49 protein-coding genes and 1 pseudogene (1 of these 50 running past the window's edge) are annotated in these 57,671 nt (G+C 71.6%); 39 read left to right on the top strand and 11 right to left on the bottom strand.

The genetic code is table 11. The features are described 5' to 3' along the window. On the top strand, positions 1-1,032 hold the 3' portion of the coding sequence (glmM, locus tag ACFVHK_RS06045; protein ID WP_376928042.1) for a phosphoglucosamine mutase. 330 nt of this gene lie to the left of the window's left edge; only the last 1,032 of its 1,362 coding nucleotides appear in the window; its start codon lies beyond the left edge, outside the window; the stop codon is at positions 1,030-1,032. A gap of 66 nt (positions 1,033-1,098) precedes the next feature. On the opposite strand, the gene coaA is transcribed toward glmM, so the two are convergent. Beyond that, complete coding sequence (gene coaA / locus ACFVHK_RS06040; RefSeq protein WP_376928041.1) at positions 1,099-2,055, bottom strand: type I pantothenate kinase; 957 nt, start codon at positions 2,053-2,055, stop codon at positions 1,099-1,101. Positions 2,056-2,158: 103 nt separating this feature from the next. Between coaA and glmS the strand changes: the two genes are divergently transcribed. The 10 genes and pseudogenes from glmS (at position 2,159) to ACFVHK_RS05990 (ending at position 10,258) form a co-directional block, all read left to right on the top strand. Further along, complete coding sequence (gene glmS, locus ACFVHK_RS06035; RefSeq protein WP_376928040.1) at positions 2,159-4,009, top strand: glutamine--fructose-6-phosphate transaminase (isomerizing); 1,851 nt, start codon at positions 2,159-2,161, stop codon at positions 4,007-4,009. Between the two features lie 83 nt (positions 4,010-4,092). Further along, positions 4,093-4,437, top strand: a pseudogene (locus ACFVHK_RS06030) (holo-ACP synthase); the annotation flags it as partial. Positions 4,438-4,505: 68 nt separating this feature from the next. Next, positions 4,506-5,645 (top strand): alanine racemase, encoded by a 1,140-nt coding sequence (alr, locus tag ACFVHK_RS06025; RefSeq protein ID WP_376928039.1) that lies wholly within the window; start codon positions 4,506-4,508, stop codon positions 5,643-5,645. After that, positions 5,645-6,175 carry a tRNA (adenosine(37)-N6)-threonylcarbamoyltransferase complex ATPase subunit type 1 TsaE gene (gene tsaE, locus ACFVHK_RS06020; RefSeq protein ID WP_376928038.1) on the top strand — a complete coding sequence of 177 codons (531 nt, stop codon included), beginning with the start codon at positions 5,645-5,647 and terminating at the stop codon, positions 6,173-6,175. Before alr ends, tsaE begins: the two co-directional genes overlap by 1 nt. Positions 6,176-6,235: 60 nt before the next feature. Further along, positions 6,236-6,856 (top strand): tRNA (adenosine(37)-N6)-threonylcarbamoyltransferase complex dimerization subunit type 1 TsaB, encoded by a 621-nt coding sequence (tsaB, locus tag ACFVHK_RS06015; RefSeq protein ID WP_376928037.1) that lies wholly within the window; start codon positions 6,236-6,238, stop codon positions 6,854-6,856. Further along, the gene (rimI, locus tag ACFVHK_RS06010; protein ID WP_376928036.1) at positions 6,853-7,359 is read left to right on the top strand and encodes a ribosomal protein S18-alanine N-acetyltransferase; all 507 of its coding nucleotides are present in this window, start codon (positions 6,853-6,855) and stop codon (positions 7,357-7,359) included. Before tsaB ends, rimI begins: the two co-directional genes overlap by 4 nt. After that, entirely contained in the window at positions 7,356-8,405 is a 1,050-nt protein-coding gene (tsaD, locus tag ACFVHK_RS06005) for a tRNA (adenosine(37)-N6)-threonylcarbamoyltransferase complex transferase subunit TsaD (RefSeq protein ID WP_376928035.1), read from the top strand. The genes rimI and tsaD overlap by 4 nt, the downstream gene beginning before the upstream one ends. Before the next feature lie 178 nt (positions 8,406-8,583). After that, the gene (locus tag ACFVHK_RS06000; protein WP_129235761.1) at positions 8,584-8,949 is read left to right on the top strand and encodes a DUF4190 domain-containing protein; all 366 of its coding nucleotides are present in this window, start codon (positions 8,584-8,586) and stop codon (positions 8,947-8,949) included. A gap of 28 nt (positions 8,950-8,977) precedes the next feature. Continuing rightward, complete coding sequence (locus ACFVHK_RS05995) at positions 8,978-9,730, top strand: DUF4190 domain-containing protein (RefSeq protein ID WP_376928034.1); 753 nt, start codon at positions 8,978-8,980, stop codon at positions 9,728-9,730. Positions 9,731-9,739: 9 nt separating this feature from the next. Then, complete coding sequence (locus ACFVHK_RS05990; RefSeq protein ID WP_376928033.1) at positions 9,740-10,258, top strand: hypothetical protein; 519 nt, start codon at positions 9,740-9,742, stop codon at positions 10,256-10,258. Positions 10,259-10,273: 15 nt separating this feature from the next. Here the strand turns inward: ACFVHK_RS05990 and ACFVHK_RS05985 are convergent, their stop codons facing one another. Next, complete coding sequence (locus ACFVHK_RS05985) at positions 10,274-11,461, bottom strand: class I SAM-dependent methyltransferase (protein WP_376928032.1); 1,188 nt, start codon at positions 11,459-11,461, stop codon at positions 10,274-10,276. A gap of 129 nt (positions 11,462-11,590) precedes the next feature. On the opposite strand from ACFVHK_RS05985, the gene groES reads away from it, so the two are divergent. The 3 genes from groES to ACFVHK_RS05970 all read left to right on the top strand — a co-directional run bounded on the left by groES (position 11,591) and on the right by ACFVHK_RS05970 (position 14,550). Beyond that, on the top strand, positions 11,591-11,887 hold the full coding sequence (groES, locus tag ACFVHK_RS05980; RefSeq protein ID WP_308797093.1) for a co-chaperone GroES: 297 nt from the start codon (positions 11,591-11,593) through the stop codon (positions 11,885-11,887). Positions 11,888-12,052: 165 nt separating this feature from the next. After that, positions 12,053-13,009: an EamA family transporter RarD gene (gene rarD / locus ACFVHK_RS05975; RefSeq protein ID WP_376928031.1), complete on the top strand. Its 957-nt coding sequence runs from the start codon at positions 12,053-12,055 to the stop codon at positions 13,007-13,009. A 251-nt stretch (positions 13,010-13,260) separates the two neighbouring features. Beyond that, a complete protein-coding gene (locus tag ACFVHK_RS05970; protein ID WP_376928030.1) occupies positions 13,261-14,550 on the top strand; it encodes an ABC transporter substrate-binding protein in 1,290 nt (429 codons plus the stop codon). A gap of 619 nt (positions 14,551-15,169) precedes the next feature. On the opposite strand, the gene ACFVHK_RS05965 is transcribed toward ACFVHK_RS05970, so the two are convergent. Genes ACFVHK_RS05965 through ACFVHK_RS05950 form a run of 4 tightly spaced genes read right to left on the bottom strand, consistent with a single transcriptional unit; the run spans position 15,170 to position 19,063 of the window. Further along, positions 15,170-15,955 carry an ABC transporter ATP-binding protein gene (locus ACFVHK_RS05965; RefSeq protein WP_376928029.1) on the bottom strand — a complete coding sequence of 262 codons (786 nt, stop codon included), beginning with the start codon at positions 15,953-15,955 and terminating at the stop codon, positions 15,170-15,172. Next, on the bottom strand, positions 15,942-16,865 hold the full coding sequence (locus ACFVHK_RS05960) for an ABC transporter ATP-binding protein (protein WP_376928028.1): 924 nt from the start codon (positions 16,863-16,865) through the stop codon (positions 15,942-15,944). The genes ACFVHK_RS05965 and ACFVHK_RS05960 overlap by 14 nt, the downstream gene beginning before the upstream one ends. After that, complete coding sequence (locus ACFVHK_RS05955; RefSeq protein ID WP_129233576.1) at positions 16,855-17,835, bottom strand: branched-chain amino acid ABC transporter permease; 981 nt, start codon at positions 17,833-17,835, stop codon at positions 16,855-16,857. The genes ACFVHK_RS05960 and ACFVHK_RS05955 overlap by 11 nt, the downstream gene beginning before the upstream one ends. A gap of 13 nt (positions 17,836-17,848) precedes the next feature. Beyond that, complete coding sequence (locus ACFVHK_RS05950) at positions 17,849-19,063, bottom strand: branched-chain amino acid ABC transporter permease (RefSeq protein ID WP_376928027.1); 1,215 nt, start codon at positions 19,061-19,063, stop codon at positions 17,849-17,851. A 348-nt stretch (positions 19,064-19,411) separates the two neighbouring features. Between ACFVHK_RS05950 and guaB the strand changes: the two genes are divergently transcribed. Next, complete coding sequence (gene guaB, locus ACFVHK_RS05945; RefSeq protein ID WP_376928026.1) at positions 19,412-20,914, top strand: IMP dehydrogenase; 1,503 nt, start codon at positions 19,412-19,414, stop codon at positions 20,912-20,914. Positions 20,915-20,990: 76 nt separating this feature from the next. Here the strand turns inward: guaB and ACFVHK_RS05940 are convergent, their stop codons facing one another. Beyond that, on the bottom strand, positions 20,991-22,151 hold the full coding sequence (locus ACFVHK_RS05940) for a MalY/PatB family protein (RefSeq protein WP_376928025.1): 1,161 nt from the start codon (positions 22,149-22,151) through the stop codon (positions 20,991-20,993). Between the two features lie 138 nt (positions 22,152-22,289). Between ACFVHK_RS05940 and ACFVHK_RS05935 the strand changes: the two genes are divergently transcribed. The 9 genes from ACFVHK_RS05935 (at position 22,290) to ACFVHK_RS05895 (ending at position 32,960) form a co-directional block, all read left to right on the top strand. Beyond that, positions 22,290-23,990 carry an ABC-F family ATP-binding cassette domain-containing protein gene (locus ACFVHK_RS05935; RefSeq protein ID WP_376928024.1) on the top strand — a complete coding sequence of 567 codons (1,701 nt, stop codon included), beginning with the start codon at positions 22,290-22,292 and terminating at the stop codon, positions 23,988-23,990. Between the two features lie 55 nt (positions 23,991-24,045). Further along, a complete protein-coding gene (locus tag ACFVHK_RS05930) occupies positions 24,046-25,170 on the top strand; it encodes a GuaB3 family IMP dehydrogenase-related protein (RefSeq protein WP_376928023.1) in 1,125 nt (374 codons plus the stop codon). A 197-nt stretch (positions 25,171-25,367) separates the two neighbouring features. Then, complete coding sequence (locus ACFVHK_RS05925; protein WP_207207171.1) at positions 25,368-27,098, top strand: glycerol-3-phosphate dehydrogenase/oxidase; 1,731 nt, start codon at positions 25,368-25,370, stop codon at positions 27,096-27,098. A 57-nt stretch (positions 27,099-27,155) separates the two neighbouring features. After that, entirely contained in the window at positions 27,156-27,971 is an 816-nt protein-coding gene (locus ACFVHK_RS05920) for an SURF1 family protein (protein WP_376928022.1), read from the top strand. A gap of 87 nt (positions 27,972-28,058) precedes the next feature. Continuing rightward, a complete protein-coding gene (locus ACFVHK_RS05915; protein WP_376928021.1) occupies positions 28,059-28,571 on the top strand; it encodes a DUF3817 domain-containing protein in 513 nt (170 codons plus the stop codon). After that, positions 28,568-30,145 (top strand): glutamine-hydrolyzing GMP synthase, encoded by a 1,578-nt coding sequence (gene guaA / locus ACFVHK_RS05910; RefSeq protein WP_376928020.1) that lies wholly within the window; start codon positions 28,568-28,570, stop codon positions 30,143-30,145. The genes ACFVHK_RS05915 and guaA overlap by 4 nt, the downstream gene beginning before the upstream one ends. A gap of 17 nt (positions 30,146-30,162) precedes the next feature. Then, positions 30,163-31,107 (top strand): L-lactate dehydrogenase, encoded by a 945-nt coding sequence (locus ACFVHK_RS05905; RefSeq protein ID WP_129235436.1) that lies wholly within the window; start codon positions 30,163-30,165, stop codon positions 31,105-31,107. A gap of 103 nt (positions 31,108-31,210) precedes the next feature. Next, positions 31,211-31,642 carry a YciI family protein gene (locus ACFVHK_RS05900; RefSeq protein ID WP_376928019.1) on the top strand — a complete coding sequence of 144 codons (432 nt, stop codon included), beginning with the start codon at positions 31,211-31,213 and terminating at the stop codon, positions 31,640-31,642. 19 nt (positions 31,643-31,661) lie between these two features. Next, positions 31,662-32,960: an RNA polymerase sigma factor gene (locus ACFVHK_RS05895; protein WP_376928316.1), complete on the top strand. Its 1,299-nt coding sequence runs from the start codon at positions 31,662-31,664 to the stop codon at positions 32,958-32,960. 81 nt (positions 32,961-33,041) lie between these two features. On the opposite strand, the gene ACFVHK_RS05890 is transcribed toward ACFVHK_RS05895, so the two are convergent. Further along, positions 33,042-33,857, bottom strand: a complete 816-nt coding sequence (locus ACFVHK_RS05890) for a Bax inhibitor-1/YccA family protein (RefSeq protein WP_376928018.1) — start codon at positions 33,855-33,857, stop codon at positions 33,042-33,044. A gap of 160 nt (positions 33,858-34,017) precedes the next feature. Here ACFVHK_RS05890 and ACFVHK_RS05885 point away from each other — a divergent pair, with 160 nt between their 5' ends. From ACFVHK_RS05885 to ACFVHK_RS05855, 7 genes are all read left to right on the top strand, one after another. Further along, positions 34,018-35,106: a glycerophosphodiester phosphodiesterase family protein gene (locus ACFVHK_RS05885; RefSeq protein WP_376928017.1), complete on the top strand. Its 1,089-nt coding sequence runs from the start codon at positions 34,018-34,020 to the stop codon at positions 35,104-35,106. A gap of 114 nt (positions 35,107-35,220) precedes the next feature. Further along, complete coding sequence (locus ACFVHK_RS05880) at positions 35,221-36,750, top strand: hypothetical protein (RefSeq protein ID WP_376928016.1); 1,530 nt, start codon at positions 35,221-35,223, stop codon at positions 36,748-36,750. A gap of 75 nt (positions 36,751-36,825) precedes the next feature. After that, the gene (locus tag ACFVHK_RS05875; RefSeq protein ID WP_376928015.1) at positions 36,826-39,327 is read left to right on the top strand and encodes an ATP-dependent helicase; all 2,502 of its coding nucleotides are present in this window, start codon (positions 36,826-36,828) and stop codon (positions 39,325-39,327) included. Beyond that, on the top strand, positions 39,324-39,890 hold the full coding sequence (locus ACFVHK_RS05870; protein ID WP_376928014.1) for an NUDIX domain-containing protein: 567 nt from the start codon (positions 39,324-39,326) through the stop codon (positions 39,888-39,890). Before ACFVHK_RS05875 ends, ACFVHK_RS05870 begins: the two co-directional genes overlap by 4 nt. A gap of 66 nt (positions 39,891-39,956) precedes the next feature. Further along, a complete protein-coding gene (locus ACFVHK_RS05865; RefSeq protein ID WP_376928013.1) occupies positions 39,957-41,375 on the top strand; it encodes a ferredoxin reductase family protein in 1,419 nt (472 codons plus the stop codon). After that, positions 41,372-41,854, top strand: coding sequence for an FMN-binding protein (locus ACFVHK_RS05860; protein ID WP_376928012.1), 483 nt, complete (start codon positions 41,372-41,374; stop codon positions 41,852-41,854). The genes ACFVHK_RS05865 and ACFVHK_RS05860 overlap by 4 nt, the downstream gene beginning before the upstream one ends. Before the next feature lie 5 nt (positions 41,855-41,859). Continuing rightward, entirely contained in the window at positions 41,860-42,669 is an 810-nt protein-coding gene (locus tag ACFVHK_RS05855; protein ID WP_376928011.1) for an FAD:protein FMN transferase, read from the top strand. 139 nt (positions 42,670-42,808) lie between these two features. Here the strand turns inward: ACFVHK_RS05855 and ACFVHK_RS05850 are convergent, their stop codons facing one another. Beyond that, positions 42,809-43,531, bottom strand: coding sequence for a VIT1/CCC1 transporter family protein (locus tag ACFVHK_RS05850; protein WP_129234259.1), 723 nt, complete (start codon positions 43,529-43,531; stop codon positions 42,809-42,811). 262 nt (positions 43,532-43,793) lie between these two features. Here ACFVHK_RS05850 and sucC point away from each other — a divergent pair, with 262 nt between their 5' ends. Both sucC and sucD read left to right on the top strand, forming a co-directional pair. Then, the gene (gene sucC, locus ACFVHK_RS05845) at positions 43,794-44,960 is read left to right on the top strand and encodes an ADP-forming succinate--CoA ligase subunit beta (RefSeq protein ID WP_129234258.1); all 1,167 of its coding nucleotides are present in this window, start codon (positions 43,794-43,796) and stop codon (positions 44,958-44,960) included. A gap of 17 nt (positions 44,961-44,977) precedes the next feature. Next, positions 44,978-45,886: a succinate--CoA ligase subunit alpha gene (sucD, locus tag ACFVHK_RS05840; protein ID WP_129234257.1), complete on the top strand. Its 909-nt coding sequence runs from the start codon at positions 44,978-44,980 to the stop codon at positions 45,884-45,886. Positions 45,887-45,990: 104 nt separating this feature from the next. Here the strand turns inward: sucD and ACFVHK_RS05835 are convergent, their stop codons facing one another. Then, positions 45,991-47,367: a prealbumin-like fold domain-containing protein gene (locus ACFVHK_RS05835; protein WP_376928010.1), complete on the bottom strand. Its 1,377-nt coding sequence runs from the start codon at positions 47,365-47,367 to the stop codon at positions 45,991-45,993. Positions 47,368-47,662: 295 nt separating this feature from the next. After that, positions 47,663-50,353, bottom strand: a complete 2,691-nt coding sequence (locus ACFVHK_RS05830) for a prealbumin-like fold domain-containing protein (protein WP_376928009.1) — start codon at positions 50,351-50,353, stop codon at positions 47,663-47,665. Positions 50,354-50,593: 240 nt separating this feature from the next. Here ACFVHK_RS05830 and ACFVHK_RS05825 point away from each other — a divergent pair, with 240 nt between their 5' ends. From ACFVHK_RS05825 to ACFVHK_RS05800, 6 genes are all read left to right on the top strand, one after another. Continuing rightward, complete coding sequence (locus tag ACFVHK_RS05825) at positions 50,594-51,148, top strand: hypothetical protein (protein ID WP_242492250.1); 555 nt, start codon at positions 50,594-50,596, stop codon at positions 51,146-51,148. 102 nt (positions 51,149-51,250) lie between these two features. After that, complete coding sequence (locus ACFVHK_RS05820; protein WP_376928008.1) at positions 51,251-52,657, top strand: hypothetical protein; 1,407 nt, start codon at positions 51,251-51,253, stop codon at positions 52,655-52,657. 101 nt (positions 52,658-52,758) lie between these two features. Further along, on the top strand, positions 52,759-54,099 hold the full coding sequence (locus ACFVHK_RS05815) for a cell division protein PerM (RefSeq protein ID WP_376928007.1): 1,341 nt from the start codon (positions 52,759-52,761) through the stop codon (positions 54,097-54,099). A gap of 89 nt (positions 54,100-54,188) precedes the next feature. Continuing rightward, on the top strand, positions 54,189-54,782 hold the full coding sequence (gene purN / locus ACFVHK_RS05810; protein ID WP_376928006.1) for a phosphoribosylglycinamide formyltransferase: 594 nt from the start codon (positions 54,189-54,191) through the stop codon (positions 54,780-54,782). Continuing rightward, a complete protein-coding gene (gene purH, locus ACFVHK_RS05805; RefSeq protein ID WP_376928005.1) occupies positions 54,779-56,389 on the top strand; it encodes a bifunctional phosphoribosylaminoimidazolecarboxamide formyltransferase/IMP cyclohydrolase in 1,611 nt (536 codons plus the stop codon). The genes purN and purH overlap by 4 nt, the downstream gene beginning before the upstream one ends. A 121-nt stretch (positions 56,390-56,510) precedes the next feature. Further along, positions 56,511-57,608: a Glu/Leu/Phe/Val dehydrogenase dimerization domain-containing protein gene (locus ACFVHK_RS05800; protein WP_376928004.1), complete on the top strand. Its 1,098-nt coding sequence runs from the start codon at positions 56,511-56,513 to the stop codon at positions 57,606-57,608. The last annotated feature ends 63 nt before the right edge of the window (positions 57,609-57,671 follow it).

Raw genomic sequence — 57,671 nt, 5'->3', positions numbered from 1 at the left:
AACCCGGCTCCCGACAACGGGATCAAGTTCTTCTCGTTCGGCGGCACGAAGCTCCCGGACGAGGTCGAGGACCGCATCGAGTCCTACCTCGGCAAGCAGAAGCTGGCGCCGACCGGTGGCGGCGTCGGTCGGATCCGCCGCTTCGCCGACGCGGAGGACCGCTACGTCGTCCACCTGCTCGGGACCCTCCCCGCTCGGCTCGACGAGCTGAAGGTCGTCCTCGACTGCGCGCACGGCGCCGCCGCCGGTGTGTCGCCCGAGACCTTCCGCGACGCCGGCGCGGAGGTGGTCGTGATCGGCGCCGACCCCGACGGCATGAACATCAACGACGGTGTCGGCTCGACGCACCTCGATTTCGTCCGGCAGGCGGTGCTCGATCATGGCGCCGACATCGGCATCGCGCACGACGGCGACGCCGACCGATGCCTCGCGGTCGACGCCGACGGCAACGTGATCGACGGCGATCGGATCATGGCGATCCTCGCCGTCTCGATGCACGAACGCGGGATGCTCACCGACGACACTCTCGTGGTCACCGTGATGTCCAACCTCGGGCTGAAGCGCGCGATGGCAGATCGCGGCATCCGTGTGATCGAGACGAAGGTCGGCGACCGGTACGTGCTCGAGGCGCTCGGCGCGGGCGGCTACGCCCTCGGCGGCGAGCAGTCCGGGCACGTCATCATGACCGAGTTCGCCACCACGGGCGACGGCGTGCTCACCGGGCTGCACCTCGCGGCCGAGATGGCCCGCACGGGCAAGACGCTCGCCGAGCTCGCCTCGGTCATGACCGTGTACCCGCAGGTGCTCGTGAACGTGCGCGACGTCGACCACCACGGCCTGGCCGACGACGAGGTCATCGCCGAGGCGGTGCGCGAGGTCGAGGCCGAGTTGGGCGACACCGGCCGCGTGCTCCTCCGACCGTCGGGGACCGAGCCGATGGTGCGCGTCATGGTCGAGGCCGCAGACCAGGCCGACGCCGACGCGCATGCGAGCCAGCTCGCCGAGGTCGTGCGGGAGCGTCTCTCCCGCTGACGCGGGCTCGCGGCAACCGTCGGCCGGTCGTCGCCGATTCGGCCGGGGCCGGTCGGCGCCCGCGAGTCAGAGCTTGCGGAGCAGGACGCTCGAGACCGCGTGGTCGGCGTCCTTCCGCAGCACGAGGGAGGCGCGCGAGCGCGTCGGCCGGATGTTCTGCAGCAGGTTCGGTTCGTTGATCGACTGCCAGATCGAGCGGGCACGCGACCGCGCCTCGTCCTCGGTGAGGCTCGCGTAGCGGTGGAAGTAGGAGCGCGGGTTCGAGAACGCGCCGCGCTGGAGCTTCAGGAAGCGCTCCTCGTACCACCGTGCGATGTCGCGCGTGCGCGCGTCGACGTAGATCGTGAAGTCGAACAGGTCGCTCACCGCGAGGCGGTGCCCGGGCCCGGGCGGCTGGAGGACGTTGAGCCCTTCGATGATGAGCACGTCGGGCCGCCGCACGGTGATCTGGGCGTCGGGGACGATGTCGTAGGCGAGATGCGAGTAGAACGGGGAACGCACCTCCGGTGCGCCGGCCTTCACGTCGCTCACGAACCGGAGCAGGGCCCGCCGGTCGTAGGACTCGGGGAAGCCCTTGCGCGCCATGAGCCCGCGGCGCTCGAGCTCGGCGTTCGGGAAGAGGAAGCCGTCGGTCGTCACGAGCTCGACGCGCGGCGTGTGCTCCCAGCGGGCGAGCAGCTCGCGCAGCAGGCGCGCGATCGTCGACTTGCCGACCGCGACCGAGCCGGCGACCCCGATGACGAACGGCGTCGACTCGAAGCGCTCGCGGAGGAACGTGCTCGTGACCTCGTGCAGCGCCTTGGTGCCGCCGACGTAGAGGTTCAGCAGCCGGCTGAGCGGCAGGTAGACCTCGGACACCTCGAGAGGGTCGAGCGGCTCCCCGAGCCCGCGGAGCTGCACGATCTCGGTCTCGCGGAGGGGTGACGGCATGGACGGCGCGAGCGCCGCCCACGTGGCTCGGTCGAGTTCGACGAACGGGGAGATCTGCGGCGTGTGCGTCGACGGGCTCTGCGGATCGGGCACCGGCACAGTCTAGTGCGCACGTGGCGCGGCCCGCGGAGCGGCCCCGTCCAGGCAGTCGAGCGATGGGGCAGACCCTCAGGCGCGCGCGGATACAATCGAGCCCATGTGTGGAATCGTCGGATACGTCGGTGAGCGGAACAGCCTCGACGTCCTCATGGGTGGCCTTCGCCGCCTCGAATACCGTGGCTACGACTCGGCCGGCGTCGCCGTCGTCGACGGCGAGGGCGACATCGAGACGGCCAAGCGCGCCGGCAAGCTCCAAGTGCTCGCCGACGAGCTCGAACGTCACCCGATCCGCTCCGGCGGCACGGGCATCGGGCACACGCGCTGGGCGACCCACGGCGGACCCACCGACCGCAACGCGCATCCCCACCTCGGGGACGAGGGCAAGCTGGCGCTCATCCACAACGGCATCATCGAGAACTTCGCGGAGCTCAAGGACGGCCTGCTCGCCGAGGGCTTCATGTTCGAGTCCGAGACGGACACGGAGGTCGCCGCCGTTCTCCTCGGGAAGCTGTACGGAGAGACCGGTGAGCTGCGCGAGGCGTTCCGTCGAACCGTGTCGCAGCTCGAGGGCGCGTTCACGCTGCTGGCCGTCCACAAGAACCAGCCGGGTCTCGTCGTCGGCGCCCGCCGCAACTCGCCCCTCGTCATCGGCCTCGGCGACGGCGAGAACTTCCTGGGCTCGGATGTCGCCGCGTTCGTCGAGTACACCAAGCGCGCGGTCGCGATCGGCCAGGACCAGATCGTGGCGATCACGTCCGAGGGTGTCACGGTCACCGACTTCGATGGCGCCGTCGTCGAGGTCGAGCCGTTCGACGTCGCGTGGGACGCGTCGGCCGCCGAGAAGGGCGGCTGGTCGTCGTTCATGCGCAAGGAGGTGTCGGAGCAGCCCGACGCCGTCGCGAACACGATCCGCGGACGGATCGTGGACGGGGTCGTCGCGATCCCCGAGCTCGAGGGCTTCGGGGACGACGAGCTGCGCGACATCCGTCGAATCACCGTCATCGCGTGCGGTACCGCCGCCTATGCGGGCATGGTCGCGAAGTACGCCATCGAGCAGTGGGCGCGCATCCCGGTCGAGGTCGAGCTCAGCCACGAGTTCCGCTACCGCGACCCGGTGATCGACGAGCACACGCTCGTCGTCTCGATCAGCCAGTCCGGCGAGACCATGGACACGTTGATGGCCGTCAAGTACGCGCGCGAGCAGGGCGCGAGGGCGATCTCCGTGTGCAACACGCAGGGTGCGACGATCCCGCGCGAATCCGACGCGGTCGTCTACACGCACGCCGGTCCCGAGGTTGCCGTCGCCTCGACCAAGGCGTTCGTCGCACAGATCACCGCCCTGTACCTGTTCGGCCTCCACCTCGCCCGCGTGCGCGGAACGCTGACCGACGCCGAGCTCGCCGAGCAGGTCGAAGAGCTCCAGGGCATCCCCGAGAAGATCGGTACCGTGCTCGAGCAGGGCGACCGGGTCGGGGAGCTCGCGCACTGGATGAGCGACACCCGCTCGGTGCTCTTCCTCGGCCGCCACGTGGGCTACCCCATCGCGATGGAGGGTGCGCTGAAGCTCAAGGAGCTCGCCTACATCCACGCCGAGGGCTTCGCCGCGGGCGAGCTGAAGCACGGCCCGATCGCGCTCATCGAGCCGGGCCAGCCCGTGTTCGTGGTGGTGCCGAGCCCGCGCGGCTCGGCGAACCTGCACCCGAAGGTCGTCTCGAACATCCAGGAGATCCGCGCGCGCGGCGCGCGCGTCATCGCGATCGCCGAGGCCGGGGATGCCGCGGTGCTGCCGTTCGCCGACGAGGTGATCCGGATCCCGCTCGCGGCCCCGCTGTTCGAACCGCTGCTCGCGGTCGTGCCGCTGCAGATCTTCGCGATGGAGCTCTCGCAGGCGAAGGGTCTCGATGTCGACCAGCCGCGGAACCTGGCGAAGTCGGTCACGGTCGAGTGAGCGACGGGCGGGCGTCGGCACGTTCGGCACCCGCCCGCCCCTCCGGTGCGGCAGACTCGAACCGTGAGGTCGGAGAGGGACGCGTGATCGCGGGCATCGGCATCGACGTGGTCGACATCGCGCGCTTCGCGCGATCGCTCGAGCGCACGCCCGCGCTCCGCGACCGCCTGTTCGCTGAGAGCGAACGGGAGCGTCCCGCGCGCTCGCTGGCCGCCCGCTTCGCCGCCAAGGAGGCACTGATCAAGGCCCTCGGCGGCCACGCCGTCATCCGCTGGCACGACATGCGCATCGTGCAGGACGCCGATGGCAATCCGGACTTCGCCCTCTCCGGCGCCCTCTCCGCGCACGTCGAGGCGCTCGGGATCGACCGGGTGCACCTGTCGATGAGCCACGATGCGGGCATCGCGAGCGCGTTCGTCGTGCTCGAGCGCGGAGTCGGACGCGCCGCCACGTCCCGCGAGGCCCTCGCCGCCCCGAAGCCCGACCAGGAGGTCGAGTGAACCCCCGCCACGTCCGTTCGCCGTTCCGCGAGGCCGTCATCGACCTCGACGCCCTCCGGGACAACGTCGCCGCGCTCGCCGCGACGGTCGCTCCCGCCCGCGTGATGGCCGTCGTCAAGGCCGACGCGTACGGCCACGGCGCCGCGCACGTCGCCCGCGCCGCGCTCGACGGGGGAGCGGACCACCTCGGCGTCGCCGACCTCGACGAGGCGCTCGCGCTGCGCGACGCCGGGATCGAGGCTCCGATCCTCGCCTGGCTGCACGACCCGGTCGCGCGCTTCGAGGCCGCGATCGCCCACGACATCGACCTGGGCGCCTCATCGGCGGCCCAGCTCGAGGCGATGGCGGATGCCGCGGCGTCCGCCCGCCGCGTCGCGAACGTGCACCTCAAGCTCGACACGGGCCTCAGCCGGAACGGCATCCTGCGCGCGGACTGGGACGACGTGGTCGCGCGCGCGGCGGTGCTCGAGTCGGAGGGGCGCGTGCGGGTCCGCGGCCTCTTCAGTCACCTCGCGAACACGTCGCCCGACGAGGACGCCGCGCAGCTCGCCGCGTTCCTCGACGGCGCCGCCGCCGCCGAGCGCGCAGGGCTCTCGCCGGAGATCCGCCACCTCGCATCCACGGCCGCGGCCCTGCGCCTGCCCGAGGCGCGCCTGGACATGGTGCGGATCGGCATCGGGATCTACGGCGTACCGCCCTTCGGCGACGGCACGACCGCCGCGGAGCTCGGCCTGACGCCCGTGATGACCCTCCGCGGGCGCGTCGCCGCCGTGCGACGCGTCGAGCCCGGAACGGGCGCCTCGTACGGCTACACCTGGCGCGCTCCGCACCCGACGACGCTCGCGCTCGTCCCGCTCGGCTACGCCGACGGCGTGCCGCGGCAGGCATCCGGGCGAGCGGAGGTCGTGATCCACGGCGCTCGACATCGGATCGCCGGGCGCATCGCGATGGACCAGTTCCTCGTCGACGTGGGGGACGCCGAGGTCGCCGTCGGCGACGAGGTCGTGCTCTTCGGCGACCCGGTCGCCGGCGCCCCGTCGGCCGACGAGTGGGGCGACGCCGCCGACACGATCGGCTACGAGATCGTCACGCGCATCGGCCCGCGCGTCCCGCGCACGCACGTCGGAGGCGCCTGATGCGCCGATCGGTCGCCGACGCCGAGGCCATGGAGTCCCTCGGCCGAGAGCTCGGTCGCACGTTGCGGGCCGGCGACCTCGTCGTGCTCACCGGTCCGCTCGGCGCCGGGAAGACGACGCTCACACGCGGCATCGGCGACGGACTCGGCGTCCGCGGACCGGTGCAGAGCCCGACGTTCGTGCTCGCGCGGACCCACCCGAGCCTCGTCGGCCGGGCGCCCCTCGTGCACGTCGACGCCTACCGCCTCGGCAGTGCGGCCGAGCTCGAGGACCTCGACCTCGACTTCGCGCGCTCCGTCGTCGTGGTCGAGTGGGGCGCCGGCCTGCTCGACGATGTCAGCGAGTCCTGGCTCGAGGTGGTCATCGCCCGACGCCTCGGCCACGACGGTGTCGACGAGCATGGCGATGGGGCCGAGGCCGAGCGCGACGCAGAGCTCGACGAGGACGAACCGAGGACCGTCGAGCTCCTCGGCCACGGCCCGCGATGGGCCGGCACGCCGTTCGCCGTGCAGCCGCAGCTCGACGACTGACCGGGAGGATGCGGCCCGCTCCCGGCGGGCGCTCGGCGGGGCGCATCTAGGCTTGATGCCATGCTTCTCGCGATCGACACGTCCACCGGGACGAGCGTCGCCGTCGTCGACCTCGACGGCGGGATCCTCGCCGAGGCGGGCACGAACGACACCATGCGGCACGCCGAGCTCATCGGCGACGGCATCCGCGACGTCCTCGCCCGAGTCGGCGTGCGCCCGTCCGACCTCTCGGGCGTCGCGGCGGGCATGGGACCCGGTCCGTTCACCGGGCTCCGGGTGGGGATCGCCGCCGCACGGGCCTTCGCCCTCGGCATCGGCCGCCCCGTCGTGCCCGTCGTGAGCCACGACGCGATCGCGCACGCCTGGTACTCGGCCGGCGGCGCCGGCCCGCTGCAGGTCGTCACCGACGCCCGGAGGCGCGAGTCCGCAGTGAGCGACTACGACGGCCTCGACGCGGACGGCCTGCCCGTCCGGCTCGCCCCGCCGCGACTCGAACCGCGGGACGCGGTACCGGCGCCCCGCGGCATCCGACTCGACGCCGACACCGTCTCGGCCGGTTCCCTCGGCCTCGTCGCCGAACTGGCCCACGCGACCGGGCGCCTCCCCGTCGCCGACGACGAGGCGCTCTACCTCCGAGCGCCCGACGTGACCCCGTCGGCCGGCAAGCGGGTGCTGCGATGAGCCTCATGCTGCGCCGAGCCGGCCTCGGAGACCTCGACGCGATCATGCGGCTCGAGCGAGCCACGTTCACCACCGACGCCTGGCCGGAGTCCGCGATGCGGAGCGAGCTGGAGTCGACGCACGCGTACTACCTCGTCGCCGTCGACGACTCGCGGCCCGACGACCCCGTCGCGTACGCCGGGCTGCTCGCGCCGCGCGGATCCGGGCAGGGCGACATCCAGACCATCGCGGTCGATGCCTCCCATCGCGGTGCCGGCCTCGGACGCGCGCTCATGCAGGCGCTCATCGACGAGGCCCGCCGACGCGGCGCGGCCGAACTCTACCTCGAGGTCCGCGCCGACAACTCGACCGCGCGACAGCTGTACGCCTCGCTCGGCTTCATCGAGATCGGCCTGCGGCGCGCCTACTACCAGCCCGACGGCGTCGATGCGATCAGCATGCGGCTCGACGTGCCGCCGGCGGTCACGCGCCCTGCCGACGCCCCGTCAGGAGGAACGCAGTGAACCGCGACGCGCCGCTCGTGCTCGGCATCGAGACCTCGTGCGACGAGACGGGCATCGGCATCGTCCGCGGCACCGAGCTCCTCGCCAACGCCATCGCCTCGTCGATGGACGAGCACGCACGCTACGGCGGGGTCGTGCCCGAGGTCGCCGCGAGGGCGCACCTCGAGGCGCTCGGCCCGACCATCCGGGCCGCGCTCGACGAGGCATCCGTCGACCTCGCCGACCTCGACGCGGTCGCCGTGACGAACGGGCCGGGCCTCGCGGGCGCGCTCATGGTCGGCGTCGGGGCCGCGAAGGCGCTCGCGCTCTCGCTCGAGACGCCCGTGTACGCGGTGAACCACCTCGTCGGGCACGTCGGCGCCGACCTCATCGGCGGCCGCCCGCTCGAGACGCCGAGCGTGGCGCTGCTCGTCTCCGGCGGCCACACCTCGCTGCTGCTCGTCCGCGACCTGGACTCCGACGTCGAACTGCTCGGCGAGACCATCGACGACGCGGCCGGCGAGGCCTTCGACAAGGTCGCGCGGCTGCTCGGGCTGCCGTACCCGGGCGGGCCCGAGATCGACCGGGCGGCCGTCGGCGGAGACCCCGACGCGATCCGGTTCCCGCGCGGGCTCACCAGGCCGAAGGACCTCGAGCGCCATCGCTACGACTTCTCGTTCTCGGGGCTCAAGACCGCGGTCGCGCGCTGGGTGGAGCAGCGCGAGGCGGCGGGTGAGCCCGTGCCGCTCGCCGACGTCGCCGCGAGCTTCCGCGAGGCGGTCGTCGACGTGCTCGTCTCGAAGGCGATCGCCGCGTGCACCGACCTCGGCGTGCCCCGGCTGCTGCTGGGCGGCGGCGTCGTCGCCAACCGGCGGCTCCGCGAGGTGGCGGAGGCGAGGGCGGATGCCGCGGGCATCGCGCTGCGCATCCCGCCGCTGTCACTCTGCACCGACAACGGCGCGATGATCGCCGCGCTCGGCGCGCGTCTCATCATGGCCGGGCACGAACCGTCGTCGCTGGAGTTCGGCGCCGACTCGACGCTCCCGGTGACGGACATCCAGACCTGATCCGGGCCCTCACCGCGATGGGTACTTGTGCCCGCGCGGGACGTCCGAGCCGCGCGCTAGGGTGAGCGAAGAAACCCCGCGTTCGCGGGGCGGACGACCCGCGCCGCGAGCGTTGACAGCACCCCGCGGCGCTGCCAGCATGGCCGGGTCCGCGCTTGCACGAGAGGAAACCGCACCCATGACCGACCCCAACACGCCCGATCCGAACGCGTCGAACGTCCCGCCGCCTCCGCCCGCTCCGCCGGCCCAGCCGGCGCCGTCGTACGGTGCGACCCCGTCGTACGGCGCCCCGGCGCCGCAGAAGACCAACGTCCTCGCCATCGTCTCGCTGGTGTCGTCGTTCTTCATCTCGCTCGTCGCCATCATCACCGGCCACATCGCGCTGAGCCAGATCAAGAAGACCGGCGAGCAGGGCCGCGGCCTCGCGATCGCCGGCCTCATCATCGGGTACGTCGGGCTGGTGGTCGGCATCATCATCGCGATCGTGTGGTTCGCGATCCTCGGCGCCGCGATCAGCAGCGGCTCGTACACGTACACGAACTGATCCGCCCGCAGCACGGAAGGGGCTCGGCATGAGCGATCCCACCAACCCGGACAAGCCGACGGAGCCGGCACCGCCGACGCCGACGGAACCGACGGTGCCGGTGGAGCCCGCCGAGCCCGCCGTGCCCGCAGAGCCGGTCGAGCCGACCGTGCCCGCGGAGCCGGTCGAGCCGACCGTGCCCGCGGAGCCGGTCGAGCCGACCGTGCCTGCGGAGCCGCGGCCGGAGCCGCCGGAGGCCCCCGAGCCTGCGGTCGCACCCGAGCCGCCGGGTGCGCCCGTTCCGCCGCCGGCACCGCCCGCACCGCCGGCACCGCCCGCGGCCCCCGGCTCGCCGGCGACGCCGTACGGTGCCCCGTCCGCGGCCGCGCCGACCGTCGGCGGGCCGTTCGACGCTGCGCCCTCGGGTGCCGTCGGCGGCCCCGCCCCGGCGCCTCCCGCCGGCGGGTACGGGGGGTATGGCGGGTACGGCGCCGCCGGAACGGCGCCCGCGCCCGCCCGGCCGACGCCCGTGCTCAGCCTGATCTCGCTCATCGCCGGCATCATCGGCGTCATCGGCTCACCGGTCGTGTTCATCCCGTTCGTCGGCGGCGTGCTGCAGCTCTTCGTCCCGGCCGCGGCGATCGTGCTCGGCTTCCTCGGACGCCGCAAGGAGCCCGTCGCCAAGGGGATGTGGCTGACGGGTCTCATCCTCGGCTTCGTCGGCATCGGCTTCGCACTCCTCTCGTTCCTCCTGTGGGGAATGCTGTTCTCGATCGGCAGCGGCTACGGCTACGGCTACTGAGGCGAGCACATGACCGACGAGCGTCCGGCGCGACCACACGATCCGGGAACCGACGGGGCACCGGGGACGACACCACCGCCGTACGGTCCTGCGGAGCGTCCGGCGTCGACCGATCCCGAGCGCCTGACGGCGGCCGACGCGCCGTCCGCTCCGGCCCGCGAGTTCGACGTCCCCTACGACACGGGGGCGCTGCACGGGCTCCCGACCGGCCAGCTCCTCACCGTCGGGCGACCCCTTCCCGAGCCGCTCGAGGCGGCGGAGTACGAGGACGAGGAGGAGCAGCGCCGAATCTACAGCCAGGTCGGCGCGGTCATCGGCTCGATCGGCGCCGTCGCGTCGCTCTTCGTCGGCTGGATGTTCCCGCTGTCGGTCGCAGCGATCGTCTTCGGCGTGCTCGGACTGCGGCGCGAGGAGCACGGCCGGATCCTCGCGTTCGTCGGCATCGGGACCGGCGTCACCGGTCTCGTCTTCTCCGGCGTCTGGCTCGGGTACTACGCGATCGTCTTCGGCGCGCTCTCGACCGCCTGAGGGCGCCCGCGGCGCTCAGAGCCGCTCGACGAGGATCGCGACGTGGCGGCCCTCCTCGCGCGTGAGCACGACGGTCGCCGAGACGTCGCCCTTGAGCTTCAGGCGGGTCCGGAGGGCGGCCGGATCGACGTCCACTCCGCGCTTCTTGATCTCGAGCGCGCCCACGCCGCGCTCCTGCAGCGCCCGCCGAAGGCCGCGCTCGTCCGCGGGGAGGCGCTCGATCACGCGGAACCCCCTCGCGAACGGGGTGTCGACCTCGCGGTCGCCGGTCAGGTACGCGATGCCCTCGCTCAGCATCCACGCGCCCATGGATCGGGCGAGATCGCCGATGAGGCGGGCGCGGATGACCGCGCCGTCGGGCTCGTAGAGGTAGTCGCCGAGGGGGCCGACGGGGGCGTCCTCGGCGTCGGACGATGCGACGAGCTCCTGCGCGCCGTCGCCCCGGATCACGAGCGCCGCCCGGCCGATGCCTGCACGGGCGAGTGCGCCCGTCCAGACGACGAGCTCGACGACGTCGCCGTCGACCGACACCCACTGCGCTTCCGCGCCGTCGGGCACGAGATCGCGGTCGGTGCCGGGTCCGAGCTTCACGCCGACCGGCATCCGATCGGCGAGGGCGAACACGAAGTCGAGCGGAGGGGAGTAGTCCGCGGCGTCGGCGAGCCTCGTCGTCGTGCCGCCCGAGGTGGTGCGCCGTGCGGGGTCGAGCCACGCGGCGTCGATGCCGCCGAGCGAGACGTCCTCGGCGCGGGCGTGGAGCACGCGCACCTTCGGGAACGGCGTGAGGTTGAACGCGGCGACGGCGGCCGTGACCTCATCGGCCTCGGCCGCGGTCACGTCCAGGTCGACCGCGGCGAGGGCGAGCGCGTCGCCGCCGATGCCGCACCCGAGGTCGGCCACGTGCCGGAGCCCGGCGCGGGCGAATCGGCCGGCGTGCAGCGCCGCGACGCGCAGCCGGGTGGCCTGCTCGAGGCCGGGCTCGGTGAACAGCATGCGGTCCGCGAACTCGCCGAACTTCGCCCGCGCCTTCGAACGGAGCCGCGACTGGCTGAGGACCGCCGCGACGAGGCCCGGATCGTGGCCCTGCTTGCGGAGGTCGGCGACGGTCTTCACGACGTCGGCCTTGGAGGAGTACGGCGGCAGCGAGTCGAGCAGCGTGAGCCCGTCGGTAGAGAGCAGCCTCACCAGCTCGTCGCGTTCCACGCCGACACGCTAGCACCGTGGCATCCGCTGGCACTCACGTTGCACGAGTGCCAGAACCGCCATAGACTCCCTTTAGCACTCTCACTCAGAGGCTGCTAACCCCAGTCTTCGTCAAGAAAGAGGTCAACCGTGTCGGTTTCCATCAAGCCGCTCGAGGATCGAATCGTCATCAAGCAGGTCGAGGCCGAGCAGACCACCGCCTCCGGCCTGGTCATCCCCGACACCGCCAAGGAGAAGCCCCAGGAGGGCGAGGTCGTGGCGGTCGGCCCGGGCCGGATCGACGACAACGGCAACCGTGTCCCGCTCGACGTGGCCGTCGGCGACAAGGTGATCTACTCCAAGTACGGCGGCACCGAGGTGAAGTTCGGCGGCGACGACTTCCTCGTCCTGTCGGCCCGCGACGTCCTCGCGGTCGTCGTCCGCTAGTCGACACCGACATCCTCGCGGCCCGGATGCCTCTGGCATCCGGGCCGCGTCGTCGTCTCCGGTCCTCGCCTCGACGGCAGGGCCGCGACGAGCCCGGCGGGATGTCGACGGAGGTCGGCAGTCGGCGCGCGCCGACGGGTCGGAGGTCGCGCGTAGGCTGACACGGTGTCATCCGCTCCGTCCACCGGCGCACCGGCGCGCGTCAGGCCAGACGGCGTGAGTCGCGCCGGGATCGCCTACGCCGTCTCCGCCTACGCGCTGTGGGGGTTCCTCCCCGTCTACTTCATCGCCCTCGCGCCGAGCGGGCCGATCGAGATCGTGGCGATGCGCATCCTGCTCTCGCTCGTCTTCTGCGCCGTCCTGATCGCGGTCACGCGCACCTGGCGCGCGTTCCGCGCGCTCATGCGCGATCGGCGCGTGGTGCTGATCATGGGCCTGGCCGGCGTGCTGATCTTCGTGAACTGGCTCACGTACGTCTACGCTGCGCTCACCGGGCACGTCGTCGAGGCCGCGCTGGGGTACTTCATCAACCCGATCGTGACCGTGTTCCTCGGGGTCATCGTGCTCCGCGAGCGGTTGAACGCCGTGCAGTGGACGGCCGTCGGGATCTCGATCGTCGCCGTGGTCGTGCTCACCGTCGGGTACGGGCAGATGCCGTGGATCGCGCTCGTCCTGGCCTTCAGCTTCGGCTTCTACGGCCTGATCAAGAAGCGGGTCGGCCACCGTGTCGACGCGGTCTCCGGCCTCACCCTCGAGACCGCGTGGCTCGCACCCGTCGCGGCGATCCTCCTCGTGGTCGTCGCGTCGACGACCGGGCTCACCATCGGCTCCGCGAGCGGATGGCACACCGTGCTGCTGCTCTCCGCCGGCGCGGTGACCGCGATCCCGCTCCTCCTGTTCGCCGCCGCGTCGCGACGCCTCCCGCTGATCTACATGGGGTTCATCCAGTACTTCGCCCCATTCATCCAGTTCGTCGTCGGCGTCGTCGTCCTCGGCGAGCCGATGCCGCCGGAGCGATGGGCCGGGTTCGGCCTCGTCTGGCTGGCGCTCGTCGTGCTCACCTTCGACCTCCTCCGCGGGGCGCGAGCCGCTCGGCGGGCTGCGAACCTCGAGCCCGTCTGAGCGCCTTCGAGGCCCCCGTACTGGGGCTGGATCGTCGCGGTCCGAAGCGTGGCCCGATGGCGGATTTCGTGGCGGAATCGCAGGAATCGTGCGGAGAATCGCGCGTCAGTGTCGCTCAGGTAACGATTCCGTGTGCGTTACCGGGTTGTGATCGAGGCAATCTTGTTTCCACTGTGGGCGGGCAATACGGTCGATACATCGGCGTCGCCAGACGCTGTTTCAGTACCGATCCTTCAGTCCCAAGGAGCATCATGAGCGTATTCGCGAGGGCCACCGGCTCGCGCTCGGCTCGCGCGGCTTGGACGGGCATCGCCATTGCTGGCGTTTCCGCCCTCCTCCTCACCGCGTGCAGCACGGGCGGCACCACCCCGGAAGAGTCCGAGGAGCCGGCCGACACCGGCGACGCCCTGCCCATCGAGGCTGGTGAGCGCGACCTCACCCTGAAGGTCGGCACCATCCTGCCGCAGTCCGGCACCCTCGCCTTCCTCGGCCCGCCCGAGGAAGCCGGTGTCGCACTCGCCGCCGAGGAGATCAACGAGGCCGACGCAGGCATCCAGGTCGAGGTCGTCTACCGCGACTCCGGCGACACCACCACCGACATCGCCACCGTCTCGGTCACCGACCTCCTCTCGCAGGACGTCTCGGCGATCATCGGCGCCGCCTCGTCGGGTGTGTCGTTCACGGTCATCGACCAGATCACCTCCGCCGGTGTCGTCCACTTCTCGCCGGCCAACACGTCGCCCGACTTCACGGACTACGACGACAACGGCCTCTACTTCCGCACCGCGCCGTCCGACCTCCTCCAGGGCGAGGTCCTCGGCAACCTGATCGCGGAGGACGGCGCGTCGACGCTCGGCCTCCTGGTCCTCAACGACCCGTACGGCACGGGTCTCGCGGCTGCGACGACGGAGGCCTTCGAGGCAGCCGGCGGCGAGGTCGTGGCCGAGGAGCTCTTCAACACGGGTGACTCGAACTTCGACGCGCAGCTCTCGGCGATCAACGCCGCGAACCCCGACGCCGTCGCGGTCATCACGTTCGACGAGGCCAAGGTCGTGGTGCCGGCCCTCGTCGGCGGGGGCTACCCCGGCGACCAGCTGTACTTCGTCGACGGAAACCTGACCGACTACAGCGCGGACTTCGCGCCCGGCCTCGTCGCCGGTGCGAAGGGCACGCTCCCCGGCCCGATGCTCGAAGCCGACTTCGAGGAACGACTGCTCGGAGTCGACCCCAACCTCGACAGCTTCAGCTACGGACCGGAGTCGTACGACTCCCTCATGCTGATCGCGCTCGCGGCCTACGCCGCCAACAGCACGGCCGGCGAGGACATCGGTGCGTACCTCCAGCAGGTGTCGGGCGGTTCGGGTGACGGCGAGACCGTGACCACGTTCGCCGACGCTGCCGCCCTGCTCGCCGAGGGCTCGCAGATCGACTTCGACGGTGCGTCGGGTCCGATCACCCTCGACGAGAACGGTGACCCGACCGAGGCCACCATCGGCATCTACGAGTACGAGGACGACAACACCATCACGCGCATCGGCTGATCGGCTGACACGCAGCGAAGGGCCCCGGCTTCGGCCGGGGCCCTTTCGCGTGCCCGCATGAAGCGCATGCGGATACCGCTCGGTGCCGCGGTCCGCAGAGGCCGGCGAGTCGAGTGGCCGCATCCGGACTCAGCGCCGGGTGCGGAAGGCGCAGGCTTGCCGTGAGCCGCGACGGCAGCCGCATGGACGGCTGTCGAACGGGGGACTGCAGAACCGACGCTGTCGATCAGGACGACTGACTGCCGAACGACGCTGCCGGACGACCGGTGCGCGACGGTGGTGTCGATGCGGCGGGCCACCGCAGGTGACGAGTCCAGCGGGCATCGACTCCGCGGGCCTCGCGACCTGTCGCGGCGGACGGCGGCTCCCGGGCTCGGAGTGCGGGCCACGGGCCCGGTCGGGCCCGGGGACCCTGGCGAGCCGGAGATGGGACCGACGGGCCGACGGAGGGCCCATCGGTCCAGGCACGGCCGCTGACGCGTCGCCGGTGGCCGGCCGTCGACGGCGAGGAGCCCGAACAGGACGAGCCCCAGGGCACCGGGGATCGGCGGAATGCAGCGGGGACGACGAAGGGGGCGGATGCCGTGGCATCCGCCCCCTTCGGGCTTCGAGCGGTGACTCAGTCCTGGCCGAGCGTGCCCAGGTAGAGGCCGATGACCTTCGGGTCGTTCAGCAGCTCGCGGCCGGGGCCCTCGTAGGCGTCACGGCCCTGGTCGAGGACGTATCCGCGGTCGCAGATCTGGAGGCAGCGGCGGGCATTCTGCTCGACCATGATGGTCGTCACGCCCGCACGGTTGATCTCCTTCACCCGCAGGAACGCCTCGTCCTGTCGGACGGGCGACAGGCCCGCGCTGGGCTCGTCGAGGAGCAGCACGTGCGGACCCATCATGAGTGCGCGCGACATCGCCACCATCTGGCGCTCACCGCCGGAGAGCGAACCTGCGCGCTGCGCGAGGCGCTTGCCGAGCTCGGGGAAGATGTCGACCACGAACTCGAGGCGATGCTTGAGATCCTTGGGCTTCTGGAAGATGCCCATCTCGAGGTTCTCCTGGATGGTCAGCGACGGGAACACGTTGTTCGTCTGCGGGACGAACCCGACGCCCTTGGAGACCAGCTTGTTCGCCTTCTGGTTGGTGATCTCGTCGCCCTGGAGGTAGATGCCGCCCTCACGGACCTTCACGAGCCCGAAGATCGCCTTCAGCAGCGTCGACTTGCCGGCGCCGTTCGGTCCGATGATGCCGATCAGCTCGCCGTCGCGCGCCGTCAGCGAGCAACCGTTGAGGATGTTCACGCCGGGCAGGTAGCCCGCAGTGACATCCCGGACCTCGACGACGAGATCGCGCGTGTCGACCGTGGCGGTGCCGCCCGTCGGCTCGGCGCTCGCCGCTGATTCACTGTTCGTCATCGATGAGCTCCTTCAAGGCGTGGATGTGCTCGACGGACTCCGGATCGTCGTCGTCGCCGAGATCGGTGTCGTGATGCGCGCCGAGGTAGGCGTCGATCACGGCGGGGTCCCGCATGACCTCGTGCGGATCGCCCTCGGCCACGATCTTGCCCTCGGCCATCACGATCACCCAGTCGGCGATGTGGCGGACCATGTGCATGTCGTGCTCGACGAACAGGACCGTCATGCCCTGCGACTTGAGGTCGAGGATGTGGTCGAGCAGCGACTGCGTGAGCGCGGGGTTCACACCCGCCATCGGCTCGTCGAGCATCACCAGTGTCGGGTCGCTCATGAGCGCTCGGGCCATCTCCAGCAGCTTGCGCTGTCCGCCCGAGAGGCTGGCGGCGTAGTCCTCCTGCTTCGCGTCGAGCTTGAAGCGGGCGAGGATCTCCTTGGCCTTCGCCTCGATCTCGTCCTCCTGGCTGCGCCAGAAGAAGGGGAACACCGAGCGGAACAGGTTCTCCCCGCTCTGGCCCTTCGCCCCCAGCTTCATGTTGTCGAGCACGGTGAGCAGGCCGAGCGCCTTCGTCAGCTGGAAGGTCCGGATGAGCCCCATGCGGGCGACCCGGTACGCCGGGACGTGGGCCAGCGAGCGGCCGTCGAACTCCCACTTGCCCTCGTCCGGCTTGTCGAAGCCGGTGAGCAGGTTGAAGAACGTGGTCTTGCCGGCACCGTTCGGGCCGATGAGCGCCGTGATCGCGCCGCGCGGGATCTCGACGTGTGCGACGTCGACGGCCGTCAGGCCGCCGAACGTGCGCTTGACGCCGTCGGCGATGATGATCGGGTCGACCTTCTTGCAGCCCGGACCCGCTTCGCCGACGTGGAGGCCGGTCGTCTTGACCGGCGTCGTGGGGGTGGCGTTATCGGACAAAGGACAGCTCCTTCTTGTTGCCGAAGATGCCCTGTGGCCTGAATACCACGAGGAGCATGATCGCGACGCCGACCAGGATGAATCGCAGCTGGCCGGCCTGGACCTGCGTCATGAACGGGAGCCAGCCCGCCTCGACCGCTCGGGCCATGAAGCCCGAGAAGAACGAGAGCAGCACCCAGAAGATCATCGAGCCCACGATCGGCCCGAGGATCGTCGCGGCGCCGCCGAGCAGCAGGATCGCGTAGATGAAGAAGGTGAGCGACGTCTGGTAATTCGCCGGCACGACTGCGCGCGGCATGATGAAGATCATGCCGGCGAGGGTGCCGAAGACGCCACCCAGGATCAGGCTCTGCATCTTGTACGAGTAGACGTTCTTGCCGAGGGCGCGCACGGCGTCCTCGTCCTCGCGGATGCCCTTGATCACGCGGCCCCAGGGGCTTCGCATGATCGACCACGTGAACAGCGCGGCGAGGATGACGACCGTCCATCCGAGGATCCGGATCCACCAGTCGTAGGCGTTGTAGGTGAACGGGCCGAACCCGTAGGTGCCGTCAGGGATCGGGTTCATCGCGGCGATGCCGCCCTTGTAGCCCTGAAGGCCGCTCGCCGACCCCGTCACGTCGTCGAACGTGTTGGTGGTGAAGATCAGGCGCAGGATCTCCGCGGCCGCGATCGTCACGATGGCCAGGTAGTCGGCTCGCAGCCGGAGGGTCGGGATGCCCAGGATGAGGGCGAACACGATGGACGCACCGATGCCGACGAGCACCGAGGCCCATACGGGGAACCCGAAGGTCAGCGTGGAGATGGCGAATCCGTACGCACCGAGGGCCATGAAGCCCGCCTGGCCGAAGTTCAGCAGGCCGGTGTACCCGAAGTGGATCGCCAGGCCGAGCGCGGCCAGGGCGTACGCGGCGGTCGTCGGGCTGATGAGCTCCTGCGCCGCGTTCGAGAAGATCTGAATCCAGTCGATCATTGTCGGCCCCTTATCCGATTCTCTCTCGGCGACCCAGGATTCCCTGCGGTCGGAACAGCAGCACGAGGATCAGCACGAGCAGCGCGCCGACGTACTTCATGTCACTCGGGAGCCACAGCGTGGAGACCTCGATGAAGAGACCCACGATGAGGGAGCCGACGAGTGCGCCGAAGGCCGTGCCGAGACCGCCGAGGGTGACCGCGGCGAAGACGAGCAGCAGGATCTGGAAGCCCATGTCCCAGCTGACGCCGGGGCGGAAGTACGCCCACAGGATGCCGGAGAGACCGGCGAGGGCGCCGCCCAGGACCCAGACGATGCGGATGACGCGGTCGACGTCGATACCGCTCGCCGCAGCGAGCGGGGAGTTGTCGGAGACCGCGCGGGTCGCCTTGCCGATGCGGGTCCGGAGGAGGAAGTACGCGACCGCGAGCAGCACGATGACGGAGGTCGCCATGCTCGCCACGTCGATCCACGAGAGCAGGATCGGTCCGAGCACGATCTCGCGCGGGAGGGTCGCTCCCGGCAGCTGCCTCGTCGATCCGCCGTAGAAGAACTGGAACGTGTAGCGCAGCGCCAGCGAGAGGCCGATGCTGACGATCATCAGCGGGATCAACCCCACCCCTCGTTTGCGCAGGGGTTTCCAGAGACCCGCGTCGAGCGTCCAGCCGAGCCCGGCGGAGAGCGCGATCGCGATCAGGATCGCGAGCCACACCGGCAACGCGAGCATGTTGCTGAACGTCAGCATCATCAACGCGCCGAAGGTGATCATCTCCGCGTGCGCGAAGTTGGAGAGCCCGGTCGTGCCGAAGATCAGCGACAGGCCGATCGCGGCGAGCGCGAGCAGGAGGCCGAAGTTCAGGCCGTTCACGACACGGATCAGCACCTGGGCGCCGTAGTCGGTCGTGACGCGCTGTCCTTCGCCGAGGAAGAAGTTCACGGACTTCCGCTTGGTGAGTCCGAACTCCGCATCGATGGTCGACTGCCCGTCTTCGACGATCACGCCCTCCGGGAGGGTGTCCTCGTCGAGCGTCAGCTCGTAGGCCTCCTTCTCGGGGACGCCGAGCGTCCATTGGCCGTTCTCATCGGTCTCGGTCTCCGCTTCGAAGCCGTTGCCGGAGACGGCGATGGACACCCCCTCGAGCGGCTCGTCGTTGTACTTCACGTTCCCGCTGAAGAAGTACTCGAACTCCTCGGCCTGGCTGTCCGTACCCCCTTCGTCCGCCATCGCAGGGGACGCTGCGATGCCGGACAGAGTGAGTGCGGACACCAGGAGTCCGAGGAGGATGAGCCACCTCCCGCGGGAATGCGGGCGGACTGATTGCGTGGATTCCACTGCACCTCCAAAGGTCCCGGTATGGGGGTCGACCGGGTACGCCTTTCCTGCGACGACGTCGTCACAGTACGTGCCGATTATGTCCCAGGTGTTTCGCAGCCGGGCACAAACGGCCCTCGATTGTTATCCGGGGAATGGCTGCGGCGCAAACTCGCTTAAACTCTTCTGTACCGCGACGATGCGCCCGTGCCCGCGACCCGCGGTGCGCGGGCGGTCGAGCACGACTCGAGAAGGGGCGACATGGATCAGGCCGATCCGTTCGGATTCACTGGATTGACGTACGACGACGTCCTGCTGCTGCCGGGGCACACCGACGTGATCCCGAGCGAGGCCGACACGAGTTCGCGCCTGACACGGCGCATCACGGTCGCGACGCCGCTGCTGTCGGCGGCGATGGACACCGTCACCGAGGCCCGGATGGCGATCGCCATGGCACGCCAGGGCGGGATCGGCATCCTGCACCGCAACCTCTCGATCGCCGAGCAGGCCGAGATGGTCGACCGCGTGAAGCGCAGCGAGTCGGGCATGGTCTCGAACCCCGTGACCACCACGCCGGACGCGACGGTGGCCGAGGTCGACCAGTTGTGCGCGACCTACCGGGTCTCGGGCCTGCCCGTCGTCGACGCCGACGGCGTGCTCGTCGGCATCATCACGAACCGCGACATGCGGTTCGTGTCCGACTTCGAGAAGTCGACCACCAGCGTCGCCGACGTGATGACCAAGGCCCCGCTGATCACCGGCCGGGTCGGCATGGACCCCGACGAGGCGATCGCGATCTTCGCCCAGCACAAGGTCGAGAAGCTCCCGCTGGTCGACGACCGCGGACGCCTGACCGGGCTGATCACCGTGAAGGACTTCGACAAGTCCGAGCAGTACCCGCACGCCACGAAGGACGCCGAGGGGCGTCTGCGGGTCGGCGCCGCGATGGGCTTCTTCGGCGACGCCTGGGAGCGCGCCGAGGCCCTGCGCGACGCGGGCGTCGACGTGCTCGTCGTCGACACCGCCAACGGCGAGTCCGCCGGCGTGCTCGACGTGATCCGACGGCTGAAGGCCGACCCCACGTTCGCCCACATCGACGTGATCGGCGGCAACGTCGCGACGTACGAGGGCGCGAAGGCCCTCGTCGACGCCGGCGCCGACGCCGTGAAGGTCGGCGTCGGCCCGGGCTCGATCTGCACGACCCGCGTCGTCGCGGGCGTCGGCGTGCCGCAGATCACCGCCGTGTACGAGGCGTCGAAGGCCACGAAGCCGGCGGGCGTGCCGCTCATCGCCGACGGCGGCCTGCAGTACTCGGGCGACATCGCCAAGGCCCTGGTCGCCGGCGCCGACACGGTCATGCTCGGCTCGCTCCTCGCCGGCACCGCCGAGAGCCCCGGCGACCTCGTCTTCCAGAACGGCAAGCAGTACAAGACGTATCGCGGGATGGGCTCGCTCGGCGCCCTGCAGACGCGCGGCAAGAAGACGTCGTATTCGAAGGACCGGTACTTCCAGGCCGACGTGCCGAGCGACGACAAGCTGATCCCCGAGGGCATCGAGGGGCAGGTACCGTACCGCGGCCCGGTGTCGGCCGTCGCGTACCAGCTCGTCGGCGGGCTCCGGCAGTCGATGTTCTACGTCGGCGCGCGCACCGTCGCCGAGCTCAAGTCGAAGGGCCGCTTCGTGCGCATCACGCCGGCCGGCCTCAAGGAGTCGCACCCGCACGACGTGCAGTTCGTCGTCGAGGCGCCGAACTACACGCGCTGAAGGTCGGCGCGGCGCGACGACGTCGCGACACCCCGCGAGGCGGGTTCGGCCGATGGCCGAGCCCGCCTCGCGCGTCTCACCCCTCGTCGCGCGCGTCCGCGATGCGACTGATCGCCTCCGACAGCACCTCAGGGGAGCACGCGAGGTTCAGGCGTGCGTGCCCGCGGCCGACATCCGCCCCGAACGCGGGGCCGCCGGCGAGCGCGACCCGCGCGCGCTCGAGCGCCACGGCGGCCGGATCGTCGCCCCATCCGAGCACCGACAGGTCGAGCCAGGCGAGGTAGGTGGCCTGCGGCATCCGGTACCGCACGCCGGGCAGCTCATCCTCGAGGAGGTCCGCGAGGAGCCGGCGGTTGTCGTCGATCGACGCGATGACGCCGTCGAGCCAGTGCGCGCCGTGACGGAACGCCGCGACCGATGCGATCGAGCCGAACTGGCTCATGCGCCAGCCGACCTCGTAGGGCATGACGTCGCGGACGGCGTCGCCGCGTGCGCTCGCCGTGATCATCATCGCGGCCTTCAGCCCGGCGAGGTTGAACGCCTTGCTCGCGGCGGTGACGGTGACGCCGTGCTCCCGCGCGGCATCCGACACGGTGAGGAACGGCACGTAGGGCGATCCGGGCTGGGAGAGCGGTCCGTGCACCTCGTCGGAGACGATCGTCGCATCGAACCGGGCGGCGACCTCGGCCAGGGCCTCGAGCTGCTCCCGAACCGGCACGAGCCCGACCGGGTTGTGCGGGTTGCAGAGCACCATCGCCCGGGCGCCGTCGGCGAACGCGGCCTCGACGCCCTGGAGGTCGAGCGACCAGCCCTCGTCGATGCCGCCGGCGAGCGGCACGGCGACGACGCGGCCGCCGGCCTCGGTCACGAGGTCGAAGAACGGGGGATAGATCGGCGGGCAGATCACGACGCCGTCATCGGGTGCGATGACGCGGCGCAGCACCTCGACGATGCCCATCGAGACGTCGGCGGTGCAGGTCACCCGCTCGGGGTCGGGCTCCCACCCGAGGCGCTCCGCGGCGAAGGCGGAGAACGCCTCCGCGACGGGCAGGCTCCCAGCGGCGTAGCCCGTGTCGGAGCGGCGGATCGCGGCGTGGAGCGCCGTCGCTATGGGTTCTGCCAGCGGGTAGTCCATCTCCGCGACCGGGAGCGGCAGCACGTCCTGGTCGTACATGCGCCACTTGGCGCTGGTCCGGGTGCGGAGTACGTCGAGCGGGTCTGCGGCGATGCGGTCCATGTCTCCAGACTGCCCCACGTGAGCGTGCGGCGGCACCGTGCCGGAGCGTCGTGCCGGGGCATCCGTCATCGGCTAGTCTGGTCGGCTGCCCGCCGGGCGGTGCGGCGGATGCCGCGGACACGGATCGGAATCGGGCCCATGGGCTTCATCGACGTCAACGGCGTCTCCTTCTCGCTGCCGGACGGCCGGCCGCTCCTCGCCGACCTCGCGTTCCGGGTCACCGAAGGGCGCACGACGGCGCTCATCGGCCAGAACGGCGCGGGGAAGACCACGCTGCTCCGGATCGTCCGAGGCGAGCTGCGGGCCGACGAGGGGAGCATCCAGGTGGTCGGCGGCCTCGGGGTGATGGACCAGTTCGTCGGTCGCGGCGAGGTCGTCGAGGGCATGGAGCGCACCGTGCACGGCCTGCTCGCGACGGTCGCGCCCGCGCGCGTGCGCGCTGCGGCGATCGAACTCGAGCGTGCCGAGAACGCGCTCATCGAGACGGACGACACGGCCGCGCAGATGCGGTACGCATCGGCGCTCGCGGAGTACGCCGAGGCCGGGGGGTACGACCAGGAGGTCGTCTGGGACCACTGCACGACGGCCGCCCTCGGCATCCCGTTCGAGCGCGCGAAGTGGCGCGAGCTCTCGACGCTCTCGGGCGGTGAGCAGAAGCGGCTGGCGCTCGAGGCGCTGCTGCGCGGGCCCGAGGAGGTGCTGCTGCTCGACGAGCCAGACAACTCGCTCGACGTGCCCGGCAAGCGCTGGCTCGAGCGGCAGCTGCGGGCGACGCCGAAGACCGTGCTGCTGGTCTCGCACGACCGCGAGCTCCTGGCCCGTGCCGCCGATCGGATCGTGACGCTCGAGGCGGGCGCCGCGGGCAGCACGGCGTGGGTGCACGGCGGCGGCTTCGGCGGCTACCACGCCGCGCGCGAGGAGCGCTTCGCCCGCCTCGATGAGCTGCGGCGCCGCTGGGACGAGCAGCACGCGCAGCTGAAGCAGCTCGTGCAGACGCTGAAGGTCAAGGCGACGTACAACGACGGCATGGCCTCCCGCTACCAGGCCGCGGTCACCCGACTGCGGAAGTTCGAGGAGGCCGGCCCGCCCGAGGAGCGACCGCCCGACCAGGCGGTGTCGATGCGCCTCCGCGGATCGCGCACCGGCAAGCGCGCCGTCGTGTGCGAGGGCCTCGAGCTGACCGGCCTCATGCGGCCGTTCGACCTCGAGGTCTGGTACGGCGACCGCGTCGCGGTGCTCGGGTCGAACGGGTCGGGCAAGTCGCACTTCCTCCGGCTCCTCGCCACCGGGGGCAGCGACCCCGACCGGGCGAAGGGCCACGTGACGGATGTCGGTGCGACCCTCGCCGCCGTCCCGCACACCGGCACCGCGACGCTCGGCGCGCGGGTCGTGCCGGGCTGGTTCGCGCAGGGTCACGAGCTGCCGGGGCTCCGCGGTCGGACGCTCCTCGACATCCTGCACCGGGGCGACGCGAACCGGGAGGGCATGGCGCGCGAGGCGGCGAGCTCCGCGCTCGACCGCTACGGCCTGGCCGCCGCGGCGCTGCAGGAGTTCGATGCGCTCTCGGGCGGCCAGCAGGCGCGCCTGCAGATCCTGCTGCTCGAGCTCTCCGGCGCGACGCTGCTGCTCCTCGACGAGCCGACCGACAACCTCGACCTCGTGTCGGCCGAGGCCCTCGAGGATGCGCTCTCGCGGTTCGACGGCACGGTGCTCGCCGTCACGCACGACCGCTGGTTCACCAGGTCGTTCGACCGGTTCGTGGTGTTCCGCTCCGACGGCGAGGTCGTCGAGGCGGACGAGCCCGTGTGGGACGAGGCGCGGGTGGCGCGGGCGCGCTGAGCCCGAGCCCGCGGCATCCGTGTCGCACGTCGGGGCCCTTCGGTAGGGTTGACGGGTGACCCAGGAGATCGAGATCGGCCGCTCCAAGCGGGGCCGTCGCGTCTACGCGTTCGACGACATCGCCATCGTGCCGAGCCGGCGCACCCGCGACCCCGAGGACGTCTCGATCGGCTGGTCGATCGACGCCTACCAGTTCGACATCCCGTTCCTCGCCGCTCCGATGGACTCGGTCGTCTCGCCGCAGACGGCGATCATGATGGGGCAGCTGGGCGGCCTGGGCGTGCTCGACCTCGAGGGTCTCTGGACGCGGTACGAGGACCCGGAGCCGGCGCTCGCCGAGATCCGCAACCTCACCGACGAGCAGGCGACGGCCCGCATGCAGGAGCTGTACTCCGAGCCGATCAAGCCCGACCTCGTCACGGCCCGCCTCGCCGAGGTGCGCGCCGCCGGCGTCACCGTCGCCGGCGCGCTCTCCCCGCAGCGCACGCAGGAGCTCTACGAGACCGTCGTCGCCGCGGGCGTCGACCTCTTCGTGATCCGCGGCACGACGGTCTCCGCCGAGCACGTCTCGAAGAACCAGGAACCGCTGAACCTCAAGAAGTTCATCTACGAGCTCGACGTGCCCGTCATCGTCGGCGGTGCGGCGACCTACACCGCGGCGCTGCACCTCATGCGCACGGGCGCGGCCGGAGTGCTCGTCGGCTTCGGCGGCGGCGCGGCGTCGACCACGCGCACCACGCTCGGCATCCACGCGCCGATGGCGACGGCCGTGGCGGATGTCGCGGGCGCGCGCCGCGACTACCTCGACGAGTCGGGCGGCCGGTACGTGCACGTCATCGCCGACGGCGGCGTCGGTGCGGCCGGCGACATCGTCAAGGCGGTCGCGTGCGGCGCCGACGCGGTCATGCTCGGTGCCGCGCTCGCGCGGGCGACCGACGCACCGGGCGGCGGATGGCACTGGGGCCCGGAGGCGCACCACTCGAAGCTGCCGCGCGGCCAGCGCGTGCAGGTCGGCCAGGTCGCCCCGCTCGAGGAGATCCTCTACGGCCCGGCGCCCGCCGCCGACGGCACGGCGAACCTGGTCGGCGCGCTGCGCAAGTCGATGGCCACGACCGGGTACTCCGACCTCAAGGAGTTCCAGCGCGTCGAGGTCGTCGTCGCGCCGTACCCGTCGGCGTAGTCCCCATCCGCCGGGTTCGTCGCAGCGGCGACGGCCGTCCCCCGCGGTCGCGGCCGCGGTCGCGGTCGACCGTTCCGGCGCCGACTGTCAACCCGCCCGCATCCCCAGCCGATTCCATGGCCCAGCGCGCGGCGCTCGGGTAGCGTTGGGACGGACGGGCGTGGCCGCCGCGGTCCGCCCGGGGATGGGGAGCGACGATGGCGAGACTGAAGACGGTGACGCGTTCGAACAAGCTCGGACCGGAGGAGCGTGAGGCGGCGATCGCACGCCTCAAGGAGAAGGAACTCGACGTCCTCGTGGTCGGCGGTGGCATCGTCGGCACGGGCGCGGCGCTCGACGCCGTGACACGCGGGCTGTCGACCGGACTCCTCGAGGCGAGGGACTGGGCGTCGGGCACCTCGAGCCGATCGTCCAAGCTCGTGCACGGCGGCATCCGCTACCTCGAGCAGCTCGACTTCCGACTCGTGCGCGAGGCGCTCATCGAACGCGGCCTCCTGCTGCAGCGCATCGCGCCGCACCTCGTGAAGCCCGTGCGGTTCCTCTACCCGCTGCAGAAGCGGGTGTTCGAGCGGGTCTACATCGGCGCCGGCATGCTGCTCTACGACATCTTCAGCTACTCGGGCGGACGCCCGCCGGGCGTGCCGCACCACCGGCACCTCTCGAAGCGCCAGGTCATGCGCGCGATCCCGTCGCTCTCGGAGGACGCGCTCGTCGGCGGGCTGACGTACTACGACGCGCAGGTCGACGATGCCCGGTACGTGGCATCCCTCGCCCGCACCGCGTCGTTCTACGGCGCGCACGTCGCGAGCCGGGTCAAGGTCGAGGGCTTCGTGAAGGTGGGCGAGCGCGTGGTGGGCGTCAAGGCCCACGACCTGCAGACCGACGAGCACTTCGAGATCCGTGCGAAGCAGGTCGTGAACGCGACCGGGGTGTGGACCGACGACACGCAGCGCATGGTGGGCGAGCGCGGCACCTTCAAGGTGCGCGCGTCCAAGGGCATCCACCTCGTCGTGCCGCGCGACCGCATCCAGTCGGCCATGGGCATGATCTTCCGCACCGAGAAGAGCGTGCTGTTCGTCATCCCGTGGGGCCGGCACTGGCTGATCGGCACGACCGACACCGACTGGAACCTCGACAAGGCGCACCCGGCGGCGACGGCGGCCGACATCGACTACCTGATCGAGCACGTGAACGCCGTCCTGGCGATCCCGCTCACCCGCGAGGACGTCGAGGGCGTGTTCGCGGGGCTCAGGCCGTTGCTCGCGGGGGAGAGCGAGTCGACGTCGAAGCTCTCGCGCGAGCACGTCGTCGCGCACACGGTGCCCGGGCTCGTCGTCGTCGCCGGCGGCAAGTGGACCACCTACCGGGTCATGGCGAAGGACGCGATCGACGCGGCCGCCGACGCGCTCGACGGTCGCGTGCCCACCTCGACGACCCAGGACATCCCGCTCCTCGGTGCCGAGGGATACCAGGCCGCATGGAACAAGCGCGGCAAGATCGCCCGGGCGTTCGGCGTCCACAAGGTCCGCATCGAGCACCTGCTGAACCGGTACGGCACGCTCACCGACGAGCTCCTCGACCTGATCCGCGAGACCCCCGAACTCGGCGATCCGCTGCCCGGGGCCGACGACTACCTCGGCGCCGAGGTCGTGTACGCCGCCTCGCACGAGGGTGCCCTGCACCTCGACGACGTGCTCGCGCGGCGCACGCGCATCTCGATCGAGGCGTGGGACCGCGGGGTCTCCGCCGCGCCGGTCGCCGCGCGGCTCATGGCGGGCGTGCTCGGCTGGGACGCCGACCGCGAGGCGCTCGAGGTCGAGCGGTACCTGCAGCGCGTCGCCGCGGAACGGGCGTCGCAGGAGCAGCCCGACGACGAGTCGGCCGACCGGGAGCGGCTCGAGGCGCCCGACATCGTGAAGGTCGACTGATCCGCCGAGGCCGCTCGCAGGGGGCGCGCATCCCGCCCGGCTAGAATCTCGGGCGACATGCTCCGGATGATGCTGCGCCCCCGCTGGGTGCTCGCCCTGATCGCTGCGCTCGGCATCGCGGCGGGCTTCGCGCTCCTCGCGCAGTGGCAGGTCGACCGCGCGGTCGAGCAGGCGACCGTGGTCGAGCGACCCACCGAGGACGTGCGCCCCTTCGGCGACGTGGTTCGGCCCGACGGCCCGACCGAGCAGGCCGCGACCGGCCAGCGCGTCTCGGTGACCGGCACGATCGTGCCGGGCGACACGGTGCTCGTGCAGGGCCGCCTCAACGACGGCGTCCCCGGGTGGTGGGTCGTCGCCCACCTCGAGGTGACGGATGCCGCGCCCGGCGGGCTCCCCGTCGCCCTCGGCTGGACGGCCGACGAGGAGACGGCGCGCGCAGCGCTCGCAGAGGTCGATCAGGCTGCGGCGTCCGGCGGCGAGGTCGAGGTCGTCGGCCGGTTCCTCCCGAGCGAGGCGCCCGTGGCGCCCGACGAGGCGGAGGACCCGCAGTCGATGACGACGGTCGCGGTCGCGCACCTGATCAACGTCTGGGCCGACTACGACGACCGGCCCGTGTACTTCGGCTACGTCACCGCAACCGACCCCGTCGCGGGCCTCGAGGCCATCCACTCGCCCCCGCCGCTGCAGGAGTCCGAGCTGAACTGGCTCAACGTGTTCTACGCCGTCGAGTGGGTCGTGTTCGCAGGGTTCGCGGTCTTCCTCTGGTACCGACTCGTGAAGGACGCCGTGCAGCGCGAGCGCGAGGAGGCCGAGCTCGCGGCGGAGGCCGAGGCGACCGCCGCCGCGGCACCGGCCGACGCGGCGCGCGACTGAGCGGGGTTCATCCGACGCGCGCGGCCCTGCGCTGCGCGACATCCGTCGGGGCCATCACCCAGCCGGGCGCCGTTTAGACTGGACGCCATGCCCCTCGAGCCCAAACCGGCTGAATTCCCGCGCATCCGCGGGGCGCTGAAGTTCTACATGATCGCCTCGAACATCACGGGCGTGATGCTGCTGCTGCTCACCGCCGAGATGCTCCTCAAGTACGTGTGGTTCGTCGAGCTGTACGCATTCGGGCCGAACGGGCTGCTGTCGCTCGAGCCCGTGGTGGAGACTCCCGAGGGGCTCGAGTCGACCGGCACGGGCGTGAACCTCTCGACCGGCATCCTCATCGCGCACGGCTGGTTCTACGTCGTGTACCTGTTCAGCAACTTCCGGCTCTGGAGCCTCATGCGCTGGCCGTTCTGGCGCCTGCTGGTCCTGGCCTCCGGCGGCATCGTGCCGTTCCTCTCGTTCTTCCTCGAGGCCCGCATCGGGCGCGAGGTCCGCGACTACCTCGCGGCGCGCGAAGCGGATGCCGCGGCCTCGGCCGCACCCGCTGCGACCGATTCCGACTCCGACACCGATTCCGAGCCCGTGGAGGCCGCCCAGTGAGCGAGACCCAGCAGCGACCCGTCCTCGTCGTGGACTTCGGCGCGCAGTACGCGCAGCTGATCGCGCGACGCGTGCGCGAGGCATCCGTCTACTCCGAGATCGTGCCGCACACGATCACGGCCGACGAGGTCCGCGCGAAGGACCCGGTCGGGATCGTGCTCTCGGGCGGACCCTCGTCGGTGTACGAGCCGGGTGCGCCCTCGCTCGACCCGGGCATCCTCGAACTCGGCGTTCCGACGCTGGGCATCTGCTACGGCTTCCAGGTCATGGCGCAGCAGCTCGGCGGCGAGGTGGCCCGCACCGGCCACCGCGAGTACGGCTCGACGGCCGCGACCGTGCGCGTCGACGACCGGAACACCCTGCTCGGCGGCCAGCCCGAGCACCAGACCGTGTGGATGAGCCACGGCGACTCCGTCGCCGTCGCCCCCGAGGGGTTCGACGTGCTCGCGTCGACCGCGACCACCCCCGTCGCGGCGTTCGCGAGCGACGAGCAGGGCTTCTACGGCGTGCAGTGGCACCCCGAGGTCAAGCACTCGCCGTTCGGACAGGACGTCATCGAGAACTTCCTGCACCGCGCCGCGGGGATCCCCGCCGACTGGAACTCGGGCAACGTGATCGCCGAGCAGGTCGAGCGCATCCGCGCCCAGGTCGGGTCGGCGCGCGTGATCTCGGCCCTCTCGGGCGGCGTCGACTCGGCGGTGTCGACGGCGCTCGTGCACGAGGCCGTCGGCGACCAGCTGACCGCCGTCTTCGTCGACCACGGCCTGCTCCGCAAGGGCGAGCGCGAGCAGGTCCAGGAGGACTACGTCGCCGCGACCGGCGTGCGCCTCGTGACCGTCGACGCGGCCGACACGTTCCTCGACGCGCTCGCCGGGGTCACCGACCCCGAGGAGAAGCGCAAGATCATCGGGCGCGAGTTCATCCGCGCCTTCGAGCAGGCCGAGCGCGACCTCATCGCCGAGGCGGCGGCCGAGGGCGAGCCGGTGAGGTTCCTCGTCCAGGGCACGCTCTACCCCGACGTCGTCGAGTCGGGCGGCGGCACGGGCACCGCGAACATCAAGAGCCACCACAACGTCGGCGGCCTGCCGGAAGACCTGCAGTTCGAGCTCGTCGAGCCGCTCCGCACCCTCTTCAAGGACGAGGTGCGCGCGATCGGCCGCGAGCTCGGGCTGCCCGAGGTCATCGTCGGCCGCCAGCCGTTCCCCGGACCCGGCCTCGGCATCCGCATCGTCGGCGAGGTCACGCGCGAGCGCCTCGAGGTGCTGCGCGACGCCGACGCCATCGCGCGGGCCGAGCTCACCGCGGCCGGGCTCGACGACGAGATCTGGCAGTGCCCGGTCGTGCTGCTCGCCGACGTGCGCTCGGTCGGCGTCCAGGGCGACGGCCGCACCTACGGCCACCCGATCGTGCTGCGGCCCGTCTCGTCGGAGGACGCGATGACGGCCGACTGGACCCGCGTGCCCTTCGACGTGCTCGCCAAGATCTCCAACCGCATCACCAACGAGGTGCCCGAGGTCAACCGGGTCGTGCTCGACGTCACGTCGAAGCCGCCGGGGACCATCGAGTGGGAGTGAGGCGCTAGCCTGACCGCATGCCGGTCATCGAGAACTCGAAGCTCAGCGTCATCGGAGCGGGCAGCGTGGGTGCGAGCCTCGTGTACGCCTCGCTCATCCGGGAGTCCGCGAACCAGATCGCGCTGTACGACATCGCGGAGGAGAAGGTCGAAGCCGAGGTGCTCGACCTCGCGCACGGCACCCAGTTCACGCGCTCGAGCGTGATGGGCGGTGCCGACCTCGACGTCGTCGCGGGCTCGCACGTCGTCGTCATCACGGCGGGGGCGAAGCAGCAGCCCGGGCAGAGCCGGATGGAGCTCGCCGGAACGAACGTCGGGATCCTCGAACGTCTCCTGCCCCAGCTGCTCGAGCGCGCGCCCGACGCGATCTACGTGCTCGTGACGAACCCCGTCGACGTGCTCACGGTCGCGGCCCGGCAGATCAGCGGGCTGCCGGCGGAGCGGGTCATCGGGTCGGGCACGGTGCTCGACACGTCGCGCCTGCGATGGCTGCTCGCGAAGCGCGCGGGCGTCATGACGTCGAGCGTGCACGCCGACATCGTGGGCGAGCACGGCGACACCGAGTTCCCGCTGTGGTCGAACGCGCGCATCGGACCGGTGCCGATCCTGGACTGGACGGGCGGCGAGCGGTTCTCGATCGACGAGCTCGACGGCATCGCGTCCGAGGTCCGCAACGCGGCCTACACCGTCATCCGCGGCAAGGGCGCGACGAACTACGCCATCGGCCTCTCCGGTGCGCGGATCGTCGAGGCGCTGCTCGACGACGAGCACGCGGTGCTCCCCGTGTCGACCGTGCACTCCGGTGCGTTCGGGCTCGACGGGGTCGCGCTCTCGATGCCGTCCGTGGTGGGCGGCAACGGGGCGTTCCCGATCGCCGAGACGCCCATGTCGGAGACCGAGGCGGGGCTGCTCGCGGCATCCGGCGACGCGATCAGGGCGACCATGCAGACCCTCGGGCTCTGAGTTCGAAGATCTCCGGGCGCTCGTGTCGATCCGGGCGCTTCCCGTTCGACGTCATCAGTGAGAGGGTCGAGACGCGACCCGGACACGCGAGGAGCATCCCATCATGCCGAAGTACATGCTGATCATGCGGGCCGACGACCGAGCCGTCGAGGCCTACCAGGACATCCCGTTCGAGCAGGTCATCGAGGCCATGGGCCGATACAACGAGGAGATGATGAAGGCCGGCGTCATGCTCGCCGGCGAGGGCCTCTCCGACGCGAGCGAGGGCTTCGTCGTCGACTTCGACGCCGAGCCGCCGCTGGTCACCGACGGTCCGTACGGCGAGACCAAGGAGCTCTTCAACGGCTTCTGGATCCTCGAGGTCGCCTCGAAGGAGGAGGCCGCGGAGTGGGCCAAGCGGTGCCCGCTCGGTCCCGGGTCCAAGCTCGAGGTGCGCCGGGTGACCGAGCTCGACGACTTCCCGCAGGACAACGAGTGGATCCAGAAGGAGGCGGGCTGGCGCGAGGAGCAGGCGCAGCGCGCCGCCGGGGCGTGAGCCGCGCCATCCGCCCGTGATCGACGAGACGGATGCCGAGGCGGCGCGCCCGACGGACCCCGAGTCCGCCCGGCGCGCCGTCGCGGCCGTCTGGCGCCGCGAGTCGGCCCGGATCGTCGCGACCCTGACGCGGGCCGTCGGCGACTTCGCGCTCGCCGAGGACCTCGCGCAGGACGCGCTCGCCGAGGCGCTCGCGCAGTGGCCCACGTCCGGCGTCCCCTCGAACCCGGGTGCGTGGCTCACCGCGGTCGCCAAGCGCCGCGCCATCGACGGCTGGCGGCGTCGCGAGCGCTACGACGAGCGGCTCGCGGCGATCGCGCACGACCTCGAGCGCGAGCGGGCCGAGGCGACGGATGCCGCGGGCGGCCTGCCGTACGACCCCGACGCGATCGACGACGACGTCCTCCGACTCGTGTTCGTGTCGTGCCATCCGGTGCTCTCGCGCGAGGCGCGCGTCGCGCTGACGCTCCGCGTCGTGGGCGGCCTCACGACGGAGGAGATCGCGCGGGCCTTCCTCACCCCCGTCTCGACCGTGCAGCAGCGCATCGTGCGGGCGAAGAAGACGCTCGGCGCGGCGGGCGTGCCGTTCGAGGTGCCGCCCCGCGACGAGTTCCCCGAGCGACTCGGCACGGTGCTCGGCGTGCTCTACCTCGTGTTCAACGAGGGCCACTCCGCGTCGGCGGGGGAGGACCTCATGCGGCCCGAGCTCAGCAGGGAGGCGTTGCGGCTGGCCCGCGTGCTCGCGGCACTCGTGCCGCGCGAACCCGAGGCGCACGGGCTGGTGGCGCTCATGGAGCTCACGGCGGCGCGATTCCCCGCGCGGCTCGACGCCCACGGCGACCCGGTGCTGCTCGGCGACCAGGACCGGCGGCGGTGGGACCGCTCCGCGATCACGCGCGGACGCGCGGCGCTGACGCGGGCGGACGCGATCGGCCGCGGGCGCGGGCCGTACGCCCTGCAGGCGGCGATCGCCGAGCAGCACGATGTCGCGGCATCCGTCGACGACACCGACTGGCCCGTGATCGTCGCCCTCTACGAGGCGCTCGGCCGGGTCGCGCCGTCGCCCGTGGTCGAGCTCAACCGGGCCGTGGCCGTCGCGATGGCCGAGGGCCCAGCGGCAGGGCTCGCGCTCGTCGACGAGCTGGCCGCCGACGGCCGGCTGGCTCGATACCACCCGCTGCACGCCGTTCGCGCGGAACTCCTCGAACGCCTCGACCGCCTCGATGAGGCGCGCGAGGCGTTCGCGGAGGCTGCGCGCCTGACCGCGAACGAGCGCGAACGCGCGGTGCTGCTCGCCCGCGCGGCGACCCGCCGCTGAGCAGCCCGCACGACGCACCCGGGAACGCGGAACGGGCCGCCCCCGAGGGGACGGCCCGTTCGCGTGTGCGGTCGGTGGGCGCTAGTCGCGCGCGATCGCGAGGATGCGCAGGATCTCGAGGTAGAGCCAGATGACCGTGACCATGATGCCGAAGGCGCCGGTCCAGCCGTACTTCCTCGGGGCCCGGTTGCGCACGCCCTGCTGGATGAAGTCGAAGTCGAGCACGAGCGAGTACGCGGCCATGATGACCACGAGGATGCCGATCACCAGGCCGAACGGGATGGAGGTGCCCGGGATGTCGGCACCGCGGAGGCCCCACGGGTCGTCGGTGGCGCCGAACAGGATCAGACCCATGTTCACGAGGGAGAACACGAGGTAGCCGACCATCGCGACGAGGAAGATCTTGGTGGCCTTCTTCGATGCCCGGATCTTGCCCGAGGCGAAGAGGGCGAGGGTCACGCCGACGACCACGAGCGTGGCGATCACGGCCTGGGCGACGATGCCGCCGCCGAAGGCCATCTCGTACCACGCCGAGATGCCGCCGACGAAGACGCCCTGGACGCCCGCGTACGCGAGGATGAGCGCGGGCGACGGCTCCTTCTTGAAGATGTTGACGAGCGCGAGCACGAAGCCGATGAGGCCGGCGCCGATCCAGAGGAACGGGAGGGACTGGGCCGTGAGCCAGCCGATCGCCGCGCCGACGAGCAGCACGCCGAAGGCGGCGGCGGACTTCGCGATCGAGTCCTCGATCGTCATGACGTCGCGGTCGGGGAGCGTGGCGGGCTGGTTGTACATGTCCTGCAGCTGCTGGGCGGACATGTCCTGTGCGACAGCCACCGCCCCCTGGCCGGAGGTGAACGCCTCATTGCGTGAGAAGGCGGGGTTGTTGAGAGCCATTGCTGTGGTTCCTCTGCTTTCGGCTTTCCGTCGTGTGGAGGGGAATCGTGCGACCTGGCGGCCGCGTCCCTCAAATCTACCCGCTCCGACCGGGTCAACGCCGTGAAATCCCCCGGCATTCCGGGGCGGATGCCGCTTCGGCCCTCGCTACGCTTGCCCCATGCTGCGCGATCTCGCCGAGCGTCCGTTCGTGATCGGGCATCGCGGTGCGTCCGGATACCGTCCCGAGCACACCGAGGCGGCGTACCTGATGGCGTTCGCGCTCGGTGCAGATGCGATCGAGCCCGACCTCGTGGCCACGCGCGACGGCGTGCTCGTCCTGCGACACGAGAACGAGATCTCGGGGACGACCGACGTCGCCTCGCGCGCCGAGTTCGCGTCGCGTCGCACCACGCGCGAGGTCGACGGGCGGCCGCTCACGGGCTGGTTCACGGAGGACTTCACGTGGGCCGAGCTCTCGACCCTCCGCGCGACGGAGCGGCTCGGCGGCATCCGCCCGCACAGCGCCAGCTTCGACGGGCGCTACCCGATCCTGCGCTTCCGCGACCTCCTGGGGCTGCTGGACGCCGCGACCGACGAGTCGCGGCGGATCATCAGGCTCGTCGCGGAGTTCAAGCACGCGACCCACTTCGCCGCGCTCGGCCTGCCGCTCGAGGAGCTGTTCGCCGCCGAGCTCTCGGCGGCCGGCTGGGGGCGCGGCGACGACCGGATCGTCTCGGAGTCGTTCGAACCCGGACTGCTCGACCGGCTCGTCCTGGCGGGCGTGCGCGGCACTCGCGTGCTCCTCATCGAGGACCGCGGTGCGCCGTACGACCTGGTCGCGTCCGACGGATCGGCGGCGAAGCGCTACGACGCGTTCGTGAGCGAGCGCGGCCTGCTCGAGCTCGGCGGGATCGTGCACGGCGTCAGCGTCGGCAAGGGGCGCCTCGTCGGCGGCGGGCGTGGAGCCGAGGTGGGCGCGGAGGTCGCGACCGCGCGCCGAGCGCGCCCCGACGCCGCCCTGCGCGGGTCCGACCTCGTCGACGCCGCGCACGCGGCGGGCCTCGCGGTGTACACGTGGACCCTGCGCCCCGAGAACCGCTTCCTCGCGCCCGAGTTCCGGCGGGGCGCGTCGCGGAGCGCGTGGGGCGACTGGCTCGGCGAGTTCACGCGGATCATGGACACGGGCGTCGACGGCGTGTTCGTCGACCACCCCGACCTCGGCTTCGAGGCACGTGCCGCGTACTTCGACTCCGAGTACCTTCCCTGACGCCCGCCTCCGGCGCAGCGACGTGCGGGCCACCCGGACGGGGACCTTGTCGCTCGCCCGGCCGGATGGGAGCCTTGGGCCGGATGCACCCACGAGCCGGTCCGAGGGGGTCCGATGACGGGGAACTCGAGGTGGAGGGCACCAGTCCTCGCCGCCGCCGCGATCGTCGCGGTGGTCGCGGCGATCACGCCGGCACCGGCGTACGCCTACGAGACGTCGGCGTACTCGCACGACGCCCATCCGAAGGCACTCCACGAGGACTGGATGGCGGGCCTGCCGGACGACCTCCGGCTGAGCGAGCTCTCGCTCCCCGGGACGCACGACTCCGGGGCGTCGAAGTTCGGCGGCGACATCACGTTCACGCAGAGCATGGGCTTCAGCGACCAGCTCGCCGCCGGCATCCGCGCCCTCGACATCCGGGTCGGCGAGAACGGCGTGTGCCCGCTCGACATCTTCCACGGCATCGACTGCCAGTTCACGCCCTACGGCGAGGTGGTGGCCGATCTCGTGGAGTTCCTCGACGAGCATCCGAGCGAGACCATCGTGACCCGGGTCAAGAACGAGCACGGGAACCCGTCGTTCGCCGAGGTGAAGGCGCTCCTCGAGGGGCACTACTACGACGGCACCGACACGGACCCGGAGCTCGGCGACCTGCGCGGGAAGATCGTGGTCTACGTGGAGGACTTCGACCCGATCGGCCCGTTCTCGTGGTCGGACGCGAACCTCGACATCGAGGACCACTTCAAGCTGGACACCGAGCGCGACCTCGCGGTGAAGTGGACCGAGTACGTCGCCCCGCACCTGGCCGAGGCGGATCGGGTCGCCGACGACCCGGCCGGCCGGATCTTCATCACGTTCACGTCGGCTGCGGACGGCGGGTTCCCGTACTTCTACGCCAGCGGGCACTCGTCGCCTGCGACGGACGCCGACCAGCTGCTGACCGGCTGGACGCGAGGGCACATCGACTCCTGCAAGCACGACTCGAAGTGCCTGCGCGAGTACCCGAGCGTCAACTGCTTCCTCGGGACCTGCTCGGTCGAGTTCGTCGGGCTGAACCAGCTGACGATGGACTACGTGCGGACGACGGTCCGCGACCGGGCGGGCATCGTGTACAGCGACTTCCCGGGGCCGGGCCTCATCGAGGCGGTCATCGCGCTGAACGTGCCCGGGAGCGACCTTCCCGACGACGGATCGCCGCACGACGTCGTCCACGTGCTGCAGTCCGCGCTCGATCGCGACGAGCTCACGCCCCGCCAGGCGCGGCTCGCGGCGCGCGTGATCGCCGACCTGTGGGGTTCGGGGAAGGGCAGCGGCGGATGGCAGGACCTCGCCGCGAGGTCCGCGGTGCTCCCCGCGCTGACGAGGCTGGCCGACGCGGTCGACGCCCTCGACGCGCTCGATGCGGACGGGCTCGACACGTCGGCGTTGCAGGGCTGGCTCGCGGACGCCGCGGCCGACCTCGCCGTGCCCGCCGTCGCCGAGGCCGGGTCGACGCTCACCGGGGCGTCCGCCGCCCGGCGGATCGACGCGGCCGAAGCACGGCTCGCGGAGGGCGACGCCGCCCGAGCATCCGACCGGCCCGCGGACGCCGTCGACGCGTACCTCGCGGCCGTCCGCACCGTCGGACCGACGACGCGGCGCTGAGCCGCGTCGATCGCCTCGGTGCGCCGCGGACCCGGCGCCCGTGCTGTCGGACGGCGCGCCTAGACTTGTCGGGACATGACGCTGATCCTCGACCCCGACGACCCCACCGGCTGGCGCGAGGCGCCCGGCGCGGCCGACCGCGAGCACGCCGACGAGGCCCGCGGCGCCGGCCACGCGGCATCCGATCGACTGACCGCCGGGCTCAACCCGCAGCAGCGCGAGGCGGTCGAGTACCGCGGTCAGGCGCTGCTCATCGTCGCGGGCGCAGGGTCGGGCAAGACGCGCGTGCTCACGCACCGCATCGCGAGCCTCATCGACGGGCGCGAGGCGTGGCCGAGCCAGATCCTCGCGATCACGTTCACCAACAAGGCCGCCGCCGAGATGCGCGAGCGCGTCGAGGCGCTGCTCGGCGAGGCCGCGGGCGGCATGTGGATCTCGACGTTCCACTCGGCGTGCGTGCGCATCCTCCGCCGCGAGGCCGAGGCGATCGGGCTGAGCTCGACGTTCACGATCTACGATTCGGCCGACCAGCGCACCATCCTGAAGCGCATCATCAAGGAACTGGACGCCGACACGCTCGGCTTCACGCCCGCCAGCGCGCAGGCGAAGATCTCCAAGCTCAAGAACGAGTTGAGCGACGTCGAGTCGTACGCGCGGAACGTCAACACGAACGATCCGAACGACGTCATGTTCCTCGAGATCTTCCGCCAGTACACGAGGCGGCTGCGCGACGCGAGCGCCCTCGACTTCGACGACCTGATCAGCGAGACCGTCTACCTGTTCCGGGCGTTCCCGAGGGTCGCGGCGCTGTACCAGCGGCGGTTCCGGCACATCCTCGTCGACGAGTACCAGGACACGAACCACGCGCAGTACGCGCTGATCCGCGAGTTCACGAGGCCGGTCGAGCCCGACGTCGTCGCCGAGCTCGACGAGCACGGCGTGCTCGTGCGGGGCATGACGGATGCCACGGGCGCGATCCCCGGGGCATCCCTCACGGTCGTCGGCGACTCCGACCAGTCGATCTATGCGTTCCGCGGCGCCGACATCCGGAACATCGTCGAGTTCGAGCGCGACTTCCCGGGCGCGAAGGTCGTGCTGCTCGAGCAGAACTACCGGTCGACGCAGAACATCCTCTCGGCCGCGAACGCGGTCATCTCGAACAACTTCGACCGCAAGGACAAGAAGCTCTGGACGGCCGACGGCGACGGCGACAAGATCACCGGCTACACGGGGTACTCGGCCCACGACGAGGCGCAGTTCGTGGCCGACGAGATCGAGGCGCTGCACCGTGCGGGCGTCGCCTACCGCGACATCGCCGTGTTCTACCGCACCAACGCGCAGACGCGCGCGCTGGAGGAGATCTTCGTGCGGTCGGCGCTGCCGTACCGCGTGGTCGGCGGCACGAAGTTCTACGAGCGCGCCGAGATCAAGGACGCGATGGCCTACCTCATCGCCGTCGCGAACCCGCTCGACGAGCTCGCCATCCGCCGCATCCTGAACACGCCGAAGCGCGGCATCGGCCCGGCGACCGAGACCGCGATCGCGAGCTTCGCCGAGCAGAACGACCTCTCGTTCCGGCAGGCGATGCGCGCGGCGGACGGCCTGGGGCTGGGGCCGAAGGTCACGAAGGCGATCCTCGACCTCGCGAACCTGCTCGACGCGGCCGCAGCGATGCTGGTCCCCTCGCAGAAGGGCATCGACGAGGGCACGAACGAGGGCGCGTCGAAGGTGTCCGACGTGCTCGCGTTCCTCATCGAGGGGTCGAAGCTCGTCGAGACGCTCCGCACGAGCCGCGACCCGCAGGACGAGACGCGGGCCGAGAACGTCGAGGAGCTGCTCGCCCAGACGAAGGACTTCGACCGCGAGAACCCCGGGGCCAGCCTCGTCGACTTCCTGACGCAGGTCTCCCTCGTCGCGGCCGCCGACGAGCTCGACGACGCGTCGGGCACCGTCTCGCTCATGACCCTGCACACCGCGAAGGGCCTCGAGTACCACGCGGTGTTCCTCACCGGGATCGAGGAGGGGCTGCTGCCGCACCAGATGTCGGCCTCCGAACCCGGCGGTCCGGCCGAGGAGCGACGCCTGTTCTACGTCGGCATCACGCGGGCGCGCAAGCGCCTGTACCTCTCGCTCGCCATGAGCCGCGCGCAGTTCGGCGAGGTCTCCGTCGCGATGCCGAGCCGCTACCTGCAGGAGATCCCCGACGAGCTCATCGACTGGAAGCAGTCGCCCGGCATGGCGACGAGTCGCGGCGGCACGCAGCCCCGCGCCCTGAACGCCCGCCGCGGCGGTGCGGGCGGCGGCGCGTGGGGCACGCGCGACCGCGACCTCGAGCGGTTCAGCGTCACGAAGTCGGCGGCGCCGAAGACCGAGTGGGCGAACCGGGTCACGGGCACGGTGCGCGACAACGGCGACCTCACGCTCGAGGCGGGCGACCGCATCCGCCACACCGATTTCGGCGAGGGCACCGTCCGCCAGGTGACCGGCGAGGGCACCAAGCGCATCGCGCACGTCGCCTTCGACACCGCCGGCCAGAAGAAGCTGCTCATCAAGATCGCCCCGATCGAGAAGCTGTGACCTGGCCGATCCGCGGGCACCGCACCGTCTACGAGAACCCCTGGATCCGGGTCGTCGAGGACGACGTGATCCGGCCCGACGGCAGCGAGGGCATCTACGGCGTCGTCGAGATGCGGCACGCCGCGGTGTTCGTCGTCGCGTTGACCGACGCCGACGAGGTCCTCCTCGTCACGGTCGATCGGCACACCGTGGGTCGATCGATCGAGGTGCCCGCGGGCGGGTCGGACGGGGAGGACCCGCTCGTCGCGGCGCGGCGCGAACTCGTAGAGGAGACCGGGTTCGAGGCCGACGACTGGCGCGAGATCGGTGCGATGAGCGCGCTGAACGGCATCTGCCGCGCACCCGAGTCCGTCTGGCTCGCGACGGGCCTGCGCCCAGCTGCGGCCCGAGCGCACGGCGACCCGCACGGCCACGCGCACGGCCAGGTCGAGGAGGGCATCCACGAGGTGCGCGCGGTCCCGTGGGCCGAGGTCATGCGGATGGTCCGGGACGGTGAGATCGGCGACGGCGAGAGCGTCGCGGCGCTCATGTACGCCGCCCTCGCGCTCGGCCGCGTGGCCTGATCCGTTCCCAGCGAGCCCATAGGCATCGCATCGTTGGTCGATAGCCCCCGGGCGCACCATCGGGAGATGGCCTTCCTCGTCCACGACGCTCGACACCTCGAGCGGCCCACGCGCACGTTCAGCGGGTCCGAACGCTCGCGTGCCGGGCGGCGGCTGTGGCGCGTCGACCTGCTGCAGGCGGCGGCCGTGGCATCCGTCGCCGTCGCGATCGCGCTGTTCCTCGCCGAGGGCGGTGCGGCGCGCTTCGGCGACCCGGGTTCGGCGCTGACCTCGCTCGGCATCATCGCCGGGCTCGCCGCGACCGACCTGGTGCTCGTCATGCTCCTGCTCGCCGCCCGGGTGCCGCTCATCGAGCGCGCGGTAGGGCACGACTCCGCGATGGCGCTGCACAACCGGCTCGGCAAGCCCGTCCTCCTCCTGCTCCTCGCCCACGGCGTGCTGCTGCTCGCGGGGTACGCGATCGCCGACGGGGTCGACCTCGTCGCCGAGGCCGTCGCGATCTGGAACCTCCCCGACCTGCCGCTCGCGGTCCTCGGGTTCGCGCTGTTCCTCGCGGTCGTGGTGAGCTCGCTGGTCGCCGTGCGCCGGAGGTTCCGGTACGAGGTGTGGCACGTCATCCACCTGCTCGTCTACGTCGCGGTCCTCGCCGCCCTGCCGCACCAGTTCGGCGTCGGCGGCCTGTTCGTCGTGGGCACCTGGCAGTGGGCGTACTGGCTCGCGATCACGTTCGCCACGTTCGCGGCCGTGGTCGGCTGGCGGGTCGTGGCGCCGCTCGTGGCGACGTTCCGGCACGGGCTCGTCGTCGAGCGCATCGACCCCGTCGGCGACCCCGGCGACGGCGTCGTGTCGGTCACCATGCACGGCCGGCGGCTCGCCGCGCTCCGCGCGACCGGCGGGCAGTTCTTCATCTGGCGCTTCCTCGCGGCCGGCCAGTGGTGGCAGGCGCACCCGTACTCGCTGTCCGCCGCCCCCCGCGCCGACCGGCTCCGCATCACCGTGCGGGCGCTCGGCGACGGTTCGGCGAGCCTCGCCGGCATCCGCCCCGGCACCCGCGTCGCGCTCGAGGGGCCGTACGGCATCTTCAGCGAGGCATCCCGCAGCCGTCGCCGCCTGACGCTGGTCGCGGCGGGCATCGGCGTCACGCCGATCCGGTCGCTGCTCGAGTCGGCGACGTTCCGGCCGGGCGAGGCCACCGTGGTGCTCCGCACGCAGGGGCCCGCCGAGGGGTGGCTCCTCGACGAGGTCCGCGACCTGTGCCACCGGCGCGGAGCGACGCTGATCACGGTGCCCGGAGGCCGTGGTCGTGGCTGGCTGACGCCGTCGGCCGAGCGCCAGGGGCTCGACCTCCTCGCGCTGGTGCCGGCGATCGCCGACAGCGACCTCTACGTCTGCGGCCCTCGCGGGTGGGCCGAGGGCGTCATCTCCGAGGCCCGCGCCGCGGGCCTGGCCGACGAGCAGATCCATCACGAGAGGTTCGACTGGTGAGAACACGCGCACTCCTCCTCGCGTCGGCCGCGTCGGCCGCCGCGATCATCGGCGGCTGGCAGCTCGGCGATGCCGCGACCGAGAGCCCGACCATGGGGACGGGGTCGGCGTCGGCGGGCTCGACCGGCGCCGGCGACGCATCGGGCACGTCATCGACGGATGCGACGACCTCCTCGGGCGCGGCGACCTCGACGGGCGCGGCCGACGGGACGTACACCGGAAGGAGCGTGCCGACCCGGTTCGGCGACGTCCAGGTCCGGGTCACGATCTCCGGCGGGTCGATCACCGACGTCACCGCGCTGCAGCTGACCGACAGCGACGGCCGATCGGTCCAGATCAGCAACCGTGCGGCGCCGATGCTCCGCACGGAGGTGCTCCAGGCGCAGTCCGCGTCGGTGTCGATGATCGGCGGCGCGACCTACACCAGCGCGGCCTACCTGCAGTCGCTGCAGGCGGCGCTCGATGCGGCGGGGTTCTGATGTCGATGACGGAGCCGGACCGGGCGGGCGCCGGCGGCGTCGTGCTTCCACCCGGCGTGTTCGAGGCCATGGGCACGGTCGTGAGCGTTCGCGCTGGGGTCAGTGCAGCCCACGCGGATGCCGCGGCGGCCGCCGTCGCGGCGGTGTTCGCGCGGTGGGAGGCGCGGTGCAGCCTGTTCGACCCCGCTTCGGAGCTCAGCCGGGTCGGCCGTGGCGAGCTCGCCCTCGTCGACGCGAGCGCCGACGTCCGCGACGCCTACGCGCTCGCACTGCGCTGGCGGGACGCGACGGACGGCGCGTTCACGCCGCATCGCGGCGACGGGGTGATCGACCTGAACGGCGTGGTCAAGGCGCTCGCCGTCGAGCAGGCGGGGGAGGCGCTCGACCGTGCCGGTTTCGCGGGCTGGGTGATCGATGCCGGCGGCGACGTGCTCGTCGCGATGACCGCGGGTGGCCGGGATCGCGGCGGACTGCCGATCGGCATCGTCGACCCCGACGACCCCACCGCGCTGCTCGCGCGCATCGACCTCGAGCCGCCCCGCCGCCGTGCCGTCGCGACCTCCGGCAGCGCCGAGCGGGGAGACCACATCTGGACCCTGCCGGGCGCGGGTCCGTCGCCCTTCCTGCAGGTGAGCGTCGCCGCGGCCGACCTGATCACCGCCGACGTGCTCGCGACCGCGATCGTGGCGGGCGGACGGGCCTCGCTCGACGACCTCGCCGACCGGCACGACGTCGACGTGCTCGCGGTGGCCCGCGACGGCGGACTGCTCGCGACTCCGGGCTGGCCGCGGCGCGTGGGCGTCGCCGGAGCATGACTCAGTCGGCGGGGTCGGCAGGCGCGAGCCCTCCGAGAGCTCGTCGGCCTGTCGTAACCCGGTCGGGGTGAAGGTGCCGCGCCAGCCCGGATAGCGCCAGCCCGAGATGCCGACCCGAGCCTCGGCCACGGTCGGCAGCCTAGACCGCCCCGCCGAGCAGGGCGCCGATCGCCCAGGTGACGGCGAGCGCGAGTGCGCCGCCGACGACGACCCGGGTGATCGCCCGCATCCGGGGCGCGCCGCCGATCCATGCCGCCAGCCAGCCCGTGATCGCCAGGGCGACGATGACCGCGACGAACGTCGTGGCGATGCGCCACTCCGGGGGAGGGAGCAGGATCGCGAGCATCGGGAGCACGGCGCCGATGAGGAACGACGCCGCGGACGCCCAGGCGGCGTGCCACGGGTTCACGACGTCGACCTCGGAGATGTGCAGCTCCGCCTCGAGATGCGCGGCGAGTGCGTCGTGCTCGGTCAGCTCGCGCGCGACGCGGTCGGCGGTCTCGGCCGACAGGCCCTTGCCGCGGTAGATCGCGGCGAGTTCGGCGAGCTCCTGCTCGGGCATCGTCTCGAGCTCGCCCTTCTCCTTCGCGATGAGCGCATGCTCGGTGTCGCGCTGGCTGGAGACCGAGACGTACTCGCCGAGGCCCATCGAGATCGCGCCGGCGATCACCGACGCGACGCCCGCGATGAGGATGGCGGCGATGTCGGTCGTCGCCGCGGCGACGCCGACCACCAGTGCGGCGACCGAGACGATCCCGTCGTTCGCGCCGAGCACTCCCGCGCGCAGCCAGTTGAGCTTCTCGTGGACCTTCCCGTCGTGGGGATCGGTGCGGTGCACCGGTTCGGCCGTGGCATCCGTCATGGGGGCAGTCTCGCAAAGCGGAGAGTCGCTCGCCAGCATGGTGAGGCTCACCTGAGCGGCCGCGCCACCGGGGCGCCGACGCGCGTCGCCGCGTGGGACGGGCCGCCGACCGCGCGTTCGGCGGCCCGTCGCCGACGGAGTAGCATGGTCGCGGCTCGACTTATCTCGACATCGAGGTATCTTGACGTCGAGACTCTCACAGCCGGGCCTCTCACCCACCCATCCCTGCGCGCAATCCGCGCGGAACGATAGGAAGCAGAGCGTGGATCTTTACGAGTACCAGGCCAGAGACCTCTTCGAGAAGTACGGAGTGCCGGTGCTCCCGGGCATCGTCGCCGACACCCCCGAAGACGTGCGCGCCGCAGCCGAGCAGCTCGGCGGCGTCGTCGTCGTCAAGGCGCAGGTGAAGACCGGCGGCCGCGGCAAGGCGGGCGGCGTCAAGGTCGCCAAGAACGCCGACGAGGCGGAGGAGGCCGCGAAGGCGATCCTCGGCCTCGACATCAAGGGCCACGTCGTCAAGCGGGTCATGGTCGCCGGCGGTGCGCGGATCGCGCAGGAGTTCTACTTCTCGGTGCTCCTCGACCGCGCGAACCGCTCCTACCTCTCGCTCACGAGCGTCGAGGGCGGCATGGAGATCGAGCAGCTCGCCGTCGAGAAGCCCGAGGCCCTCGCCCGCATCGAGGTCGACCCGGGCACCGGCATCAGCCCCGAGAAGGCCCGCGAGATCGCGGTCGCCGCGAACTTCCCGGCCGAGCTCGTCGACAAGGTGGCCGACGTGTTCGTGAAGCTCTACGACGTCTACACGGGTGAGGACGCGACGCTCGTCGAGGTCAACCCGCTCATCCTGTCGGAGGACGGCGAGGTCATCGCCCTCGACGGCAAGGTCACCCTCGACGAGAACGCCGAGTTCCGCCACGCCGGCCACGCCCTCCTCGAGGACAAGGCCGCCGCCGACCCGCTCGAGGCCAAGGCCAAGGAGCTCGACCTCAACTACGTCAAGCTCGACGGCGAGGTCGGCATCATCGGAAACGGCGCGGGCCTCGTCATGTCGACGCTCGACGTCGTCGCGTACGCCGGCGAGAACCACGGTGGCGTGAAGCCGGCGAACTTCCTCGACATCGGCGGCGGAGCGTCGGCCGAGGTCATGGCCAACGGCCTCTCGATCATCCTCGGCGACCCGCAGGTGAAGGCCGTCTTCGTGAACGTCTTCGGCGGCATCACCGCGTGCGACCAGGTCGCCAAGGGCATCGTCGGTGCGCTCGCCGAGCTCGGCTCCACCGCGAACAAGCCGCTGGTCGTGCGCCTCGACGGCAACAACGTCGCCGAGGGCCGCCGCATCCTGGAGGAGGCGGCGCACCCGCTCGTCACCCTCGCCGAGAACATGGACCAGGGCGCCGACAAGGCCGCCGAGCTGGCGAACGCCGCGTAAGACAAGGACAGCGAACCGTGACCATCTTTCTGAACAAGGACTCCAAGGTCATCGTCCAGGGCATCACCGGCGGTGAGGGCACCAAGCACACCGCGCGCATGCTCGCCGCGGGCACCCAGGTCGTCGGCGGCGTGAACGCGCGCAAGGCCGGCACGACCGTGCTGCACAAGACGAAGGACGGCGCCGACGTCGAGCTGCCCGTCTTCGCGTCGGTCGCCGAGGCGATCGAGGCGACCGGAGCCGACGTGTCGATCGCGTTCGTGCCGCCGGCCTTCACCAAGGACGCCGTCATCGAGGCCATCGACGCCGAGATCCCGCTCCTCGTCATCATCACCGAGGGCGTGCCCGTGCAGGACTCGGCCGAGTTCTGGGCCTACGCCAAGGAGCAGGGCGGCAAGACCCGCATCATCGGCCCGAACTGCCCAGGCATCATCAGCCCCGGCGAGTCGCTGGTGGGCATCACTCCGGCGAACATCACGGGCAAGGGCCCGATCGGCCTGGTCTCGAAGTCGGGCACGCTGACGTACCAGATGATGTACGAGCTGCGCGACCTCGGCTTCTCGACCGCCATCGGCATCGGCGGCGACCCGATCATCGGCACGACGCACATCGACGCGCTCGCCGCGTTCGAGGCCGACCCCGAGACCAAGGCGATCGTCATGATCGGCGAGATCGGCGGCGACGCCGAGGAGCGCGCGGCCGACTTCATCAAGGCGAACGTGACCAAGCCGGTCGTCGGCTACGTCGCGGGCTTCACCGCCCCCGAGGGCAAGACGATGGGCCACGCCGGCGCCATCGTCTCGGGCTCGGCCGGCACCGCGCAGGCGAAGAAGGAGGCCCTCGAGGCCGCCGGCGTGAAGGTCGGCAAGACGCCGTCCGAGACCGCCCGCCTGCTGCGCGAGGTCTACGAGGCGCTGAGCGCGTAACCGAGCGGATGCCGCGGCCGGGCGCTCGACGCCCGGCCGCGTTCCACGGGAGGGGCCCCGCCGGCGATGCCGGCGGGGCCCTTCGCGTCAGTCGCCTCCTCGGCTCATGGGTCGATCACGATGGTGCAGACGACCGTCCGTGGCTCGAGGTCGTTGATCGTGATGCTCGGGTCGTCCATCATGTCGCCCAGCGACACGGTGTCGGAGCCGGCCACGTCGCACTCGATGCTCGAGAACGTGCCGCCGTCCACCTGCGAGTCGACGCTCACGGTGAGGTTCGTGAGCGGGACGTTGGTGAACGTGACGGTCGGGTCGTCGCTGCAGTCGGTGTCCTGGACCACGGTGGCGGTCTGCGGGTTCGAGCTCGTCACCGCGTAGCCGCTCGGCACCGTCTCGGTCACCTCGTAGTCGCCGGAGTCGATCGCGGCGATGCAGGCGCGTCCGTTGTCGTCGGTGGTCACGACCTGGCCGCCCGCCGGCAGCGAGCCACCGGTCACGGTGAAGTCCACGCCGGCCTGCGGGTGGTCGCCCGGTCCGTCGGCTGCGTGCTTCGTCGTCTTCTCGATCACGAGCGCACCGCAGTTGTTGATGCCGGTGGGCACGGGTGCGATGTAGTCCTTCATCGCGGCCGTGAACGAGTCGGAGGACCGGCTCTTCAGGTACGCGCTGCCGAACGCCACGCAGTCGTCGCCGACGATCGCGGAGAAGTTCACCGTCGCCTCGCCGAACGTGCGCGCCGAGATGTCGCCCAGGCCGTCGGCCTCGGCGGCCGGGATCGGGCTGGTGTTGATCGATCCGGTCGCATCGCCGGCTGCGGTCAGGCTCTCACGGACGCCCCAGCACGGGGTGCTGTTCGCCGCCTCGCAGAGCGACTTGTTCCCGGACGCGACCCACGTCGAGAGGAACAGCTCCGGGTTGGTGCCGCCGTTGGCGAGGTCGTACTGGATGAGCAGGTCGCCCGCGGTCCGCTGCGGCGTCACGCCGTTGCCGGAGTCGACTTCGGACTGGTTGAACTCGAAGTCCATGTTCGTGGTGCCGGTCGGGTCCTGCACTCGGTGCCAGAACAGGTGCAGGAAGTCGTCTCCTGCCGTCTCCTCCAGGTAGAGCCCGAAGTTCTTCAGGTCGGACTTGTTCGGCGGGATGCTGCCCGTGACGGGCGAGGGCACGGCCGTGTCCTCCTTGGAGCCCTGGCCGAACGAGTCGTCGCCGGTGCCGGATTCGACATCGGCCTTGATGACGTAGCTCACCGACGCCCAGTCGTCCCATCCGCCGTTGTCGACCTTCAGGTTGGCGTCGGAGTCGATCTCGAAGTTGCTCCCGTCCAGGCTGATGATGCCCGCGGGGTTGACCGCCTGGGCCGGCCCGCCGATCACCACGGCGCCGACGAGGGCGAGGAAGCCGGCCCCTGCGGCGCCGCGCAGACACCGCCGCCGGAACGCGGCACGTTCTTCGGGCGTTCGGATTCGGGTTGTGTGGGGCATGATCGCCTCCGGTGTCGCAGCTTCGTCCGGTCCGGGCGGGCCGGGCGGTCCTCTGCGGGCGGTGGGCGGACTCGGGTGATCCGCAACGGTGCGTCCGGCGTGGTGGGTAGGTGCTTCGCCGGGCGTGCATCGCGCCGTAGGGGTCTTTCACGCCATTCCGCACGTTACTCGCGAGCGCTCGTGCCCGGAACCAGAAATGAGAAATGCTCATCACCCCAGATCGGGGGACATGACGAGGGTCCCGCCGGCGATGCCGGCGGGACCCTCGGGATCAGGTTCGAGCTGCCTCCTCAGCTCACGGGTCGATCACGATGGTGCACACGACCGTCCTCGGTTCGAGGTCGTTGATCGTGATGCTCGGGTCGTCGATCGCGTCCGCGATCGAGACCGAGTCGGAGCCGGCCACGTCGCACTCGATGCTCGAGAACGTGCCGCCGGGCACCTGGGAGTCCACGCTCACGGTGATGTTCGTGAGCGGGATGTTGGTGAATTGCTTCACCGCGCCCGCGTTCGCGTCGGAGCAGTCGTCGGCCGATGCCTCGGCGACGTTCGCCGTCTGCGTGCCCGGAACCGCCATCACGTACCCGTCGGGGATGGATTCCTCGACCGTGTAGTTGCCGACCAGGCCGCTCACGACGAGGCCGGTGTAGCAGGCCACGCCGTTCGCGTCGGTCGTGACGAGCACGCCCTCGGGCGGGAGCTCACCACCGGTGATGGTGAAGTCCACGCCCTCATGCGGGTGGTTCACGCCCAGGCCGTCGGCCGCGTGCTTGCGGTCCTTCTCGATCCGGATCGAACCGAGCTCGCGGTCGTCGTTGAACGTGCAGGTCACGGTCTCGCCGGGCGAGAGCCCGATCGCGCTCGGATCCGAGCCGTCGTCGCACGTCGCGCTGACCAGGTTCCAGTAGTCCGGAATCGTCTCAGCGACGTCGTACGTGCCGGGGTCGAGGTTCGAGAACGTCTGCGAGTCCTTGCCACCCGCGCCGGCGGCGGTCGTCGTCAGCGTGAAGGGCGACGGCGAGAGCGTCGTCGAGGTGAACTCGAACGATCCGCTGCCGCTGTCGGTGATCTTCTCGACCACGATCGACCCGGAGGCCCGGTTGGTGTAGGTGCAGTCGAGGACGTCCTCGGCGTCATCGATCGTGAACGTCACGAGCTCGTCGACGATGACCGGAGTCACGCCGCTGCTCTGGCTGCAATCGACGTCGATGAGCTCCCAGCCCGGAGGCAGCGCGCCCTCGGCCACGGTCAGGCCGGTGCCGAACAGCACGTCGCTGTACGTCTGCTGCTCGCCGTCCTTCAGCGAGAACGTCGGATCCGTCGCGCCCGACAGCGTCGAGAACGCGGTCGAGTAGTCGAAGGACGTGTCACTCGCATCGGGGCTCGGCTGCGTGACCTTGCGCACGATCACGGTGCCGCCGGTCTGGTTGCCGTAGGTGCAGTCGAGCACGTCGCTGGCATCGTCGATGTCGAACGTCACGGTTGCTCCCACGATGTTCGGCGAGACGCCCGAGCTGGCACTGCAGTCCAGGTCCTCGAAGGCCCAGCCCGCCGGCAGCAAGTCCTCGGTGATCGTGTACCCGGTGCCGAGCAGCACGTCATCGTAGGTCTGGCTGTCGCCGTTGCCGAGGCTGAACGACGGGTCCGTGCCATTCGTCAGCGTGTCGAGCACCGTCGAGTACCCGAAGCTCGCATTGCTCGGATCCGGGTCGGGGTCCGTCACCTTGCGGACGATCACGGTTCCACCGGTCTCGTTGTAGTAGGTGCAGTCGACGACGTCGGAGTTCGCGTCAAGGTCGAACGTGATCGTGCCGGTCGCGACATCCGTCAACGGAGTCACGCCCGAACTCGCCGAGCAGTCGATCGAGTCGAGCTTCCAGCCTGCGGGCAGTGCCGCGAGGTCCTCGGTCACGGTGAGGCCGCTGCCGATGAACACCTGGCTGTAGTCCTGCGATTCGCCGTTCTTCAGGCTGAACGACGGGTTCGTCTCGGTCGGCGTCTCGAAGTTGCCCGTGGTATACGAGAACGACGAGTCGCTCGGGTCCGGACTCGGATCCGTCACCTTGCGGATGATCACCTGGGCGCAGCTGTCGATGCCCGTGTCGAGCGGAGCGATGAAGTCCTTCATCGCCGCCGTGAACGAGTCGGACGAGCGGCTCTTCAGGTAGGCGCTGCCGAACGTCACGCAGCCGTCGCCGACGATGGCCGAGAAGTCGACCGAGGCCTCGCCGAAGGTGCGAGCCGAGATGTCGCCGAGCCCTTCGGCGTCGGCAGCGGGGATCATCGAGGTGTTGATCGAGCCGGTCGCATCACCTGCGGCCGACAGGTTCACGCGCGTGCCCCAGCACGGCGTGCTGTTGGCGGCCTCGCACTGCGACTTCGGTCCGCTGGCGACCCAGCGGGAGAGGAAGAGCTCGGGGTTGGTGCCGCCGTTGGCGAGGTCGTACTGGATGAGCAGGTCGCCGTCGGTGCGGACCGGGGTGACTCCGTTGGCCGAGAGCGTCTCGGACTGGTTGAACTCGAAGTCCATGTTCGTCGTGCCGGTCGGGTCCTGGACGCGATGCCAGAACATGTGCAGGAAGTCCCCGCCCGGGGTCTCCTCGAGGTACGTGCCGAAGTTCTTCAGGTCGGACTTGTTCGGCGGGATCGAGCCGGAGACGACCGACGGGACCTCGGTGTCCTCCTTGGAGCCCTGGCCGAACGAGTCGTCGCCGGTGCCGCTCTCGACATCGGCCTGGCGGGCCTCGTTGACGTTGGCCCAGTCGAGGGAGGGCGGTGTGGCGTGATCGACCTTGAGGTTCGCGTCCGTGTCGATCTCGAAGTCGCTCCCGATCAGGCTCACGTCGCCGTGAGCTGCGAGAGCGGGCCCGCCGATGAACGCGGTCGCTCCGAGCGCGAGGATGCCGGTGACCGCAGCGGCGCGTAGACATCGCCGCCGGAACGTGATCCGTTCCTCGGGCGTTCGGATTCGGGTTGTGTGGGGCATCATCGCCTCCGTGTCGCAGGCTTCATCCGGTCCGGGCGGGCCGGACGTCTCCGCTGCGGGCGGTGGGCGGACTCGGGCGTCCGTCTTCGGCGCGTCCGGCGAGGTGGGTAGGTGCTTCGCCGGGCGTGCATCGCGCCGTAGGGGTCTTTCACGCCAATCCGCACGCTACTCCGATAGATGAGGAAATCTCTGGTCCCCACTTGGGGGGTATCTCCTCCGACCGCGTGCGACGATGTCGGGATGAGCGAGACGTCCCGATCGGCGGGTTCCGAGGACTCCGGGCCCCCGGCCGCCACGAAGGCCACTCCGGCCCACATCCTCCGCACGAGCTTCGTCACCGAGGAGTCCGTCTACGGCGTCATCCTCGTGTCGGGAATGATCGTCGTCGCGGGCGGGCACGGGGAGAGCTCGTGGCGGGTGTTCTGGACCGTCGTCATCACGGTGCTCGTCTTCTGGGCCGCCCACGTCTACGCCGGGACCGTCGCCCACCACGGCTTCGACGACCACCGCATGGTCGGCCTCGGCGAGGCCTTCCGCGGGGCGATGCGCCGATCGTTGGGCATGCTCGTCGCCGCCCTCATCCCGTCGTCGATCCTGCTCCTCGGCGCTGCGCGCGTCGTCCCCGACCTCCTGGCCATATGGACCGCGCTCTGGGTCGGCGTGCTCGTCCTCGCCGTCCTCGGCTTCATCGCGTTCCGGCGGCGTGGCGCGAGCCCGGTGATGCAGGTCGTCGGCGCGCTCGGCACGGCCGCCTTCGGCGTCGCGATGATCCTGCTGAAGGCGATCGTCCACTGAGGCGGATGCCCCGGGGCGGCGTGTCACGGGACCATCGTCTTCCCCCGGACTCCGGCGGTCGATATCGTCGGCAGCGTGGCCGACCGGGGGAGTGGTGCGCAGATGACCGATTCGACGAGTCCAGACGACGACCTGCGCCTGAGGATCGCCGAGCTCGAGGCCGAGAACGCGCGACTGCGCGCCGACGCCGCCGAGACCCGCGACCTGTCGGCCGACGTCGCCGCCGCGGCATCCGCCGGACCCGAACGGCCGAAGCGCCGCCGCGGACGGACCGCGGCCGCGGTCGTGCTCGTCGTGGTCGGCCTCCTGCTCGCGCCGATCGCGGTGATCACGGCATGGGCGCGCGCCGAGCTCGTCGATACCGATCGATTCGTCGCGACCTTCGGCCCGCTCGCCGAGGACCCCGCCGTGCAGGCGTTCCTCGCGGACGAGGTCACGCAGGCGATCGAGGAGCAGGTCGACATCCCGCAGCTCACCTCCGACGTGTTCGACGGCATCCGCGCCCTCGACCTGCCGCCCCGAGCCGAGGACGCGCTGTCGCTGCTCGAGGCGCCAGCGGCGCAGGGCCTCAACTCACTGCTGTCGTCGACGGTGGACCGCGTCATCCAGTCGGAGGCGTTCGCCAACGTCTGGGACGCCGCGCTCCGGGCGAGCCACACGCAGTTCACGGCGGCCCTCCAGGGCGACCCGGAGGCGATGCTCGAGATCGGCGGCGACGGCACGCTCTCGGTGCAGCTCGGCCCGATCATCGAGGCCGTGAAGGAACGGCTCGGCGAGCAGGGCGTGGGCTTCGCCTCGGCCATCCCGGTCGTGGAGCGGAGCGTGCAGGTCGCCCAGGCCGACTCGCTCGTGCTCGTCCAGACCATCTACACGCTCGCCGTGGCGGTCGGCACCTGGCTGCCGCTGGTCACGCTCCTCCTGCTCGCCGCCGGGGTCGTGGTCGCGAAGCGCCGGAGCGTCGCGCTCGCCTGGACCGCGGGCGGGCTCGCGTTCGTCATGCTCCTGACGCTCGCGGGGTTCGGCACCGGCAGGCTCTTCTTCGTCGGCACCGTGAGCCCGTCGATCATGCCGAAGCAGGCCGCCGAGTCGATCTTCGGCGGACTGACCGAGCTGATGGTCTCCACGCTCACGGCGTTCACCGTGCTCGCGATCGCCGTCGCGATCATCGCCTGGCTGTCGGGGCCGTGGGCTCCGGCGCGGCGCGTCCGCGGGTTCTCCGACGACGCATTCGGCGCCGTTCGCGGCAGTGCCGAGGCCCACGGCATCACGACCGGGCGGTTCGGTTCCGGGCTGCACCGTTGGCGGGTCGCCGCCTACGCCGCGATCGCCGTGATCGCCGCGGCCGTGCTGTGGTTCTCGAGGCCGCTCTCATCGTCGACCGTCGTCTGGACGGTGGTCGTCGCGCTGCTCGCCGTGCTCGTGGTCGAACTCCTGCGTCGGCCCGAGCCCGTCACGGAGGCGGCGGAGGCGGAAGCGGAGGCCGAGTCGGTCCCCGTGGCGACCTCGTGACGTCGGCGACCCCCGCCTGACGCGCCGGCGCGCCATCCGCTCGCCCCCGGACCGCACGTCGTGAGGGCCGACGGGTGGCGCTCGCGTTAGGCTCGCGTGCGATGAGACGCACCACGATCGCCCTGCTGGCCGCCCTCGAGGCCACGGTCGCCGTGCTCGTCGGCGTCGGCCTCGCGCTCGTGCCCCTCATGCTGCTCTGGGCGGTCCACTTCGGCCTCGCGGCCCCCGTCGACGCGTTCTTCCGCGCGGCGGCCGACGCGTGGCTCATCGGTCACGGCGTCGACGTCGTCGTGCACCTCGACGCCGCGACGGCGGCCGTGGTCGGCGTCGCCGGCGCGGATGCGCCCTTCACGATCGGGATCGCGCTGCTCGGCTTCGCCCTGCTGACCTTCCTCTTCGGCCTGCGCATCGGCCGCCGGGCGACCGCGACCGGGACGCCGATCGTCGGAGCGGTCTCGGCGGTGCTCGTGACGGGGCTGCTGGGCGCGGCGCTCGCCGTGCTCGCCGCGGCACCGGTGGCGCAACCGGTGATCTGGCAGGCGGCGGTGCTGCCCGGGGTCGTGATGGGCGGCGGCGTGCTCGCCGGCGTGATGGTCGCCTTCGGCCGCTCCGGCTGGGCGACGGATGCCGCGACGAGCGCGGTCCGCGATCGACTCGACTCCCTCCCGTTCGTCGCCTGGGCGGGCATCCGCTCGGCGATCCGGATCGGCGTGGGCTCGGCGGTCGGCGTGGTCGGGGTCGCCGCGGCGATCCTCGCCGTTCGCATCGTCATCGACCACCCGACGATCATCGGGCTGTACCAGGCGCTCGGCGCCGGCGTCGACGGCGGCATCGCGATCACCCTCATCGAGCTCGCGCTCATGCCCAACCTCATCGTCTGGGCCGCCTCGTGGATGCTCGGCCCCGGCTTCGCGCTCGGCGCGGGCACGATCGTGTCGCCGAGCGTGACGCTCATCGGACCGGTTCCGGGCCTGCCGATCCTCGGTGCGCTGCCCGCCGAGGGCGCGCCGCTCGGCGTGCTCTGGCTCGCGCTGCCCGTGCTCCTCGGCTTCGGCGGCGCGGTGCTCGTCGGCCGCGGCAAGCGCGAACGCGATCACGAGCCGTGGTGGGCGACCCTGTCCGTCGGCGCGGGCGCCGGCGTCGTCGCCGGGCTCGTCATGGGCGGGCTCGCGTGGGGGTCCGGCGGCGCCGTCGGGCCGGGGAACCTGGTCGAGGTCGGGCCCGACGCGCTCCTCGTCGGCGGCGTGACCGCGGCGAGCGTCGGCGTCGGGGCGATCGCGGGGGCGTTCGCCGCTCGCGCCCGCTCCCGGGAGGGCGTCGATGACGAGGAGCCGCCGCGCGAACCGCTGTGGGCGGATCCCGCGGCGGACGAGCACGCGTCGTCCGACGACGTCCAGACGGCCGAGATCGAGGGACTGTCGCGCGGGAGCCGTGGTCGCTGAGCGCGATTCCACCGCCCGCCGGGTCGCTGCGCACGTGCGCGGGCGGGCCCGTGTCATCCGCTCGTCTGCGCGGCGGGTACCCTCGTAGGGTGCTGAAGCTCGTCGTGCTGATCTCGGGCACGGGATCGAACCTCCGCGCGCTCCTCGAGGCGTCGGAGGACGCCGAGTTCCCCGCGAGAGTCGTCGCCATCGGCGCCGACCGCGACTGCGAGGGACTGGCGCTCGGCGAGGAGTTCGGGATCCCGGCCTTCACCGTCCCCTTCACCGCCTACGATTCGCGCGACGAGTGGGGCGACGCGCTCATCGAGCAGGTGCGCACCTGGGGCGCCGACCTCGTGATCCTCTCGGGGCTCATGCGGCTCGTGCCGCCGGCCGTCGTCGACGCGTTCAGCCCCGGCCTCATCAACACGCACCCCGCGTACCTGCCCGAGTTCCCGGGCGCGCACGGCGTGCGAGACGCGCTCGCCGCGGGCGCGACCGAGACCGGCGCGAGCCTCATCGTCGTCGACAACTCCGTCGACGGCGGCCCGATCATCGCGCAGGAGCGCGTGCCGATCCTCCCCGGCGACACCGAGTCGACGCTCCACGACCGCATCAAGCCCGTCGAGCGGCGCCTGCTCATCCAGGCCGTCATCGACATCGCCAACTCGCACCTCGACCTGAAGGAGCTCGCCGCATCATGAGCGGAGCACGCATCGACCCGAGCCTCTACCGCGACCGGGACGTCGTTTCCGTCAGGCGCGCGCTCATCGCCGTGAGCGACAAGTCCGGGCTCGTCGAGCTCGCCTCGGCCCTCGTCGAGGCGGGCGTCGAGATCGTGTCGACCGGCGGCACGTCGAAGGCGATCGCCGACGCCGGGCTCCCCGTGACGCAGGTCGCCGACGTGACCGGCTACCCCGAGCACCTCGACGGGCGCGTGCGCACGCTGCACCCGGCCGTGCACTCCGGCCTGCTCGCCGACCTCCGGCTCGAGCACCACGAGCGCGAGCTCGCGCAGCTCGCGATCGCGCCGTACGAGCTCGTCGTCGTCAACCTCTACCCGTTCGTCGAGACCGTGGCCTCGGGCGCCGAGGCCGACGAGATCGTCGAGCAGATCGACATCGGCGGGCCCGCGATGGTCCGCGCGTCGGCGAAGAACCACGCCAACGTCGCCGTGGTCGTCTCGCCCGACCGCTACGACGAGGTCGTCTCGGCCGTGCGCGCGGGCGGCACGACGCTCGCGCAGCGACGCGACCTCGCCCGCGAGGCGTTCCGCCACACCGCGACGTACGACATCGCCGTCGCCTCGTGGATCGGCAGCGTCGTCGCACCCGACCAGGCTGTCGAGGAGTCGCCGTTCCCCGCGTGGGTGGGCGCCGCCTGGACCAAGGACGCCGACCTCCGCTACGGCGAGAACTCGCACCAGAAGGCCGCGCGCTACTCGGCCGTCGGCGGTCGCCCGGGCATCGCGCAGGCGAGGCAGCTGCACGGCAAGGAGATGTCGTACAACAACTACGTCGACGCGGATGCCGCGGTGCGGGCCGCGTACGACTTCGACGCGCCGGCCGTGGCGATCATCAAGCACGCCAACCCGTGCGGCATCGCCGTCGCGGCATCCGGCGCCGCCGACCCGATCGCCGACGCGCACCGCCGCGCACACGAGTGCGACCCCGTCTCGGCGTTCGGCGGCGTCATCGCGGCGAACCGCACGGTGACCCGCGAGATGGCCGAGACCGTCTCCGGCATCTTCACCGAGGTGCTCGTCGCGCCGGGCTTCGAGCCCGACGCGGTCGAGCTCCTCACGCAGAAGAAGAACCTCCGCCTGCTCGAGCTGCCCGAGGGCTTCGAGCCGCCCGTCACCGAGATCCGCCAGGTCTCCGGCGGGCTGCTGCTCCAGCAGGCCGACCGTTCGTTCGCCCCCGCCTCCGAGTGGACGCTCGCCGCGGGCGACCCCGCCGACGAGGCGACGCTCGCCGACCTCGAGTTCGCCTGGCGGGCCTGCCGCGCGGTGAAGTCGAACGCGATCCTGCTGGCCTCCGACGGCGCCTCGGTCGGCGTCGGCATGGGCCAGGTCAACCGCGTCGACTCGTGCAAGCTCGCGGTCGAGCGCGCGGGCGATCGCGCGGCCGGGTCGGTCGCGGCATCCGACGCGTTCTTCCCGTTCGCCGACGGACTGCAGATCCTCCTCGACGCGGGCGTGACCGCGGTCGTGCAGCCCGGGGGATCGGTGCGCGACGAGGAGGTCGTCGCGGCGGCGAGGGCCGCGGGCGTGACCATGTACTTCACCGGGGAGCGGCACTTCTTCCACTGAGCGCCGCCGCCCCCGGCCGTGGGGCGTCGGGGCGTCCCCACGGCGGTACCCTTGAGATGAGGCGCCCACGAAGCGCCCGCACAGCCGCGCCCACAAGGCGATGAACACAAGGAGCCGATCGATGTCGATCACCCACGCCCCCGCGCCGTCCCCGTCCAACGGGGTCCACGCCGCACTGCCCGCCGACGCACCCGACCACGAACGCGTGCTCATCACGCGGGGTCCCCGCTCCGGGCTCACCATCATCGTCGCGGTGCACTCCACCGCACTCGGCCAGGCCCTCGGAGGCGCGCGCGTCTGGCACTACGAGCACTGGACCGACGCGCTCGCCGACGCCCTGCGCCTGTCGCAGGCCATGACCCTGAAGAACGCCGCGGCCGGCCTCGCGCGCGGCGGCGGCAAGTCGGTCGTCTGCATCCCCGCGGGCGAGACACTCGACGAGGCGCGTCGCCACGACGCGATGCTCGACCTCGGCGACGCCGTCGAGTCGCTCGGCGGCGCGTACATGACCGCGGAGGACGTCGGCACGAGCGCCGAGCTCATGGCGGTCGTCCACGAGCGCACCGAGCACGTCTGCGGCCTGCCCGCCGAGCAGGGCGGCGTGGGCGAGCCGGCCGACGCCACCGCTGCCGGCGTGCACGCGGGCATCCTCGCGACCCTCGATCACGTGTTCGGGACGCGCGACGTCGCCGGCCGCCACTTCGTGATCGCCGGACTCGGCCAGGTCGGCGGGCGTCTCGCCCGCGCGCTCGCCGCGGGCGGCGCGCGCCTCACCGTCACCGACGTGCACGAGGGCAAGCGCGCCCTCGCCGACGAGCTCGGCGCCGACTGGGTCTCGCCGGCCGACGCGCACCGCGTCGAGGCCGACATGTTCGTGCCGTGCGGGCTCGGCGGCGTGCTCACCCCCGAGGTCGTCCAGGAGCTGCGGGTCCGCGCCGTCGTGGGCGCCGCGAACAACCAGCTCGCCGAGCGCGACGTCGCGCGGATGCTCCGGGGCCGCGGCATCGCGTGGGCGCCCGACTTCGTCGTGAACGCCGGCGGGGTCGTCTACCTCGACCTGGCCTCGGCGCCCGGGATCGGCCAGGCCGAACTGGACCGCCGGATCGCCGGCATCGGCGACGTCGTGGGCGCGGTGCACCGCGACGCCGACGCGGCCGGGATCACGACGCTCGAGGCCGCTGAGCGGCTCGCCGCGGCCCGGCTCGACGCGGCTCGCTGACCGTCCTCCCGTGCGGGGGCGGACGCCCGCCGGCCCCCCCCCACGCGCCTCAACCCACGCCAC

Origin of the sequence: Agromyces binzhouensis (assembly GCF_042672355.1) — a bacterium.
GTDB lineage: Bacteria > Actinomycetota > Actinomycetes > Actinomycetales > Microbacteriaceae > Agromyces > Agromyces binzhouensis.
Note: the sequence above shows the minus strand (reverse complement) of the source record. Positions and strands in the feature narration are given on the sequence as shown.

Coding starts and splice junctions, on each gene's coding strand:
- rimI (WP_376928036.1), top strand. CDS start 6,853: ATGAGCCTCATGCTGCGCCGAGCCGGCCTCGGAGACCTCGACGCGATC.
- ACFVHK_RS05920 (WP_376928022.1), top strand. CDS start 27,156: ATGCTCCGGATGATGCTGCGCCCCCGCTGGGTGCTCGCCCTGATCGCT.
- ACFVHK_RS05940 (WP_376928025.1), bottom strand. CDS start 22,151: ATGGACCGCATCGCCGCAGACCCGCTCGACGTACTCCGCACCCGGACC.
- ACFVHK_RS05880 (WP_376928016.1), top strand. CDS start 35,221: ATGACGGGGAACTCGAGGTGGAGGGCACCAGTCCTCGCCGCCGCCGCG.
- ACFVHK_RS05885 (WP_376928017.1), top strand. CDS start 34,018: ATGCTGCGCGATCTCGCCGAGCGTCCGTTCGTGATCGGGCATCGCGGT.
- ACFVHK_RS05925 (WP_207207171.1), top strand. CDS start 25,368: ATGGCGAGACTGAAGACGGTGACGCGTTCGAACAAGCTCGGACCGGAG.
- ACFVHK_RS05800 (WP_376928004.1), top strand. CDS start 56,511: ATGTCGATCACCCACGCCCCCGCGCCGTCCCCGTCCAACGGGGTCCAC.
- tsaE (WP_376928038.1), top strand. CDS start 5,645: ATGCGCCGATCGGTCGCCGACGCCGAGGCCATGGAGTCCCTCGGCCGA.
- ACFVHK_RS05900 (WP_376928019.1), top strand. CDS start 31,211: ATGCCGAAGTACATGCTGATCATGCGGGCCGACGACCGAGCCGTCGAG.
- ACFVHK_RS05890 (WP_376928018.1), bottom strand. CDS start 33,857: ATGGCTCTCAACAACCCCGCCTTCTCACGCAATGAGGCGTTCACCTCC.
- ACFVHK_RS05875 (WP_376928015.1), top strand. CDS start 36,826: ATGACGCTGATCCTCGACCCCGACGACCCCACCGGCTGGCGCGAGGCG.
- ACFVHK_RS05855 (WP_376928011.1), top strand. CDS start 41,860: ATGACGGAGCCGGACCGGGCGGGCGCCGGCGGCGTCGTGCTTCCACCC.
- ACFVHK_RS05990 (WP_376928033.1), top strand. CDS start 9,740: ATGACCGACGAGCGTCCGGCGCGACCACACGATCCGGGAACCGACGGG.
- ACFVHK_RS05995 (WP_376928034.1), top strand. CDS start 8,978: ATGAGCGATCCCACCAACCCGGACAAGCCGACGGAGCCGGCACCGCCG.
- ACFVHK_RS05950 (WP_376928027.1), bottom strand. CDS start 19,063: ATGGCGGACGAAGGGGGTACGGACAGCCAGGCCGAGGAGTTCGAGTAC.
- ACFVHK_RS06000 (WP_129235761.1), top strand. CDS start 8,584: ATGACCGACCCCAACACGCCCGATCCGAACGCGTCGAACGTCCCGCCG.
- ACFVHK_RS05825 (WP_242492250.1), top strand. CDS start 50,594: ATGAGCGAGACGTCCCGATCGGCGGGTTCCGAGGACTCCGGGCCCCCG.
- tsaB (WP_376928037.1), top strand. CDS start 6,236: ATGCTTCTCGCGATCGACACGTCCACCGGGACGAGCGTCGCCGTCGTC.
- ACFVHK_RS05850 (WP_129234259.1), bottom strand. CDS start 43,531: ATGACGGATGCCACGGCCGAACCGGTGCACCGCACCGATCCCCACGAC.
- guaB (WP_376928026.1), top strand. CDS start 19,412: ATGGATCAGGCCGATCCGTTCGGATTCACTGGATTGACGTACGACGAC.
- ACFVHK_RS05935 (WP_376928024.1), top strand. CDS start 22,290: ATGGGCTTCATCGACGTCAACGGCGTCTCCTTCTCGCTGCCGGACGGC.
- ACFVHK_RS05865 (WP_376928013.1), top strand. CDS start 39,957: ATGGCCTTCCTCGTCCACGACGCTCGACACCTCGAGCGGCCCACGCGC.
- glmS (WP_376928040.1), top strand. CDS start 2,159: ATGTGTGGAATCGTCGGATACGTCGGTGAGCGGAACAGCCTCGACGTC.
- ACFVHK_RS05915 (WP_376928021.1), top strand. CDS start 28,059: ATGCCCCTCGAGCCCAAACCGGCTGAATTCCCGCGCATCCGCGGGGCG.
- ACFVHK_RS05835 (WP_376928010.1), bottom strand. CDS start 47,367: ATGCCCCACACAACCCGAATCCGAACGCCCGAAGAACGTGCCGCGTTC.
- ACFVHK_RS05965 (WP_376928029.1), bottom strand. CDS start 15,955: ATGACGAACAGTGAATCAGCGGCGAGCGCCGAGCCGACGGGCGGCACC.
- ACFVHK_RS05905 (WP_129235436.1), top strand. CDS start 30,163: ATGCCGGTCATCGAGAACTCGAAGCTCAGCGTCATCGGAGCGGGCAGC.
- ACFVHK_RS05820 (WP_376928008.1), top strand. CDS start 51,251: ATGACCGATTCGACGAGTCCAGACGACGACCTGCGCCTGAGGATCGCC.
- ACFVHK_RS05970 (WP_376928030.1), top strand. CDS start 13,261: ATGAGCGTATTCGCGAGGGCCACCGGCTCGCGCTCGGCTCGCGCGGCT.
- ACFVHK_RS05815 (WP_376928007.1), top strand. CDS start 52,759: ATGAGACGCACCACGATCGCCCTGCTGGCCGCCCTCGAGGCCACGGTC.
- ACFVHK_RS05830 (WP_376928009.1), bottom strand. CDS start 50,353: ATGCCCCACACAACCCGAATCCGAACGCCCGAGGAACGGATCACGTTC.
- purH (WP_376928005.1), top strand. CDS start 54,779: ATGAGCGGAGCACGCATCGACCCGAGCCTCTACCGCGACCGGGACGTC.